A 56,625-nucleotide genomic window follows, 5' to 3' on the forward strand; every position below is an offset into this window, starting at 1 on the left:
TAAGTGGCATCTCGCGGCGGGGATCGGCGCGCGCGTCAGGGGGCGGGGTCAGGGGCGGAGGCCCGCTCGGCGGAGGGTGAGGGCGGCGAGGGCGGCGGTGGCGGCGGGGTCGCCGGCGCGCCAGGCGGGGACGGCGGCCGGGTGCGCGGCGAGGATCTCGCGCGGGGTCGCCTCGGTGAGGGCGCGCAGGGCCAGCAGCTCGGCGCCGCTGGGGGTCGCCCCGAGCGCGCGCAGCTCCGCGGTGCGGCGGGCGAAGCGCAGGCGCGGGCGGAGCCAGACCACGGCGAGCAGGAGCAGCGGCAGCCCGCCGACCGCGAGTCCGGCCACGATCGCCAGCGCGCTCGCGAGCTGCTGCTGGTCGCGGCCGGCCGCGGCGAGCACCGCCCCGGCGCCGCTGGCCTCGTCGAACGGCGCGCGCACGGCGTCGCCGAGCAGCGGGATGCCGCCGAGCGTCGAGCCGGCGTCGCTCATGGTCGAGCCGAAGCCGCTGCCCGCGCTCTCGAGGCGGCGGCCGATCTCGGCGAGGCCCGCGATCAGCGAGCCGACGGCGATCCCGGCCGCGATCGCGATCACCGCGACGGCGAGCGCGAGGGCGTCGGCCGTGATCTGGCGGGCGCGGACGGCGGGGAGGTCGGCGTAGATCTGCACCAGCCGATCATCCCTCGCCCGCGGCCGTCGTGCGCGTCGCTGCCGACGCGGACGGGTCTCGAAGCGGGTCGACCCCGTCGCGCGTCAGTCGAGGAGGTCGTGCAGGACGACGACCTGCTCGCGCTCCGGTCCGACGCCGATCGCGGAGAAGCGGGCGCCGCTCATCGCCTCGAGGGCGCGGACGTAGTCCTGCGCGGCCTGCGGCAGGTCGGCGAACTCGCGGCAGCCGGTGATGTCCTCCTGCCAGCCGGGGAACTCCTCGTAGATCGGCTTCGCGTGGTGGAAGTCGCTCTGCGAGACGGGGACCTCGTCGTGGCGCACGCCGTCGACCTCGTAGGCGACGCAGACCGGGATGGTCTCCAGGCCCGAGAGCACGTCGAGCTTGGTGAGCACGAAGTCGGTGACGCCGTTGATCCGCGCGGAGTAGCGGGCGATCGGGGCGTCGTACCAGCCGCAGCGGCGCGGGCGGCCGGTGGTGGTGCCGAACTCGAAGCCCTGCTTGCGCAGGTACTCGCCCCACTCGTCGAAGAGCTCGGTCGGGAACGGGCCGGCGCCGACGCGGGTCGTGTACGCCTTGATGACCGCGATGACGCGCTCGATCCGGTTGGGCGCCACTCCGGAGCCGGTGGCCGCGCCGCCCGAGGTCGCGTTGGAGGAGGTGACGAACGGGTAGGTGCCGTGGTCGACGTCGAGCATCGTGGCCTGGCCGGCCTCGAAGAGCACCGTCTTGCCTGCGTCGAGCGCCCGGGCGAGGACGAGCGAGGTGTCCGCGACCATCGGGCGCAGGCGCTCCGTGTACTGCAGGAGGTCCTCCATGACCTGCTCGACCAGGATCGCGCGGCGGTTGTAGACCTTCACCAGCAGGTGGTTCTTCTGGTCGAGGGCGCCCTCGATCTTCTGACGGAGGATGTTCTCGTCGAAGAGGTCCTGGATCCGGATGCCGACGCGGTTGATCTTGTCGGCGTAGGCCGGGCCGATGCCGCGGCCGGTGGTGCCGATCTGGCGCTTGCCGAGGAAGCGCTCCGTCACCTTGTCGAGCGTGCGGTGGTAGCTGGTGATCACGTGCGCGTTGGCGCTGACGAGCAGCTTCGACACGTCGACGCCGCGGGCGCTGAGCGCCTCGAGCTCGTGGAAGAGCACCTCGATGTCGACGACGACGCCGTTCGCGATGACGGGGACGACGCCCGGCGTCAGGATGCCCGAGGGCAGCAGGTGCAGCGCGTACTTCTCGTCGCCGACGACGACGGTGTGGCCGGCGTTGTTGCCGCCGTTGAACTTGACGACGTAGTCGACGCGGCTGCCGAGCAGGTCGGTCGCGCGTCCCTTGCCCTCGTCGCCCCACTGGGCGCCGGTGATGACGATTGCTGGCATGGCGTGTCCTTCGCTGTGCGAAACGGCAGTACCCGGAGACGCCGGGTGCGGGGCCGGCCGTGCGACGGAGGAGTCGCGACAGGGCGACCAGCCCGAGCCAGTTTACGGGAGGGCCGCCGGGGCGTATCGAGCGGCGAAGCGGCTTCGCGTCTCGGTGATGAGGAAAGGACGCGGCTGCGCCGCAGCATGCTGGTCGAGTAGCCCCGCAGGGGCGTATCGAGACCCGCCCTCATCAGCAGGGCGGATCTGCAGACTCGTCCTTCTGACACTGGTGGATCTCGATACGCCCGCTCCGCGGGCTACTCGATCAGCATGGACGTCCCGACACCGACAAGGTGATCTGCCTCCGAGCACGAAGACCCTTCCGAGCACCCGCAGCCTCCGCTCCGCGCCGAGGATCGGATCGCGGACGAGCCCGCGCCGGCGACGGACCGCCCACACCACCGGCTCGGCGACCGACGCTTCAGGGACGTCGTCGCGAAGGAGGCAGAACGCCGTGCGGTGCACTCCGGAGATCGCCGCGACGTGCATCGACCGACTCGCCGACGCGACGACGGCGGCCGACAGTCCGCCTCCGCTGAGGGAGGCCACCCGCAGCAGCCGCCCGTCCCGCTCCACCGCGACGAGGCGACCCTCGCGCGCCAGCAGCGTTCCGAGCCGAGTCACCGAGTCCATGGGTCAGGACCCGCTTCCCGTGTTGCTCTCACCGCTGTTCGTCTCGAAGCGTCGCCAGGGGTGCAGGGCACCGATCGGCTCCTCACCCGCGTCATCGAACGGACTCCTCACGACGAATTCGATGGCGGCCGCCTCCAGGAGAGGCGGACCGACCTCGACGTCGAACTCCTCGACCAGAGCCGCGAGCCAGGCGCGGACGTCTTCCTCACGCCCCCACTTGACGACGACATCGGTCCGCACATCTCCGAGCTGGACGAACTCCCGGCTGAACGTGAGCTCGATGCACTTCTCGTCCGCCGGCGATGAGCACGGGCTGAACAGGATGTAGAAGGCCTCGACTCCGGCTGAGCCGGTGAAACCGACACCTCCGCGATCGAGCAGCCGGTCGATCCCCTCGTCGCCAGGCATCATTCCAACTCAGCGCGAGAGTCGTCCAGCAGGGCGTTGCGGCCGAACTCTCGCTGCGCTCTCCCGTTCTTCCTCTCCTCGGGCGCGTGGGTTCGAGCGAGGATCGCGCGGGTGGTCACGGTGAGCACGGCCGCCCCGGCGAAGATCGACGCCTCGATCCACGCGTGGGCCGCGAGAAGGAGCCCGAAGAGCGGAACGGACACCAGCACGGGAACCAGCAGGCCCTCGACGCCACCGCCGCGAGGGGAAGCACCAGACACCATCACCGACGCCCTTCCCTTCGAGTCCAGTCCTCCGCAGCATGATGCCGAGCTCCGCACGGGGGCGGGGACGACGATTCCCTGATGGTGACGTTCTACCCCGTGTCCGTCGCAGCCTAGTTGACATACCCTCAGCGTTGAGAGGGAGTGCACAAAGGGGACGTGATCCGCCCCGCCCGACCGATAGCCGAGCGATGCTCTCGAACCCGTAACGACGTGTTCACACGTGGCGCATAGATTCGAACTCGTTCACACTCCACCGATCACGCGAACAGGAAACCGATGCGCACACTCCGCGCCGCAAGCCTCCTCGCCGTCGTCGCGCTGGGAGCGGTCACCGCCGCTCCCCTCGCGAGCGCGGCCCCCCTCGACGACGGCGTCGAGCTCACCCTGGTGTCGACGACCGACACGCACGGGCACGTCTACAACTGGGACTACTTCGCGAACGCGCCCTACGAGGGCGAGGACACGCTGGGCCTCACCCGCGTCGCGACCGAGGTCGACCGCCTCCGCGCCGAGAAGGGCGACGACTCCGTCCTCGTCTTCGACAACGGCGACGCGATCCAGGGCACGCCCCTCACCTACTACTACGGCCTCGGCGACGGCGCCGCGGGCGTCCTCTCGGGCGAGACGACGCACCCGATGGCCACCGCGTTCAACACCATCGGCTACGACGCGCAGGTCGTCGGCAACCACGAGTTCAACTACGGCCTCGACATGCTGAGCGCCTACGAGGGCGATCTGAACGCCCCGCTGCTCGGCGCGAACGTCGTAGACGTCGCGACCGGCGAGCCGTACCAGAAGCCGTACACCGTGATCGAGCGCGAGATCGACGGCGAGACCGTGCGGGTCGGCGTGCTCGGCCTGGTCACCCCGGGCGTCCGCGTCTGGGACAAGCAGTACGTCGACGGCGTGCTCGAGTTCCGCGACATGGTCGAGACCGCGAAGGAGTGGGTCCCGAAGGTCGAGGCCGAGGCCGACGTGGTCGTCGTCCTCGCACACACCGGCCAGGGCACCGTCCCGGACGCCGAGTACGACCCGGCCGACCTCAACGAGGACGTCGTCAACAACATCGCGACGCAGGTCCCCGGCATCGACGTGGTCGTCGCCGGCCACAGCCACCAGGACGTCCCCGAGACGCTCTACACGAACGTCGCCGGCGAGCAGGTCCTCGTCACGCAGCCCTACTTCTGGGCGCAGGGGCTCACCGAGGTGACCCTGAACCTGGTGAAGGACGCCGCGGGCGACCTGCAGGTCGACTGGACCGAGGGCAGCGCGCCCGTCGTCACCCCGGTCTACGCGCGCGACATCGCCGAGGAGTCGACCGCCGTGGTCGACGCCCTCGCCGAGCCGCACGCGACCACGATCGAGTACGTGAACACCCCCGTGGCGGAGTCGCTCGAGGAGCTCTCGGCCGAGACCTCGCGCTACGAGGACACCCCGATCATCGACTTCATCAACAACGTGCAGGCCGAGACGGTCGACGCCGCGCTCGAGGGCACGGAGTGGGCCGACGTCCCGGTCATCTCGCAGGCGTCGCCGTTCTCGCGCACCGCGGTCTTCCCGAAGGGGCAGGTCACGATCCGCGACATCGCCGGTCTTTACATCTACGAGAACACCCTCCGGGGCGTCGAGATGACGGGCGCGGAGGTGCGCGACTACCTCGAGTACTCGGCCCGCTACTTCAACCAGGTCGCCCCGGGCGCTCCGTTCGACCCGGCCACCGGCACGAACGCGATCACCGCGGACCGCCCCACGGGCATCCCGGACTACAACTACGACGCAATCTCGGGCCTCGACTACGTGATCGACATCTCGCAGCCGGCCGGCTCGCGGATCCGCGACCTGACGCAGCTCGACGGCACCCCCGTCGCCGACGACGACCGCTTCGTGATGGCCGTCAACAACTACCGGCAGAGCGGTGGCGGGGCCTACCCGGCCGTCGCCGCGGCTCCCCTCGTCTACGACGAGCGGCTCGAGATCCGGCAGCTGCTGATCGACTGGGCGAGCGCGCGCGGCGTGATCGACCAGGCCGACTTCTTCGACGAGAACTGGTCGCTGACGTCGGTCGCGGCCGAGGTCCCGGCCGAGGTCCCGGCCGAGCCCGGCACTCCCGGCCAACCCGGCATGCCCGAGTCCGGCACGCCCGAGCCCGGCCAGCCCGAGCCGACCGAGCAGCCGACGGCCACCCCGGTGCCGCTGCCCTCCGCCACGCCCGTCCCCGTCGCCGGCGGCTCGCACTCCGGACCGCTCGCGAACACGGGCGTCGACGCGGCCTCCTATGCGGGAGGCGCGGCTCTGCTGCTGCTCGCCGGCATCGCGCTGACGGTGCTGCGCCGCCGCCGCTCCGCCTCGCACTCGGAGTAGCCGCCCGCACCACCCGCACGACCGGACGGCGCCGCCCTCACTCCCGAGGGCGGCGCCGTCTCGCGTTCCAGGCGGCGAGCACGCCCGTCGACCACAGCGCCCAGAGCACGAGCAGCGGCTGGAAGACCAGCCGGATCGCCCGGGCCGCGTCGGTCTCGAGGCCGAAGGCCGAGGTCCGGGTGACGAGCTGCGAGACGTTGCCGGGGAACACCGCGACGAAGAAGGCGGCGACGACGATCCCCACCAGCACCCGCCGGCGCCGCAGCAGCAGGAGCGCGAGCCCGAGCGCGATCTCGACGACACCGGATGCCAGGACGACGAAGTCCGCGTCGAACGGCAGCCACGGCGGCACCTGCGCCTGGAAGGACCGCCGGGCGAAGGTCAGGTGCCCCGTCCCCGCGAACACGAGCACGAGGCCCAGGAGGATGCGGGCGATCGTGCGCGGGAGGCTCATCGCCCCAGTCTGCGCCCGCAGTTCCCGCGCTCCGGCTGCACCGCCCCGTATCCTCGATACCGCGCGCGCCGCGCCACCCCGTCCGTACCGCCCTGTCCGCAGACCGTGAAACGAGTTCCATGAGCACCCTGCCCCGCCTGATGGCCTTCGACCTCGACGACACCCTCGCCGCCTCGAAGTCCCCCGTGGACCCGGTGATGGCCGACCTCTTCGTCAAGCTGCTGCAGGCGACCGAGGTGTGCATCATCTCCGGCGGCCAGATCGGCCAGTTCCGGATGCAGGTGCTCGACCGCCTCGAGGGCGCCGACCCCGCCGTGCTGGCGAAGCTGCACCTGATGCCCACCTGCGGCACGCAGTACTACCGCTACGAGAACGGCGACTGGGCGCAGATCTACGCCGAGAACCTCACCGACGACGAGAAGTCCCGCGCGCTCGCCGCCGTCGAGGAGAAGGCCAAGGAGCTCGGCTACTGGGAGTCCGAGACCTGGGGCCCGATCCTCGAGGACCGCGACTCGCAGATCACCTTCTCCGCCCTCGGCCAGGCCGCTCCGGTGCCGGTGAAGCAGGCCTGGGACCCGACCGGCGAGAAGAAGAACACCCTCCGCGAGGCCGTCCAGGCCGTGCTGCCCGACCTCGAGGTCCGCTCCGGCGGCTCCACCTCGGTCGACATCACCCGCAAGGGCATCGACAAGGCCTACGGGATGAACAAGCTCACCGAGCTCACCGGCATCCCCCTCGACGAGATGATCTTCGTCGGCGACCGCCTCGACCCCGACGGCAACGACTACCCCGTCAAGGCGATGGGCGTCGAGACCTTCGCCGTCGAGGGCTGGCACGACACCGCGGCCTACCTCCGCTCCTACGGCCTGTGACCCACCCGGCCGGCCCTCCCCGCGAGATGCCACTTGTGAGCGCGACACGCCGCGAAAGTCCGTCACAAGTGGCATCTCGCGGGGAGGGCCGGGCTCGGGTCAGGCGTCCTCGCTGAGGGAGCCGGTCGCGGTGCCGTCGAGGGCGAGGCGGAGGCGGCGCGGCAGCTTCGCGACGATGATCGCGTGCGACTCCGCGAGCAGCTCCTGGACGAGGCCCTCCTCGACCCGGCCGCCCGCGTCGACGGTCACCCAGTGCTTCTTGTTGAGGTGGTAGCCGGGCTCGATGCCGTCGACGCCCGCGACGAGGTGCACGACGTTCTCGGGCAGCGCTTTGACGCTGACGACGGGCCGGCCGAACCGCTCCATCTCGAGCGCGAAGACCTTGCCCTCGACCTTCCACACCCGCGTCTCCGGGCCGAAGGGGAAGCTCGCGCCTGCGCCCGGCAGGTCGGCGAGGAAGGACTCGAGCGCGGCGGTGTCCACGCGTCCATCATGCCCGCAGAGGTGCCGCCCGCGTAGGCTCGTCCTGTCGTCCGTCCAGCCAGTGGAGCAGTCTCCGCCGTCGGAACGACCGGAATCGGATCCGACCATGCCAGACCCCACGACCACCTCGACCTCCGCTCTGAGCCGTGCGACCGGGAGGTACGTGCGGGCGTTCGCCCTCCCGGGGTCGCTCGCCTTCTCCTCGGCCGGCTGGCTCGGCCGCTTCCCCAAGGGCAGCCTCGCGATCGGGGTGCTCGTCCTGGTGTCGGCGCAGTCCGGCAGCTACGCGCTCGGCGGCGCGGTCTCCGGCGCGTTGACCCTCGCCCTCGCCGTGACCGGGCCGCTCTGGTCGCGGGTGATGGACCGCTGGGGGCAGCGCCGGGCGCTCGCCCTGTCGCTCCCGGTCCTCGTCGCCGCCTCGCTCGGACTCGTCGCCGCCGTGCTGCTGGGCGCTCCCGTCTGGACCTGGTTCGCGCTCGCGATCCTCGCCGGGGCGGCCGTCCTCGACGTCGGCTCGGCCGTCCGCTCGCGCTGGAGCGCCGCGACGTCGGACCCGGGGCTCCGGCACACCGCGTACTCGGTCGAGTCGGTGGCGGACGAGGCGGCCTTCGTCGTAGCGCCGCCGATCGTCACCCTGCTCGCCTCGCTCGTGCACCCGGCGGCCGGCGTCCTGGTCGGCCTCGGGATCGGCGTGGCCGGCGGTGTCGCGCTGCTCGTGCAGACGGGGACGCAGCCCGCGCTCGCTCCGGTGCGCTCGGCCGCGTCGCCCGCACGGGAGCGGCTGCCGCTCGGTCTCGTCGGCATCGTGGCGGTCTTCGCGACCATCGGCGGGGTCTTCGGCTCGTTCAACGTCGCGGCGATCGCGACCGCGGAGGCGTCCGGGGCGGGAGCCGCCTCGGGGCTGCTGCTCTCGGCGTACAGCATCGGCAGCGTGCTCACCGGGGTGGTCGTGGGTGCCGCGCGCCTGCCCGGCGGCCCGCGCTCGAGGTTCCTGGTGGCGGGCGCCGTCTTCGGAGTGGTCGTGCCGGTGCTCGTGCTGGCCGGCTCGCTGCCCGCGCTGATCGCGCTGGCGTTCGTCGCCGGCCTCGCGACGTCGCCTCTGCTGATCACCGGCTCGAGCCTCGTCGAGTCGATCGCCCCGCGCAGCCGCCTCACCGAGGCCCTCGCCTGGCCGCCGACCGGCATCGCCCTCGGCGCCACCGCCGGCTCCACCCTGAGCGGCCTGGCCGTCGAGGCCCTCGGCCCGCAGTCCGGCTTCCTGGTCACCGCCGGCGCGGCGGCGCTGGGCGCCCTGCTGACCCTCGCGACGGTCCTGCTCCTCCGCCGCCGCGCCGCGCCTGCGGACGCCGGCTCGTCTCGCTGACCGAGCGGCACGCCCGAGGAGCCCGCAGAGCGGGCACCCACATGCTGATCGATCCGCCCGCGCAGCGGGTCCCTTTCATGCTGATCGAGTAGCCCGTGAAGCGGGCGTATCGAGATCCACCGTCCCCAGAACGCCGGCTCTCGATACGCCCCTGCGGGGCTGCTCGACCAGCATGCGGCGGGGGTGGCAACCGTGCACCGCGGCAACCTGATCGTCGTCCGGTCGCGGTGATCGCAAGGCGGAGGAGGGAGGCGTAGCGGAGCTACGGCGACCGACGACAACGCCGCGAGCACCGCGGCCGGGCGGCGATCAGTCCGCGCCGAGGATGACGATGGCGGCCGTGGGAGGCAGCGCGTCCTCGTGGTAGCGCTCGATCTCGGGGATCGCGGCGGGGTCGGCCTGCTCGAGGAAGCCGGTGAGGCGCGCGACCTCGTCGGTCTCGCCGATCGACTCGGCGGCGCGGCGGAGGGCATAGAGGGAGAGCAGGAAGCCGCGGTTGGGGCCGTGGCGCCACGGGATGGGGCCCTGGCCGCGCCAGCCTGCAGTGCGGAGCAGGTCGAGGCCGCGGTGGTAGCCGACGCGCGCGTAGGCGTAGGACGGCAGCGCCGCGTCGATCCCCCACACGCTGTCCGCGAGGAGAGCCCAGGCCAGCGGTGAGCGCGGGTGGGCCGCCGCGAGCGCGGCGAACTCGACGGCTCCCGGGTTCGCGTGCTTGGCGAGGGCCGCGGTGATCGCGGGCTCGTCCGGGAGGAGGGTCGGTTCGGGGCCCAGCAGGTTCTCGCCATTCATGTCCTCAGGGTAACCCGCTCCCGCTGTGCCCCTCCGGGGCAGCCCGTCGACTCCCCCGTCCGGGCTGCGCCGATAGCATCGACCCCATGGCGACGAAGCGCAGCGAGGTCGAGGCCTGGCTCACGGACATGGACGGCGTGCTGGTGCACGAGAACCAGGCGCTCCCCGGCGCGCCCGAGCTCATCCAGGAGTGGACGGACGCGGGCACTCCGTTCCTGGTGCTCACGAACAACTCGATCTTCACCCCGCGCGATCTCGCGGCCCGGCTGCGGGCGTCGGGGCTGCACGTGCCCGAGGAGCGGATCTGGACGAGCGCCCTCGCGACCGCCGACTTCTGCGCCTCGCAGATGCCGGGTGGCAGCGCCTTCGTGATCGGCGAGGCCGGCATCACCACGGCCCTGCACGAGGCGGGCTTCATCATGACCGAGACCGCGCCGGACTACGTCGTCGTCGGCGAGACCCGCAACTACAGCTTCGAGGCGATCACGAAGGCGATCCGCCTGATCGTCGGGGGCGCCCGCTTCATCGTGACCAACCCCGACGCGACCGGCCCGAGCGCCGAGGGCGTCATGCCCGCGACGGGCGCGATCGCCGCCCTGATCACGAAGGCCACCGGCAGGGACCCGTACGTGGTCGGCAAGCCGAACCCGATGATGTTCCGCTCGGCGATGAACAAGATCGGCGCGCACAGCGAGAACACCGGCATGATCGGCGACCGGATGGACACCGACATCGTCGCCGGCATCGAGGCCGGCCTGCACACCGTCCTCGTCCTCACCGGCATCAGCGACCGCGCCGAGATGGACCGCTACCCGTTCCGCCCCGACGAGGTGCTGACCGGCGTGCACGAGCTGCTCTCGACCGACCCGTACGAGACAGAGTTCCCGCCGGACGACCAGATCCTCTGACGAGCCGCCCCGCCGAGCCGATCCGCAACCCCGACCCGCCCACACTCCAGAAGTTGCGGCGGGAGGGTGGGAGGGGCGCCCGGCCGCTCAGAAGCGGACGTGCTGCAGGATCCAGGCGTGCATCGCGACGGCCGCGGCGGCGGAGGCGTTGATCGAGCGGGTCGAGCCGAACTGCGAGATCTCGAGCACGGCGACGGAGGCGGCGATCGCCTCGTCCGAGAGGCCCGGCCCCTCCTGCCCGAACAGCAGCACGCAGCGCTCCGGCAGCGCGAACGTCTCGATCGGCACGCAGCCGGGCACGTTGTCGATCGCGAGCAGGGGCACGTCCTCCGCCTCGGCCCAGCGGGCGAGGTCGGCGACGGTCTCGTGGTGCTGCACGTGCTGGTAGCGGTCGGTGACCATCGCGCCGCGCTTGTTCCAGCGCCGGCGTCCGACGATGTGCACGCTCTCGGCGCCGAACGCATTGGCGCTGCGCACGATCGAGCCGATGTTCATGTCGTGCTGCCAGTTCTCGATGGCGACGTGGAAGGGGTGCCGCGACGCGTCGAGCTCGGCGACGATCGCGTCCATCCGCCAGTAGCGGAAGCGGTCGATCACGTTGCGGGAGTCACCGCGCTCGAGCAGCTCGGGATCGAGGCGGTCGTCGTCGGGACGCGGACCGACCCACGGCCCCACGCCGTTCGTCGTCGCCTCGGGGGAGGCGGAGGGCCCGGCCTCGTCCACGTGTCGCGCCGCCCGGCCTAGGCCGACGGGGTGCCGTCGACCGAGCCGAGCATGTCGCCGCCGCCGGCGCGGTCGACGAAGCAGTAGTAGCTGCGCTCGCCGGCGTCCCACTGCTCCTGGGTCACCGGGTAGGAGGCGGACACCTGCACGTCGCCGTACGCCTCGGCACCCGCGATGTCGACGACGCCCTGCGCCTGGCAGAGCGAGGAGACCGAGACGGCCAGCGCGTCCTGGCCCGGGAAGGTCGCGTCGGTCAGCTCACCGGTCGCGACCATCTCGCCGGTGTGGGCGGTGGCGCAGTCGACGACCGTGAATTGCTCGGCCCAGACCGTGTCGAACGGCTGGAGGCACTCCCCGCCCAGCAGCGCCGTCCAGGCGTAGCTGCCGGCCGGCAGCGGGCCGACGGTGGGCAGGGCGGCGGTGGGCGCGGTGGTGGGCGTCGCACTCGGCTCGGACGGAGCGGCGGTCGTCGCGGCCGGGGCCGGCGCGGCCTCCTGATCGCCGTTCGAGCCGACGGCGATCCCGATGGCGAGGATCGCGCCGAGCAGGAGCACGACGCCGACGGCGATCAGGCCGATCAGCAGCCGCCGACGGCTTCGGGCGCGGTCGGGGCCGGGTGCGCCGACGCTCGTGACGGAGGGGACGGGAGCGGGGGCCGGTGACTTCGCGGGCTTCTCGGCGCGGGGCTTCTCGGCGCGGGGCTTGCGGGTCGAGCGCTTGGCGGCGTTGACGTGCGCGCGAGCGGGAGTGCTGAACGGCGCGACGGCCGGGGCGGCGGGCTCGTCCTCGCCGGACGTCCCCTCCGCATCGGTGGTCGCCTCGGCGGTCGGCTCTCCGGATGCGGTGCCGTCGTCGTCCGGCTCGAGGTTCCAGGCGTAGGCGCCAGCGGTCTCGCGCCAGAGCTCCTCGTCGCCGCCGTCGTCCTCGGGCTCGTCGCGCGGGGCGACGACGTCCTCCCACACCGGCGGTGCGTCCCAGCCGCCGCGGGGGTCGGGCCACTGGTACACGTTGGGCGCCGCGGGCTCGCGCGGCTCGGGCTCGGTCGCACCCTCGGGTCGGTCGCGGCGCGCCTCGGAGCGGCGCCCTCGCTCGCGGAGCGCCGGAGGCGCGGTCGGCAGATCGTCGATCGGCGGTGCCGCCGGCAGGACGGGCGCGGGCTCGACCGGCGCGACGGGCGACTCCGGCGCGGGAGCCGCGACGGAGCTCGGGGCGGCCGGAGACTGCGGGAGCACCGGGCCGAGCGGGAAGCGCGGAGAGGGCGTGACCGGTCGCTCGGGAGCGGACTCCGAGCTGGTCGAGTCGTCCGCTGCGGGCCGCGACCGGGGAGCGGTGAAGGCGGCCCAGATGTCGCGGCGCGCGGAGGCGGCGTCGGCCTCGGGATCGGACGCGGGCTCGACGGGCGTCTGCGCGTCGTCCTCCGCGGGCGCCGCGTCCGTGGTCGGCGGCGCGGGGGCGGGGTCCGGCTGGACGACGGTCTCAGGAGCGGAGCCGGGCTCGGGCTCGACGGGACTCACGGCATCGACCGGCTGCTCGACGTCGGCCTGCTGCTCGGAACCGACGCGCTGCTCGAGCTCGACGGGACGCTCGTCCTCGACGGCACGCTCGTCCTCGACGGGACGCTCGTCCCCAGCGGGCCGCTCGACCTCGACGGACGGCTCGGCCTGCTCGGCGTCGACGGGGCGCTCGGCAGCTGCGACCTGCTCGGTCTCACCGGCCTGCTCGATCGGGCCGGCCTGGTCGGGCTCATCGGCACGCTCGGTCCCGTCGGCCTGCTCGATGCTGACGGCCGGTTCGGACCCGGCGCGGCGCTCGACGTCCACCGGCTGCTCGACGACCGACTGCTCGACGACGGACTGCTCGGCCGCGACGGTGCGCTCGGCGTCGGCGGTGCGCTCCGCCTCGTCGGACTGCTCCGCCTCCGCGGGCTGCCCCGCCTCGGTCGGGTCCTGCGGCTCCGCGGGCTGCTCCTCCTCGGCGGGCGCCGCCTCGGGCGCGGGCGCAGGCTCGGGTGCGGCCTCGGGTGCAGGGGTGCGCGGGGCGTCGAAGATGCTCTTCAGGCGGCCGCCGCTCAGCTGCTCGAGGAGCCACTCGCTGCCGCCGGCGCGGCGCTCGGGCTCGGGCTGCTCGTCGCGCCCGCCGTCGGGCTGATCGCCGCGCTCGCGGCCGTCATCGTCCACCATCAGCTCAGCCCGAGGTCGGCCAGCCCGATCGCGGCGAAGTAGGGGTAGCCGGCGCCCTCGATGATCTCGCGGGCCCCGGTCGCGCGGTCGACGACGACGGCGACTCCGGCGATCTCGGCGCCGACCTTCAGCAGGGCCTCGATCGCGGCGAGCGGGGAGCCGCCGGTGGTGGAGGTGTCCTCGACGACGACGACGCGCTTGCCGGCGAGGTCCGGGCCCTCGACCTGGCGGCCGCGGCCGTGGTCCTTGGGCGCCTTGCGCACGACGAAGGCGTCGTACTCGAGTCCGCGGAGGACGCCGCGGTGCAGGATCGCGGACGCGATCGGGTCGGCGCCCATCGTCAGACCGCCGACGGCGTCGACCCGCTCGATCGGGGCGATCAGGTCGAGCATGACGTCGCCGATCAGCGGGGCGACCCGGTGGTCCAGGCTGACGCGCCGCAGGTCGACGTAGTAGCTCGCCTTCTTGCCGCTCGTCAGGGTGAAGTCCCCGTGGAAGACGGCGTCGGAGCCGATGTACTCGATGAGCTGCTGGCGTGCGTCGGTCACGCGCCTACTCTACGGGGCACGCCTACGGCGCGGACTCGGCCCCGCCCGCGCGCGTCGCACCGGCCTTCTCGCCCTGTCCCTCCTCGGCTCCCCCGCGGAACTGGGTCATGTACAGGTCGTAGTACGCGCCGCGGCGCTGGAGCAGCGCCTCGTGAGCACCCTGCTCGACGATGCGGCCGGCCTCCATCACCAGGATCGTGTCGGCGTCCCGGATCGTGGAGAGGCGGTGCGCGATGACGAACGAGGTGCGGTCGGTGCGCAGCGCCGCCATCGCGTGCTGGACGAGCAGCTCGGTGCGGGTGTCGACCGAGGAGGTCGCCTCGTCGAGGATGAGCAGCGACGGGTTGGCGAGGAACGCGCGGGCGATCGTGATCAGCTGGCGCTCACCGGCCGAGACGCTTCCGCCCTCGGCGTCGAGCACCGTGTCGTAGCCGTCGGGGAGCTGCTGCACGAAGCGGTCGACCATCGTCGCCCGGGCGGCGTCGACGATCTCCTCGTCGGTCGCGTCGAGGCGGCCGTAGCGGATGTTCTCGCGGATCGTGCCCTGGAAGAGCCAGGCGTCCTGGAGCACCATGCCGACCCGCGAGCGCAGGTCGCCGCGGCCGATCCGGGTGATGTCGACGCCGTCGAGCAGGATCCGCCCGCCCGTGAGCTCGTAGAAGCGCATCACCAGGTTGACCAGCGTGGTCTTGCCGGCGCCGGTCGGACCGACGATCGCGACCGTCTGGCCCGGCTGGGCCGAGAAGGTCAGCCCCTCGATCAGCGGCTGCTCCGGGTCGTAGGAGAAGGAGACGTCCTGGAACTCGACGTGGCCGTCGGTGCGCTCGGGCAGCGAGTCGACCGCGGTCTCCGGCTCCTGCTCGTCCGCGTCGAGCAGCTCGAAGGTGCGCTCGGCCGAGGCGACGCCCGACTGCAGCATGTTCGCCATGCTCGCGAGCTGGGTCACCGGCTGGGTGAACTCACGCGAGTACTGGATGAACGCGGTCGCGTCGCCGAGGGTCAGCTGGCCCGAGGCGACCCGCAGCCCGCCGACCACGGCGATCAGCACGTAGGAGAGGTAGGACACGAAGGTCATCGCCGGCATGATCATGCCCGAGACGAACTGGGCGCCGAACGAGGCCGAGTAGAGCGCGTCGTTCCGGCGGTCGAACTCCTCGAGCATCTCGCGGTCGCGGCCGAAGGTGCGCACGATCTCGAGGCCGGAGAAGGTCTCCTCGATGTGGCCGTTCAGCGCGCCGGTGTTCTTCCACTGCGCGGCGAAGAGCTTCTGCGAGCGGGCGCCGATGACGCCGGCGATCACGGCGGACAGCGGGATCGAGACCAGGGCGATCAGCGCGAGCTGCCAGGAGACGATGAACATCATCACGGCGATGCCGATGATGGTGAGCACCGACTGGACGAGCTGCGAGAAGGCCTGCTGCAGCGCGGTCTGGATGTTGTCCACGTCGTTGGTCACCCGCGACATCACGTCGCCGCGCTGCCGGGTGTCGAAGAAGCGCAGCGGGAGGCGGTTGAGCTTCGCCTCGATGTCCTGGCGCAGGCCGAAGACCACCCGCATCACGAGGCCGTTGAGGATGTAGCCCTGAGCCCACATCAGCACTGACGCGACGACGTACATCAGCAGCACGATAATGATCAGTCGCCCGAGCACGGTGAAGTCGATGCCCTCGCCGGGCACGATCGCGGTCTTCGAGAGCATGTCGGCGAAGGTGCCGTTGCCCTCGGCCCGCTGCTGCTCGATGATCTGCTCGAGCGGGACGCCGGCGGGCAGCTGCGAGCCGATCACGCCGTTGAAGATGGTGTCCATCGCCTGGCCGAGGATCTTCGGCGCGATGACGGTGAGCACGACCGACGCTGAGACCAGGGCGACCACCAGGATCATCCGGGCGCGCTCGGGCCCGAGCAGGCTGAACAGCCGCTTGGCGGAGGGCCAGAAGTTCTGCGCCTTCCGGGCGGGCGGGCCGTCGCCGAACATGCCGCCGTCGCCCTCACCGGGCTCGAACTCGGGCTCGAGCTCGGAGGACTCGGCGACCGGCGCCGCCTGGGCCTCGGTGTCGCGTACGCGTGCCATCTCAGGCCACCCCTTCCACGCTCAGCTGGGATTCGACGATCTCGCGGTAGGTCGCGTTCGTCTCGAGGAGCTCGTCGTGCGTGCCGCGGCCGACGATGCGGCCCGCGTCGAGCACGACGATCTGGTCGGCGTTCCGGATCGTCGACACGCGCTGGGCGACGATGATCACGGTCGCGTCGGTGGTCGCCTCGGCGAGGGACTCCCGCAGGCGCGCATCGGTCGCGACGTCGAGCGCGGAGAACGAGTCGTCGAAGAGGTAGACGCGCGGCTTCGCGACGAGCGCCCGCGCGATGCAGAGCCGCTGCCGCTGCCCGCCGGAGACGTTGGTGCCGCCCTGCGAGACCGGCTCGTCGAGCCCGCGCTCCTTCGCCCGGACGAAGTCCTCGCCCTGGGCGATGCGCAGCGCCTCCCAGAGCTCCGCGTCGGTCGCGTCGGGCCGACCGAAGCGGAGGTTGGAGGCGATGGTGCCCGAGAAGAGGTACGGCCGCTGCGGGACGAGCCCGACGACCTTCGCGAGCTGCGCGCGGTCGAGCGAGGACACGGGCACGCCGTCGATGGCGACCGAGCCCTCCTGCGGGTCGAACAGCCGCGGCACGAGGCCGAGCAGCGTCGTCTTGCCCGCGCCGGTCGAGCCGACGATGGCCGTCGTCCGGCCCGGCTCGGCGACGAGGTCGAGCTGCGAGAGCACGGGGCGCTCGGCGCCGGGGTAGCCGAAGACCACGCCGGAGAACTCGACGCGGCCGACGGTCGGCGCCTCGACGCCGCCGGTCGGCGTGGTGAGGCTGGTCCGGGTGTCGAGGACCTCCTGGATGCGCTCGGAGCAGACCACGGCGCGCGGGATCATCATCACCATGAAGACGCCCATCATCACGGCGGTGAGGATCTGCAGCAGGTACTGGAGGAACGCGGTCAGCGAGCCGATCTGCATCTGACCCGCGTCGACCCGGTGCCCGCCGAACCAGAGCACGGCGGCCGTGGCGAGGTGCAGGATCATCATGATCGCCGGGAACATCAGCACGAAGATGTTGCCGACCTTGATCGACACCTCGGTGATCGCCTCGTTCGAGCGGCGGTAGCGCTCCGACTCGAAGGGCTCGCGGACGAAGGCGCGGACCACGCGGATGCCGGTGATCTGCTCGCGCAGCACCCCGTTGATCCCGTCGATGCGGTCCTGCATCAAGCGGAACAGCGGCAGCAGCAGGAAGACCAGCACGCCGACGACGACGAAGAGCACGGGCACCGAGACCCAGACCAGCCAGGAGAGCCCGGCGTCCTCGCGCAGGGCGAAGACGATCCCGCCGATGCACATGATCGGCGTCGAGACCATGAAGTTGAGCGTCATCAGCACGAGCATCTGCACCTGCTGCACGTCGTTCGTGCCGCGGGTGATCAGGGTGGCGGTGCCGAAGCGGCCGACCTCGAGCCCGCTCAGCGAGTCGACCCGGCGGTAGACGTCGCGGCGCAGGTCGCGGCCGACGGCCATCGCGGTGCGCGCACCGAAGTAGACGCCGCCGATCGCCGCGGCGACCTGGACCAGGCAGACCATGAGCATCGTCATGCCGGTGGCCCAGATGAAGTCGGTGTCCCCCTGGCCGATGCCCTGGTCGATGATCTCGGCGTTCAGGCTCGGCAGGTAGAGCGCCGCGAGGGTCGCGATCAGCTGGAGCACCACGACCGCCGCGATCGACCGGGAGTAGGGCTTCGCGTACGAGGACGCGAGACGGAGCAGGATCATGGGTCCTCCGGTCGGGGCGGGGCGGGAGAGGGCGGCCGGGTCCGCGAGAGGCGGATCGGCCGAGCACGGGGACGGCCGGAGCTTCGGGGCTCGGGCCGAGCGGCGCGGAGGAGCGGCCGCTTCAGGGACGGCGCAAGACAACCATCGACCACCGACACCGGTTCCGCAATCGGTCGGCAGGAGGAGACCGCGCGCTCGGCCCCCGTGCGGGGAAGCTGTCGGCGGCGGCTCCTAGACTTCCGGAATGCGCATCGCCACCTGGAACGTGAACTCCATCCGGGCCCGCACCGGCCGCGTCGTCGACTGGCTCGTGCGCGAGGACGTCGACGTGCTCGCCATGCAGGAGCTCAAGTGCAAGCCCGAGCAGTTCCCGCACGAGGCCTTCGCCCAGGCGGGCTACCACGTCGAGATGGTCGGCCTCAGCCAGTGGAACGGCGTCGGCATCGCCTCCCGCCTGCCGATGGAGGACGTCCAGGTCGGCTTCCCCGGGATGCCCGGCTTCGCCAAGGAGCCCGCGGCGGACGGCTCCTTCCCGCTCGAAGCGCGCGCGATCGGCGCGACGGTCGACGGCGTGCGGGTCTGGAGCCTCTACGTCCCCAACGGCCGCGCGGTCGGCGACCCGCACTGGCACTACAAGCTCGAGTGGTTCGCGGCCCTCGAGGCGAGCACCCGCGCCTGGCTCGCGGCCGAGCCCGACCTGCCGCTCGCGCTGGTCGGCGACTGGAACGTCGCCCCGCTCGACAGCGACGTCGGCGACCCGACGCTCGGCCCCGGCTCCACCCACGTCTCCCCCGAGGAGCGCGCGGCCTTCGAGGCCTTCACCGCCGCCGGCCTGCACGACGTCGTGCGCCCGCTCGTCCCCGAGGGCTACACCTACTGGGATTACAAGCAGCTGCGCTTCCCGCACAACGAGGGCCTGCGGATCGACTTCGTGCTCGGCTCGCGCGCCTTCGGCGACCTGGTGACCGGCGCCTCCATCCACCGGAACGAGCGCAAGGGCGACGCCCCGAGCGACCACGTCCCCGTGGTGGTCGATCTCGACCTCGACACCTCGCTCGACGACGACCGCCCGATGATCTTCTGACCGTGGCCTCCTCGAAGAAGAAGCGCGCCCGCGCCGGCCAGCAGCCGTCCTCCGCGCAGCGCCCGTCCACCGCTCAGCGGCCCTCCACCGCCCAGCGCCCCTCCACGGCACAGCGCGCCGCGGCGAGCCGCCCCGCCGTGGCCCGCGCGCACGACGAGCTCCGCGCCGACGCCTACCGCTCCGTCCGCGAGACCTTCGCCGCCGGGAAGCCGCTGCGCCGCCGCTGGGACCTGGTCCTCTCGATCCTCGGCTGCCTCGCGCTCGGGCTGCTCTGCGTGGTGCTCGGCTACCTCGCCGCGATCCTCGCCGTCTTCCCCGGCCAGTGCGAGGGGCAGAACATCGCCTGCGATTACGACCGGATCGACTGGGGCGTCTCGCTCGCCCTGATCGGCCCGCCGATCCTGACGCTGATCGCCGTGGGCGTGACGATCATCCGCTACCTCGTTGGCCGCCGGGTGTTCTGGATCCCGATCGTCGCCTTCGTGCTCTGCGTCGGCACCGCGTTCCTCGCGTCCTGGCTCGTCACCAGCTCGATCCCCGGCTCCGCGCTGGCCTAAGCGGAGCGGCCGTCCACCGGCCGCCCCGCCGTCAGCCGGCGCAGGTCGGGTCGTCGGCGAGCGTCACCTCGGTCTTGTTGATCATCGGCGTGACCCGGACGGCCTGCTCGCCGAAGGTCGCGGCGGGGTCGGCGGCGGTGAAGCCGATCGTCACCGTCGTGGACTCGCCGGGAGCGAGCTGCACCGAGACGCGCGCGACCGGCCGGCCGAGGTCGTCGGTCGGGTCGAAGATCCGGGCCGCCTCGCCGAGCGGGTCGGACCAGGACGCCTGCGCCTGCGAGGTCGTCGTGCCGGGAGGGCCGTAGACGTAGACGTTGGTGACGAAGTCGCCGAGCGGGAAGCGGTTCCCGCCGTTCGCCGCCACGTACTTGGGCAGCGTGCGCGCGACCTTCTCGGTGATGGTGTTGGTCAGCGTCACCTGCGTCGAGAAGCTGGTGCCGCCGGCGGCGCAGCGGTTCGTGCTCGACTGGGTCACCGCGGTGTCGAGGTAGTAGTCCATCTTCGAGCCGATCGACGCGTCCTGGAAGAACACGCCGGTGGTCGAGGTGTCGTCGTTGTCCGTCGGCAGGACGCCCGCGATCGGGGTCGGCGCGAGCAGCGCCTGCTCCTCCGGGTCGGTGCTGTAGGCGAGGATCCGGCTCTCGCCGACGGCCTTCACCACGGCCGGGAGCATCTTCGACGGCTCCATGTCGCCGCCGAGGATCTTGCCGAGGACGGTGGCGCTGGCCTCCGAGAAGAACGCGTCGGTCGCGTCGGCGACCGTGGCGTCCGAGTAGCGGAAGTAGACCTTGTTGAGCAGCGTCGAGACGGTGTTCTCGCTGGTCAGCTCGGTGCCGTCGGTGAGCGTCACCGGGCCGGTGGAGGCGAGCAGATACTGCAATGCCATCGGGTCGATCGCGAGCACGCCGTCGATCTTCTCCCCGGGGAACTTCTGCGCCCAGAACTGCGTCGCGATCGAGGACGCGGTCGGGAAGTCGGGGCGGCTGGTCGACACGTTGAACGTGGTCGCGAGGTTGCCGCCGAAGGTGTCGAGCGCGCTCTGGTCGACCGTGACCGGCTGCAGCCCGCGGAAGTCCTGGCTCGACTGCTGCTTCCCCACCGTGATCGCGCCGCCGTCGACGTTCAGCTGCATCACCGAGGAGGCGCCGCCGCCCAGGGCCTGCGCCTCGGCGAGGTTCTGGAAGAGCACGAGGTAGCTGCGCGGTCCGCTGGCGCCGAGGGCGTCGGGGAGGATCGCGGTGATCGGCTGGACCTGGTCCATCGCACTGGTCGCCGTCTCGAGCTGCGGGGCGAACGCGTCGAGCGCGGACGCGACCTGCGGCACGAGCGCGCCCCGATCGATCCCCTCGACGCGGGCCTGCGCCTCGTCGACGACGCCCTTGGCGACGGTGATCTTGTCGGAGAGCGCGCTGATCGCGGCGATGTCGACCTTGCCGTCGACCGGCTTGAGGACGTCGAGCGAGGTGGAGGAGAGCGGGGTGACGATCTTGCCCGAGACGTCGTCGGCGATCTCGGTCGCGGCGCGCACGGCGGAGAGGTTCGGGCCGAGGAACGGCACGATCTCCATCACCCGCCACACCGGGTCGTCGGTCTCGTCGCGCGCCTCGCCGGTGAGGGTGGCGATCTGGCCGGCGGTCGACTCCGCTCCCGCCGTGTCGAAGCCGGTGAGCTGGTCGGCGACCTGCGAGACCAGCGGGATGGCGGAGGTGAGCTTGGCGCGCACCGTCATCGCCTTCTCGTAGGTCTGCACCGCGAGGAAGGCGGCGACGACCGCGCCGATCACGAGGACCAGCAGGACGGTCAGGGTGATCCAGAGGCCCCGTCTGCTGCGGCGAGGGGTGCCGGAGGCGCGGCGAGAGGAGGTCGTCGTGGTGCTCATTCGAGAGAGCCTAAGCGACGCCCGCCCGCGGACGGCGGTCGATCCGCGCCGTCGTCAACCCAGGAGGAGGGACACGGCGATGAGCACGGGCACCGCCGTGACGGTGGTCACCAGGGCCGTGTCGCGCGCCACGGCGACGCCGCGGTCGTAGCGGGAGGCGAAGTTGAAGATGTTCTGCGCGGTCGGCAGCGCCGCCGTCACGGTCACCGCGAAGAGGTGCTCCGCGTCGAGCGCGAAGGCGAAGCGGCCGAGCAGATAGGCGGTCGCGGGCATCACCAGCGTCTTGAGCAGCGAGGCGACGGCGACCTCGATCCGCCCGGGCCCCGGCTCCAGCGGCCGCTGCCCGCGCAGCGACATCCCGAACGCCATCAGCACGAGCGGGATCGACGCGTTGCCGATGATCGAGAACGGCTCAAGCAGCGGTGCCGGCAGCTGCACCCCGGTGACCGAGACGACCAGGCCGAGCGCCGAGGCGATGATCATCGGGTTCCGCAGCGGCTGGGTGAGGATGCCCGTGACGGAGGCGCGCCCGCTCGTCGAGACGTCGAGCACGGTGAGGATCGTCGGCGCGAGCAGCAGCAGCTGGAGGAGCAGCGTCGGCGCGACCCACTGCGGATCCCCGAGCACGTAGATCGCGACCGGCAGGCCGATGTTGTTGGCGTTCACGTAGGAGGAGGCGGCGGTGCCGATCACCGTCTCCGGCACGGGCCGGCGGAAGAACAGCCGCGACGCGACCAGATAGAGGACCGCCACGATCGCGACCGTGATCAGCGACACCAGGAGGAAGGAGGAGAACAGCACCGAGACGTCGGCGCGGGCGAGCACTGTGAACAGCAGCGCCGGCGTGGTGACGAAGAAGGCGATGCGGGTGAGGACGGCGCGGCCCTCGGGCGGCACCAGGCCGAACCGGGCGATCAGGTAGCCGACCGCGATGACCGTCCCGATGATCGCGAACCCGGTGAGCACTCCCTCCACGGCGTCCTCCGTCTCGTCGGCGGAGCCGGGCGGCTCGCGGGCTGGGATCGTCGGCGCGGGTCGGCGCACCGCGTCCAGCCTAGGAGGCGCCGCCCGTTGCCCCGTCGCGAGGCCGGGCCTACGGTGGGCGCATGCCGCATCTCGAGGTCCCCGGAGCGACCCTGCACTGGGAGGCGGACGGCCCCGCCTCCGCCCCCGCCCTCCTGCTCGTGCACGCGGGCATCACCGATCTGCGGATGTGGGACCCGGTCGTCCCCGCGCTCGCGGAGGACCACCTCGTCATCCGCTACGACACCCGCGGCTTCGGCGAGACCCGGACGGACGACGTCGAGTTCGACCCGCGGCAGGATGCCCTCGACGTACTCGAGCACCTCGGCGTCGAGCGCGCGACGGTGATCGGCTGCTCGCGCGGCGGCTCGCTCGTCCTCGACCTCACGCTCGAGCACCCCGACCGCGTCACCGGCCTGGTGCTGATCGCCCCCGGCGTCGGCGGCTTCCCCTACCCCGACCTGACCGAGGAGGAGGACCGCCGCTTCGACGAGATCGACGCGGTTCTGACCGCCGGCGACCACGAGCGCGTCGCGCGGATGGAGGCGGAGCTGTGGGCGTTCGGCCCCGACCGCGATCCCGCCTCGCTCGATCCCGCCTTCGTCGAGACCGTGCGCGAGCTCGCCCGCGGCCGCGCCGGCCACGAGGGCGAGAAGCCGCGGCCGACCGCGATCGAGCCGCCCGCCTACGACCGCGTCGTCGACATCGCCGTGCCCACGCTGGCGATGGTCGGCGCGCACGACGTCTCCGAGTCGCTCCCGGTGCACGCCTTCCTCTCGGCGACCGTGCCGGGCGCCGACGCCCACGTCTTCGACGACGCGGCCCACCTCCCCAGCGTCGAGCGACCCGAGGAGTTCCTCGCGGTCCTCCGCCCCTGGCTGGCGTCCCACGGCCTCTGACGCGGGCCGGCGACGGCGCACCGTCATGCTGGTCGAGTAGCCCCCCAGGGGCGTATCGAGACCCACCCTCCTCAGCAGGCCGGCTCTGCAGACTCGACGTCTGACGCTGGTGGATCTCGATACGCCCGCTCCGCGGGCTACTCGATCAACATGATCGGCCAACGCGGGACGCCTGCTCGAAGGTTCGGGAATTCATGCTGGTCGAGTAGCGCGCAGTGCGTATCGAGACCCCACGCCCTGCAGGGGGTGGCGCGCCCGCAACGCCGTCAGCGGTTCTTGAAGTAGCGGAAGAGGTGCCTCTCGCGCGTCGTCAGCACGCCGAGGAGGACGCCCGTCGCCGCGCCCAGCACGGCGACGGCCGGCGTCCGGAGGCCCTGGATCAGGGTCGCCGCCGCGTCGACGGGCGGACCGGTGCTCGAGAAGAACAGGGCGACGGCGAGGCCCGCCGAGCCGACCGGGATCAGCCAGGCGAGCGACTCCAGCAGCAGGACCGCCAGCAGCTCGACCCGGTGGACGCGCGAGTGCAGGGCCGAAGCGAGCTCGACCCGGCGCAGACCCGTCACCGCCCAGCACGCCGCGAGCACCAGCAGTCCCGCGAGCGGCCCGGCGGCGAGCGTCACCCGGTCCGCGTTGCGAGCCCCGCCGTCGAAGGCCGCACCGAGGCGCGAGTTCAGCGGTGCGAGCACGGGCGCCGGATCGTCGGGAGCGCTCTCGCCGAGCAGCACGGTCGTCAGGAGGAGGGCCCGGACGCTCTCGCTCTGCGGCCAGGCGTCGATCCAGCACTCGTCGAAGGGCCGCTCGCCGGCCGGAGCACCCGCCAGGGCCGCGTAGCCGAAGCCGCGCCGACGCCCGTCGTCCGGGTAGTCGTAGCGGCCGCGGACGGCGACCGAGCCGCCGCCGGCGAGCGCGAGGTCGTCGCCGCGCCCGACGGCGTCCGCGGCCTCGGGTCCGAGGACCACGCCGGTCCCGGGCACCGCCGCGGCTCGGAGGATCTCGGGGACGCCCGCGGTGACCTCGAAGAGCGGGATCGGCGAGCGGGGCAGCACGGCCGTGACGAGATCGGACGTGGCGGTGCGGACCGCTCCGGCTGCCCGCACCGTCGCCGAGCCGGCGAGCGCCGCGCACGCCTCCCCGTCGATCCGTCCCGGCGCAGCGAGCGTCTGCACGGAGGCGCCGGCCCGCTGGTACGCCTCCGCCTCCCGCACGTGCTGCCGCGTCACCGCCAGGTCCGCGATCTGGATCGGCACGGCGATGAGGAGGACGCACGCGCAGAGCAGCAGCGCACGCGAGGTGCCGGTCGAGACGTTGCGCCAGGCCTCGCGGACCAGGCTCGAGAACCTCACTCCCCGCCTCCGGAGTGTGCGGCGAGGTCCAGCGCCGCCGTGCAGGAGTCGCGCGTGCCGTGATCGTGCGTCGCGACGACGAGGGCGCAGTCGGGCGTCGCGGCCGCGGCGATCGCCCGGTTCACGGTCTGCGCCGTCCGCTGGTCGAGCTGGGCGGTCGGCTCGTCGATGAGGAGGAGGGTGGGCCGCGCCGCGAGGGCCCTGGCCAGCATCAGCCGCTGGGCCTCGCCGCCCGAGAGCTCGCGGAAGGCGCGGTCGGCCACCTGCCCGAGCTCGAACCGGTCGAGGAGAGCGGCCGCCAGCCGATCCGCCTCCGCACCAGAGGCCCCTCCGGCGAGGAACGGCAGGGCGACGTGATCGAGCGCCGATCGACGGGCGACGCCGTGCGGGTTCTGGAACACCCAGCCGATCCGCTCGCGCGCGGCCCGGTCGACGACGCCCTCGGTCGGCTCGACCCAGCCGGCGAGCAGCGCGAGCAGCGTGCTCTTTCCGGACCCCGACGGACCGACGACCGCGCAGGTCTCGCCGACCCGGAAGTCCGCACTGAGCCCGCGGAAGAGCCAGGGGCCGCGCTCGAACCGGTGCCCGAGCCCGTGCACCCTCACCCGCAGCTCCGCGCCCCGGGCAGGACCGCGACCGAGGCCGGCTCCTCCCCGTCGGGGAAGACGACCGCCGAGCGGCCCAGTTCCGAGGAGACGACCTCGACGCGGGCCGGCGAGCCGTCCGCCAGAACGCAACCGTGCTCGCCCTCGAGTCCGACGAGGGCGGACGGTGGCACCACGCCGACTCGGACGGGGTTCGTGAGCACGTACTCGGCGCGGACGGTCGTCGTCCCCTCGGTCGCGAGCGCCGACCGGGCGGACACCGTGGCCGCGAACGCTCGCAGGTCGGCCTCGGCGGTGACCGCGCCCTCCGGAGAGAGCGTCAGCACCGCGTCGTCCACGAGCAGCCGCCGCTCGCCCGGCAGGACGTCCGCCGGGACGGAGGGGAGACGCAGCGCCGCGATCCCACCGGCGACTGCGGCGACGGCACTCCCCCGCTCGACCGGTCCGCCGACCGAGAGCCCGCAGGAGGCCGTGGTGACCGTCGGTCCCGGGATCCAGAGCAGCCGTGACCGCGGGATCCCCGCGAGCTGCTCGTCCTCCCCCGACGCCTCCTCGAGGAGGTGCTCGATCGCGCGGATCGAACCGTCTCCGAGGATCCCGTCGGCGACCAGCGGCGAGCCGAGGCGGATGAGCTCCTCCTGCAGGGCGCGCACGTCGGGGCCCGTGTCGCCCTTCACGAGGTCGCGCCAGAGCGGCGTCGCCGTCGCGAGGGAGAGCACGGGCGCGCCGTCGACCGCGAGGGACGACGTGCCCGACGAGAACGATCCGCCCGCGCGGCAGGAGGAGGCGGTCATCAGCCCCTCCGTCGCGGAGACGAGGGACACGGCCGGTGCCCGCTCGAACCCGGCCTCGACCTGGCGAGGATCGGCGAACTCCTCGAACGGGACGGGCACCGTCTCCGGACCGGACGAGTCCGCCAGGCTCGCGGGCACCGTTGGCGTCACGAGGAGGAGTGCGGCCCCGGCGCCGCCCGAGGCGAGGAGCACCGCGATGACGACGCCGAGCGAGAGGCGGGCGACCCGCGACGGCCTCACGTCCGGACCGGTTCAGCCATCGACGAGCCCCAGCGGATCGCCGGCGCACTCCTCGTACTCGCCCTTGCGATCGGCCGGAATCGAGACGGGCAGCGAGGACACCGCGTTCTCGCGGGTCCAGTCCTCAGCGGTGTAGCCGGCGTCGACGAGGCCCTTCCGGTGCAGGCAGTCGACCATGATCGACGCCTCGTCCACGTTCTCCGGATTCCGGGTGATCCACGTGTAAAGGGCGCCGATGCTCCGCTCACCCGCCTGGACTCCGCAGTCGTCGGTGACCTGCCGAGACGTGTCGGGATCGACGGGCGAGACTGGCGTGGCGGAGTAGGAGCCGCCGCGTCCGAACCCGGAGAAGTCGAACCCCGCGGCCTCGAGGCAGCCCGAGAAGCGGCCGGTCATCTCCGAGTACTCCTGGTCGGTGATCTCGCCGTCAGCGAGAACGCCACGCTCGAAGTCCGACGCGGCATCGTCGAAGTGCGAGCGGAACTCCGCCGCCCAGGGGCCGGAGAACGCCGGTCCGTCGACCGGCCTCGCCTCCTCGACTCGCGAGTCCGCGCACCCGGCGAGGAGCCCCGACACAGCGAGAACGAGCGCAGCAGCAGCGCGCGCGGGGGCGCCCGGGAAGATGCTCCTAACCATCCGGGGATGGTAGCTCCGCGGCGACCGACGGGGCGCGATGGCGCGGAGCGTCGCATTGCGCCCCGAGATGCCCGGTGGTGCAGTGCGCCGCTCCGCTGTTCGATGTCGAATGAGGATGCTGGAGATCAAAGGTCTGGCGACGAGGGAATGATCCAGGCGGCGAGGTCTATAGCGCTGGCGCCTGTGTCCCCGAGGGCACGGGCCAGCGCGGGAGAGACGAAGCGGACCAGTGCGCTGGAGCGGAGGCGGCCGCGTGGATCGATGAAGCGTCCGATGTGGAGGGTCTCCCGGCCGACGCCGTCGCTCTCGAAGATGCGGTCGATGGCGTCGAGCGTCTGGAGTCCCCAGGGGGAATGAACCACCAGGAAGGAGTCGCCCGGGACACGGCGGAGACCGCGGCGGACCTGCTCCGGATCGGTGGCACTCGCGACTCCGAACCACCCGCGTTCGTCGCAGTGGGCGACGTAGGACACGAGCCCGGACTCGCGGAGACCGTCGACGACAGCCATCACGTCCACCGCGAGGACTTCCGCTCTCGTCGTCCGGCCGCCGGCGACGAGAGGAGGCTCGGCACGGTCGCCGAGAGCGTCCGGGAATCGCACCGGCTCTCTGAACGGGACGATGCGGGCTTCGGTGATTCCTCCATCCCGCCAGACGCCCTCGACCGTGACGACGTCGACGCCGGCGGGAGCGGACTCGAGAGTCAGCGGAACGCTCGGCGCTGCCTGCTCGACGACGATGTCGTAGAGGCCGGCGCCCACTGCGGCAAGGCGGAGTCCCCCGGCCACTCGCTTCAGCCGACCGGTGGCGCCGACGCCATCGCCGGCTGAGACGACGAGCGAGGAGATCGGTCGGAGATCCCCGTCCTGGGCGCTCACAGCCCAGCCAGCCCCGTCGATTTCGCCGTCCGCGTCGTACCCATACGTGGATGATATGGACGCGGGGTCGCGATGTCGACCGTGGCGCGTCACGACCGGCGCTCCTGCTGCTCGAGGAATGCGCAGCGCGTGTCGCGCCTGCGTTCTGCAGGAGAGCCGATCTCGATACGCCCGCTGCGCGGGCTACTCGATCAGCATGGACGGGCCCAGCGCGGCCGAGACGCGTGAACATCCCGGCACCCCGGCTGGTCGCGGAGCGCGCAAGGACTGGGCGCGCCAGCGCGCCATCATGCTGGTCGAGTAGCGCGCAGCGCGTATCGAGACCCCACGCTCCGCAGAACGGTGGATCTCGATACGCCCGCTGTGCGGGCTACTCGATCAGCATGATCGGCCCGTCGCCGGCGCGAGCGCGCCGCTCCTAGGCGACGTCGGCGAGGTCGAACGCCCAGTCGGCGTAGAGGACGGGCGGGTCGCCGGCCTCCACGACGTCGACGCGGTCGAAGCCGGCCTCGACGCAGATCGCGCTGTCCTCGGCGTCGTCCGCGGGGACGTACGCGTGCACGAAGCGCGGCAGCGGGAACGCCGCCGCCTCCTCGAGGAGCAGGCGCACCGAGCGCGCCACGACGCCGCGATCACGGGCAGCGGGAGCGATGCTCCAGCCCGTCTCGTAGGCGAGTGCGCCACGCGAGTGGCCGTACCAATAGCCGATGGAGCCGACGCAGTGCCCGTCGAGCTCGATCGCGTAGAAGAACCCGCTCCCCTCGGCCCAACCGCGCAGGTAGCGGTCGTGCCGGTCGAGGAACTCGTCTTCCGTCTCGAGACGCTCTCCGGACTCCGCGAGATCGCTGCGGAGTGCGGTGACGTCCGCCTGCGGCCAGGGCAGGAGGCGGAGGGTCTCGGAGTGCTGATCGATGCTGACTGTTCTGTGGTCGCTTCCGGGTTCGGGTCCCGTCACGCGATCCGATCCTTCCTCTTGAAGGTGGACCGACGCCCTGCCGCTCCGCCAGGTGTTCGGAGTCGCAGGTCGATCGGATGGCCGCCGGGTGTACGCAGCCGAGATGTCCGCCCTATCTTCGACCCCTTGGAGGAGCCTTGGCAGGAACCTTGCGAATCTAGCCCCGGACGGGGGGTGCTACCTGCGAAAAGGCTGGTCGCGGCCTGATATCACGCGCCGATTCCCCCGTCGATCCGCGCAGAGAGGGCCGTTTCGGCGGAGTCGTGCGCCGTGATCGCCGACCTCGCGGATTCGCTCCGGGCCCACGCAAGAAAAGCGCGCGCCGCGGCCCATACGCTCGGGGATGGGCCGGATCCGGCCCGAACCACCCGGGTATACGAGCGTGAGGAGGATCACCATGTCGCAATTCGTGCAGAGCACCGTCGTCGGAGAACCCGAGGTCGTCGAGGACCGCGTCGAGACCTCCCGCGCCTGGCTCCGCCTCAAGGCCGCGGCCACCGCACTGCAGCCGCTCCAGGCGCAGGACGGCTCGCTGGCCGACCCGGACCGCCTGGACGACGCCCGCGCCGAGATCGACCGCCTCGTCGACGCGATCCGCACCCTCGCGCCCGCCTTCCCGCACGACGCCGCCTACCTCGAGGCGCTCGTCGTCGACTTCGAGCGCTGGAGCGCCGAAGGCCTCGGTGTCCCGGACTTCCTCGACTCGCTGCAGGCGTTCCAGCCGCAGCTCGACCGGATCGACGGACTGCGTCACCTCGTCGTCTTCCCGATGCTGACGCAGAACGGCAGCCGCGACCGCCACGTCGAGGCCGTCCTCGTCGAGGTCGTCTGGCCGCGCTTCGTCGCGGAGCTCGAGGCGGGCGACTACTCGAACGCGCTGTTCGTGCCGGTCCGCTTCGTCGACTTCACCGCCGGCTACGACACCGACAGCGCCGTGCTCTTCCCCGAGACCGTCGCGATGCGCGCCGTCCCCGCCTTCACCTGGGGCGCGATCTTCGCCGACCGCGAGGCCGCGCGCTTCCGCCGCGTCGTCTCCGCCGCCGCGGAGATCACCCGGCTCGAGCTGCCGGAGGACGCCCGCCGGATGCTCGAGGACCAGCACACCGCGGAGGAGGCCTTCGTGATGTGGGACCTCATCCACGACCGCACCCACATGCGCGGCGACCTGCCGTTCGACCCGTTCATGATCAAGCAGCGGATGCCGTTCTTCCTCTACTCCCTCGAGGAGCTGCGCTGCGATCTGACCGCGTTCCGCGAGTCCGTCGCGATCGAGCGGCGCCTGGCCGGCCAGGAGCACCGCGACGGCGAGGAGGAGGCGCTCGCGACGCGGGCGCGCACGGTCCAGTACGCCATCCTCTTCGACCGGCTGTTCCGCTTCCCGCTGACCGGCTCGCGGGTGCGCAACTACGACGGGCTCGGCGGCCAGCTGCTCTTCGCCTGGCTGCACCAGCACGGCGTGCTGCACTGGACCGACACCCGGCTCGCCTTCGAGTGGGACAGCGTCGCGGACGTCGTCGTCGCGCTCTCGGACGCCATCGACGAGCTCTACTGGCGCTCGATCGACCGGCCGAAGACCGCGCACTGGCTCGCCGCCTACGCGCTGGTCGCGGCGACGGTGACGCCGCACCCCGCCTCCGCCTGGGCGCGCGGGCTGCCGGACGAGGTGCTCCTCGGCGCTCCCCGCGGGCTGACCGACGCGGTGCTGGACGACGAGTTCCCGCTGTCGATGTTCTACGAGGCCCTCGGCAGGAAGATGGGCGACGTGATCGCATCGACCGCGGGCATCACCGGGCGCGACTGACCGCGCGGGCGGGCCGCGCAGCGGGCACCATCATGCTGATCGAGCAGACCGCGCGGCGGCCCCGCCCATGCTGATCGAGTAGCCCGCGCAGCGGGCGTATCGAGATCCACCGTCCCCAGCACGCCGGGTCTCGATACGCCGCCTCCGGCGGCTACTCGACCAGCATGGGGACGTGCACGACCGATACGAATGGAGCGTCATGCGGCGACTCGCGCGGCGGCCTGCCCGACCGTCGTCGGTTAGCGTGGGGCGCATGCCTCCTGGCGCCGTCGCTGCCGACCCCTTCGATGCGGGCTGGACTCGGCGAGCGCCGACCCGTTCCGCCTACGTCCGCGACGCCGTCGCCGCCGGCGTCCTGGTGGTGGCGACCCTCGTCTCCGTCGCCCTCTACGCCTCGGCGGGCTTCACCGACGCCGCGCACCCCGCCGTGAGCACGCTCTGGGCGCTCGCGATGACCCTCCCCCTCGCCCTCCGCCGGCGCTTCCCATCGACCGTGGCGGTCGCGCTCACCGCTGTCTACGCGCTCGGGCTGATCCTCCAGGTGCCGGAGTCGCTGTTCAACCAGATCTGCCTCTACCTCGCCCTCTACACGGTCGGCGCCTGGAGCCGCGACCGGCGCCTGGCGCTCGTCGTGCGCACGGTCATCGCCGTCGGCATGCTGGGCTGGCTCATCGTCACCCTCGCGACCGGCGCCCCCGTGAGCAGTCCGCTCCCGACGGAGGAGTCGGCCGGGCTGCTGCCGCCCTACGTCGCGGAGTCGGCGCTGGCCGTCGTCGCGAACCTGCTCTACTTCGGCAGCGCCTACGTCTTCGGCGACGCGTCCTGGCAGTCGGCGCGGCGGCTGGAGGCGCTCGAGGCGCGCACCGCCGAGCTCGACGACGAGCGGGAGCGCTCCTCGCGCCAGGCCGTGTCGTCCGAGCGGCTGCGCATCGCCCGCGAGCTGCACGACGTCGTCGCCCACCACGTCAGCGTGATGGGCGTGCAGGCGGGGGCTGCTCGACGGGTGCTCGCGCGCGATCCGGAGCGGGCGGCCACGGCGCTCAGCGCCATCGAGAGCGACGCGCGCTCGGCGATCGAGGAGCTGCACCGCATCCTGATCGCCCTCCGCGCCGAGGACACCGCCCTCGACCCGCTCACCGACGCCGCCTCGACCAGGGGGGTCGCGCAGCTCGAGGAGCTCGTCCTCGCCGCGGCCGGCTCCGGTCTGCCCGCCGTGTTCCTCACCGTCGGCGAACCCAGGGACATCCCGGCGACGGTCGGTCTCAGCCTCTACCGGATCGCGCAGGAGTCGCTCACCAATGTGCGCAAGCACGCCGGCCGCGGCGCCACAGCCGAGGTGCGGCTGCGCTACCTCGACGACGCGGTCGAGCTCGAGGTCGCCGACGACGGCGGCGAGGGCGCGCATCCCGTCGCCGCGACGTCCTGCGGGCTCGGGCACACCGGCATGAGCGAGCGCGCCGCGGCCGTCGGCGGCACGGTCGAGACCGGCCCGAGCGGCTCCGGCTACCTGGTGCGTGCCCGCGTCCCTCTGACGAGCGTCCGCGCGGGGTCCGGGGAGCCGGTAGCGTCGTCCGAGGTGTCGTGGGGGCGCCGGGAGCGAGCGAGCGGGGGGCGCGCATGACGGCCGATGTCCGGGTGCTGCTGGTCGACGACCAGGAGCTCGTCCGCGCCGGCTTCCGCACCATCCTCGAGTCCGAGCCCGGGATCGTCGTCGTCGGCGAGGCCCGCACCGGGATCGAGGCGATCGAGCGGGCCTCCGACCTGTGCCCGGACGTCATCTGCATGGACGTGCAGATGCCCGGGATGGACGGCCTGGCCGCGACCCGCGAGATCGTCAAGGATCCGCGGCTGTGCTCCAGCGTCCTCATCCTGACCACCTTCGACCGCGACGACTACCTCTTCGAGGCGCTGTCGTCCGGAGCGAGCGGCTTCCTGCTGAAGAACGCGTCGCCGGAGGAGCTGGTCGAGGCTGTACAGGTGGTGGCCCGCGGCGACGCTATGCTCGCACCCGACGTGACGCGCCGCGTGCTCGAGCGCTTCGCGACGGCGCCGGCCCGCGCCGAGGTCCACCCCGGCATCGAGGAGCTCACCGACCGCGAGCGCGAGGTGCTCGTGCACTTGGCCCGCGGCTCGTCCAACGCCGAGATCGCCGCCGAGCTCTACGTCGGCGAGGCCACCGTGAAGACCCACGTCTCCAAGATCCTGATGAAGCTGCGCGTCCGCGACCGGATCCAGGCCGTCGTCTTCGCCTACGAGCACGGGATCGCGGTGCCGGGGCGGTCCTGACCGTTCCGGTCCGCGCGCCGGCCCGATCGCGCCCGTCAGCGGGCGCTCGTGCCCGTTCGGGCGTCAGCGCCGAGGCTGGGCCGGAGCCGGACGTGGCGGGATTCGACGGACGAACTCCATGCGGATGTCGGGGACGATCTTCCTGTCGAGCACGACGGTCATGTAGCGGCCGTCGACCCGGGCGCCGATGGCGACCACGTCGGGGTCGGTGTCGACGCGGTAGCCGCGCAGCGCCTCGCCGTCGACGACGACCGGGACGCCGCGCACGACGTCCTCGTCGCGCAGGGCGGCGGCGACGACAGGCATGCCGCCGCGGCGGGTGCGGACGCGGCCCGGGAAGGTGTTCCGCAGCACGTCGCCCATGTGCGCGGCGAGGCGCGACTCGAGCGGGCGGCTGCGCTCGGCGGGGATCGGCACGGAGGTGCGCACCGCCTCCCACAGCACGGGGTAGCGCATCCGCGTGACCTGATCGACCATCCACGGCGGGAGGTGGTCGTTCTCGGCGCGCTCGATCGCGCGCTTCTGCTCGGGGGTGAGCGGGACGTGGTTGACCGGGTCGGCGCGGTTGCGCGGATTCTTGAAGAACGAGTAGGAGAGGGAGATCTCGACGAAGCGTCCGAGCGCCATGGTCTGCGCCGCCGCGAACTCCTCGAGGCGGGGCTGCGGGGCGAACGCGAGGACGGGGTCGCCGAAGCGTGCCGCGATCTCGTCCACCCCGGGAGGGGCGGGCATGTCGCGGACCGCCCCCGAAGTGTCCATGCGCATAGGACAAGAGTGGCCTGCCTCCCACGCGATACCAACTTCTTGACGGCAATCGGCTTTCAGGGGATGGTCCGTTCACATGCCGGAAACACAGGGAGCGGCGGCGCCCGCCACCAGGATCGATCCGCGGCGGGCTGCGAGGATGGGGGGATGAGCGCTCTGCACGATCCCGACCTCCGCGGCTTCGCCTCCGACAACTACTCCGGCGTGCACGAGGAGGTGCTCGCCGCGATCGCCGCGGCGAACGGCGCCCACCAGGTCGCCTACGGCGAGGACGTCTACACCGCGGAGCTGCAGCGCGTCTTCCGCCGCGAGTTCGGCGAGCAGGCCGAGGCCTTCCCCGTCTTCAACGGAACCGGGGCGAACGTGACCGGTCTGCAGTCGATGCTGCCCCGCTGGGGAGCGGTCGTCTCCGCCGGCACCGCGCACATCAACTCGGACGAGGGCGGGGCCCCCGAGAAGGTCGGCGGGATCAAGATCCTCACCGTCGAGAGCCCCGACGGCAAGCTCACGCCGGCGCTCGTGGACGAGCAGGCCTGGGGCTTCGGCGACGAGCACCGCGCCCAGCCGCTGGTCGTCTCGATCACGCAGTCGACCGAGCTCGGCACGGTCTACACGCCGGAGGAGGTCCGCACGCTGGCCGACCAGGCCCACGAACGGGGGATGCGGCTCCACATGGACGGAGCGCGGATCGCGAACGCCGGAGCGGCCCTCGGGCTGCCCCTGCGCGCCTTCACCAGCGACGCCGGAGTCGACGTCCTGTCCTTCGGCGGCACCAAGAACGGCATGCTGCTCGGCGAGGCGATCGTCGTGCTCGACCCCGAGGCGTCCAGCGGGCTGACGTTCCTCCGCAAGACCAACATGCAGCTGTCCTCGAAGATGCGCTTCCTCTCGGCGCAGCTGCTCGCGATGCTCGGCGAGGACGGCGATGCGGAGCCGCTCTGGCTGCGCTCGGCCCGGCACGCGAACGCGATGGCGGCGCGGCTGCGCTCGCAGCTGGACGGGGCCGTGGCCGCCGGACGGATCACCGGGCTCGCCTTCACCCAGCCGACGCAGGCGAACGCGGTGTTCGCGACCCTGCCGGCGGGGGTCGCGGACCGGCTGCGCGCCGCCTACCGCTTCTACGACTGGAACCCGGCGACCGGCGAGGTGCGCTGGGTCTGCTCGTTCGACACGAGCGAGGACGACATCGACGCGTTCACGGCGGCGATCGAGCGCGAGCTGGCCGCGTGAGGGCGCGCGCCGTCGGGGCGGGGGCGGCGCTGCTCGTCGCGGCCGGCCTGCTCGCGGGCTGCACGGCGGCCGAGCCGGAGGCGAGCGGGACGGCGTCCGCGACCGCCTCTGCGACTCCTCCTGCCTCCGCGTCCGCGTCGCCGACCCCGAGCCGCTCCTCCGCCGCCCGGCTCGACTGCGACGCCCTGCTGCCGGTCGCGCGCGCGTCGAGCGCCCTCGGGATCGCGGCCGGCTCGCTCGAGGGCACGCGGGACGAGACGGTGCGCTCCTCGGCCGAGCTGATCCGCGAGTCGGCGCAGGAGAACGGCGGGCTGCTGACCTGCGCCTGGTACGAGGAGGACGGCACGGCGTCGATCACCGCCTCGGCCGCCGAGGACGCCGCGGACGCGTTCGCCGCGGCCGGTCTCTCCGCCGGAACGCGACTCGCGACCGACGTCGAGGCCTACAGCGCCTGCTCGGTCGAGATCTGCTCCGTCGATCTGCTCACCGGCTCGACCTGGGTGACGCTCGCGCTGACCGGCTCGCCGGCCGACGCCGACCTCGCGGCCCTCGCCACGGCGACCGCCGCGGCGGCCGGCGGTCGGCTCGACGAGCCGGTGACCGCGACCGCACCCGCCTGCGCCGAGGTGCTGACCGGCGAGCAGCTGGCCGCGACGGCCGGGCTCGTGGACGCGACCCCGGGGAGCGGGACCGAGGGCGTCGCGCCGTCGACCGCCTCCGCCGCGGCCGCCGCTCGCGCGGGCTACGCCTCGTGCACCTGGACCGACGCGACCAGCAGCAGCTACGCGGGTCTGAGCGTCGACGTGCTGCCGAACGGCGAGGACGGCTGGCGCAACCTCTCCCTGACGACCGGGCTCGCCGTCACGCTGACTCCGCTCGACGGCCTCGGCGACCGCGCGCTCTCGGGCTGCGGCGGCGGCTCGTGCGAGGTCGACGTGCTGGCCGACGACACGTGGTGGCGGGTGCTCGTGACGGGCGACGCGGCCCGAGCCGAGTCCGTGGCGCGCGCGGTCATCGCCGGCTGATCCCCCGCCGCGAGATGCCACTTGTGCACGCCTTCCACGGCGTGTCGCGTGCACAAGTGGCATCTCGCGGGAGGGAGGGGGACGGTCAGCGGCGCCAGTACTCGTAGTGCGAGGACTCGCGGCAGCCGAGGGACGCGTAGAGGCGGCGGGCGGCGGCGTTGTCGGCGAGCACCTGGATCCACAGGCGGTCGACGCCTCGGGCGGCGGCCTGCTCGAGCAGGGCGCGGAGGACCGTGGCGGCGTGGCCGCGGCGGCGCGCGTCCGGGCGCGTGGCCAGCGCGAAGAGACCGCACCAGGACTCGCCGTCCTCGGCGGTCGCCCAGGAGAGCCGGCCGCAGGCGGCGGGGCCGCTCCCGTCCCGCAGCAGGGCGTAGGCCGAGTCGCAGCCCGCGAGGATCCGCTCGGCGATCCCGCGCTCGGCGTCGCCGCCGCGGCCGTCGACCGACCACCAGAGCGACAGCCACTCCTCACCGGGCGCGTCCGTCGTCTCGACCGGCTCCGCGTCCTCCGGGGCGGCGGGACCGAGCGCGGCGAGCGCCTCCGTCACGGAGCCGGTGAGGACGAGGGTGCGCTCGTGCCCGGCGTAGCCGCGGCGGGCGAGCCGCTCGGGCAGGTCGGCGGGGAGGGTCGCGGGGCCGAGCTGGAAGAGCGGCGGGATCCCCTGCTCGCGCGCGAACTCCTCCGCTGAGGTGATCGCCTGGTCCACGTCCTCGACGGGACCGGACGTGAGCACGGAGTTGGCGCGCTTCGTGACGCCGCCGGCCGCGCGCAGCCGCCAGCCGCCGAGCGCGCGGCGCTCGAGGGGCGGCCAGGCGGCGGCGGCGAGTCGGTCGAGGAGGCGCGGGTCCATCCGTCCACGCTAGCGGCGGCCCCGAGCCGGGCTCGTCGAGACGCGAGCCGGCTCGGGACGGGATCTCCGGCTCGCGGAAACAGCTCCGGCCCGCAGGATCCACGCGATCGGGCGAGCCGAGGCGGATCCTGCGAGCCGGAGCAGGTGCGGCCGCGAGCCGGAGCGCGCGGTGCAGGTGGAGCGGGGAGCTACATGTTGATCATGTGGCCCTTGAGGCCGTGGAAGCCCTCCTGGAGCGCCTCCGACAGCGTCGGGTGGGTGTGCACGTTGCGGGCCAGCTCGGTCGCCGTGAGGTCCCACTTCTGCGCGAGCGTGAGCTCGGGGAGCAGCTCGGACACGTCCGGGCCGATCATGTGGGCGCCGAGGAGCTCGCCGTACTGCTTGCTCGCGATGAGCTTGACGAAGCCGGTGGGCTCGCCGAGGCCGTGCGCCTTGCCGTTGGCCATGAACGGGAAGGTCGAGACGGTGATCTCGTGGCCCTCGTCGGTCGCCTGCTTCTCGGTGAGACCGAAGGAGGCGATCTGCGGCTGGCAGAACGTGGCGCGCGGCATCATCCGGTAGTCGCCGAGGGTCTGGGTCTCGGCTCCGGCGATGGTCTCGGCCGCGACGACGCCCTGCGCCTCCGCGACGTGCGCGAGCTGCAGCTTGGCGGTGACGTCGCCGATCGCGTAGATGTGCGGGACGTTGGTGCGCATGTACTCGTCGATGCCGATGGCGCCGCGCTCGGTGACCTCGACGCCCGTCTTCTCGAGGCCGAAGCCCTCGACGCGCGGGACCCAGCCGATCGACATGAGGACCTTGTCGACCTCGAGGGTCGACTGCGTGCCGTCCTTGCCGGTGTAGGTGACGGTGACGTAGCCGTCCTTGTCGACGACCGACTCGACCTTGGTCGAGGTGAGGATCTCGACGCCGAGCTTCTTGTACTGCTTCTGGATCTCCTTGGAGACGTCCGGGTCCTCGTTGGGGAGGGCGCGGTCCATGAACTCGATGATCGTCACGTCGACGCCGTAGTTCTTCAGGACGTAGGCGAACTCCATGCCGATCGCGCCGGCGCCCACGATGGCCATCGTGTCGGGCAGCTCGCGGGTCATGATCTGGGTCTCGTAGGTGACGACGTTCTCGGAGAGCTCGACGCCGGGGAGGAGGCGGACGCTCGCGCCGGTCGCGATGATCGCGTCGTCGAAGGTCAGCGACTCGGAGCCGCCCTTGGTGAGCTGCACGTCGAGGCCCTGCGGGCCGGTGAAGGAGCCGGTGCCGTCGAACTCGGTGATCTTGTTCTTCTTCATCAGGAAGTGGACGCCCTTGGTGCGTCCGTCCGCGACGGTGCGGCTGCGGTCGAAGGCCACGCCGAAGTCGAAGGAGACGTCGCCCGAGATGCCGAACTGCTTCGCCTGCGCGTGGAAGATGTGGGCGAGCTCCGCGTTGCGCAGCAGCGCCTTGGAGGGGATGCAGCCCACGTTGAGGCAGACACCGCCCCAGTACTTCTTCTCGACGATGGCGACGGACTTGCCGAGCTGGGCGGCACGGATCGCGGCCACGTATCCACCGGGGCCTGCCCCCAGGACGACGACGTCGAAGTGCTGGGCCATGGATGATCCTCCATCAGAGTGGTGAGTTGTCGCGCGCGGGGAAGCACGCCGCTCTCCAGGGTACCGTTCCGCACCGACAGGACCCCGTGCTCCTCCGTGGGCGAACGGCCGGTCGGCGCGACGAGCGGGAATGCCGGCGGAGCTCCTGCGGTTGGGTCCCTCGGGCGACGAGGCCCGCCCTGTTCAGCCGTCTCCGGAGAGAAGCACCCCATGACCGACACCGCCACCCGCACCGCCTCGACCAGCGCCCCGATCCTGGACGTCCTCGCCGAGCGCTGGAGCCCTCGCTCCTACGACGCCTCCGCGGCGATCGCGGACGAGACGCTGACCGCGCTGCTCGAGGCCGCCCGCTGGTCCCCCTCGGCCGGCAACTCGCAGCCGTCGCGCTTCATCGTCGCGCGCCGCGGCACTCCGGAGTTCGACAGCATCGTCGGCACCCTCGTCGGCTTCAACGCCGCCTGGGCCGGCTCGGCCGCCGCGCTGATCGTCGCGCTCGCCGAGACGGTCGACGAGAAGGGCGAGGCGCGCCCGTGGGCCGTCTACGACCTCGGCCAGGCCGTCGCCCACCTCAGCGTGCAGGCGCACCACGAGGGGCTGCACGTGCACCAGATGGCCGGCTTCGACAAGGACGGCGTCCGGACGGCGTTCGGCGTCGACGCGCGCTTCGACCCGGTGACCGTCGCCGCCGTGGGCGTGCTCGCCAGCCCCGACGCGCTCGAGAACGACGTGCTCCGCGAGCGCGAGACCGCTCCCCGCACGCGCCTGCCGCTCGAGGAGCTCGTGCTCGTCCAGGCGTAGTCCGCTCCCCCGAGGCCCCGTCGGCCGCCGCTCCGCGGTGCCGGCGGGGCCTTCGTCGTGCAAGGGGCGCCTGTGTTACTCCGCGTGTCGTCGCGGCCGCCGAGGGGTCGGCACTCGTCCGTACGATCGGACGGTCCGCCCGCCCGCCCCGCCTCGGAGCACTCATGACCGGAACCCCCGCCCGCACGAGCCTGGCCTTCGACGCCGCGCTCGGCCAGTCGGCGTTCCCGGTGCGCTTCGACGGGGTCGGCCGCACCTTCGCCCCGGGCGCCCCCGTACTCGCCGACGTCTCGCTCGATGTCCGCGCCGGCGAGGTGATCGCGATCCTCGGACCGAGCGGCTGCGGCAAGTCGACGCTGCTGCGGATCGCCGCCGGACTGGACACGGCGAGCGCCGGAACGGTGCTGATCGACGGGTCGTCGGTCTCGGGGATCGACCCGCGCTGCGCGGTCGCGTTCCAGGAGCCGCGCCTGCTGCCCTGGCGCTCCCTCGCGGCGAACGTCGCGCTCGGGCTCCCGCGCGGCACCTCGCGCGAAGCCGGCCGCACGGCGGTCGACGAGCTGCTCTCGCTGGTCGGGCTGACCGCGCACGCCGGCTCCCGGCCGCGCGAGGTGTCCGGCGGGATGGCGCAGCGCGCCTCGCTCGCCCGCGCGCTGGCCCGCAACCCCGGCGTGCTGCTGCTGGACGAGCCGTTCGGCGCGCTCGACGCGCTGACCCGCCTGCGGATGCAGGACCTCCTGCTCGAGGTGCACGCGGCCGCCCCCGCGACGATCCTGCTCGTCACCCACGACGTGGACGAGGCGCTGCAGCTGGCCGACCGGATCGTGCTGCTCGGCCGCGACGAGCCGGGCGGCGTCTCGCGCATCCGGCAGATCATGACGGTCCCCGGTGCGCGGCCCCGCGACCGCGGTTCCGCCGAGCTCGCCGAGCGGCGGGTCGAGCTGCTCGAGGGGCTCGGGATCGAGCGGCACTAGGCCGCTGCGCCCCACTTCCTCTCCTCCCCAGGCGCCGATCCCGCCCTCCGTCCACGGATCCCACCGCTCGCGGACATCCCGTCCGTCCGCTCCCGCACACTCGTCCCACTCCCGCCACCGCACCGAAGTCGAGGCCCCCATGTCGTTCCCGTCGTTCAGCACCTCCCCGCTCACCCGCCGCACCGCGCTCGCGGGCCTGCTCACCGCCGCCGCGGTCCCGCTCCTCGCGGGCTGCGTCCAGGGCGAGGGCGGCGGCGGCGCGGCCGCGGCACCCGCCGCCTCCGCCGGCTCGACCGCGAAGACCCAGGGCGGCACGCTGACGCTCGACTTCGCGACCTACAACCCGCTGAGCCTCGTCATCAAGGAGAAGGGCTGGCTCGAGACCGCCCTCGCCGAGCAGGAGGTCACCGTCACCTGGGTGCAGTCGGCCGGCTCGAACAAGGCCAACGAGGCCCTGCGCGCCGGGGCGATCGACGTCGGCTCGACCGCCGGCTCGGCCGCGCTGCTCGCGCGCTCGAACGGCTCGCCGATCAGGACGATCGACATCTTCTCCCAGCCGGAGTGGTCCGCCCTCGTCGTGCCCGCCGGCTCGGCGATCACCAGCGTCGAGCAGCTCGCCGGCAAGCAGATCGCGGCCACCAGCGGCACCGACCCCTACTTCTTCCTGGTGCAGGCGCTCGAGGCCGCCGGCCTGAGCATCGACGACGTCACCGTGCAGAACCTGCAGCACGCCGACGGCTGGGCCGCGCTGCAGAACGGCTCGGTCGACGCCTGGGCCGGACTCGACCCGATCATGGCGGGCGCGGAGGCGGCCGGGGCGACCCTGCTCTACCGCAACGTCGACTTCAACTCCTACGGGCTGCTCAACGCCACCGAGAGCTTCCTCGCGGCCAAGCCCGACCTCGCGCAGACCGTCGTGAACGCCTACGAGCACGCCCGCGCCTGGGCCCTGGAGAACCAGGAGGAGACGGCGAGCATCCTCGCGTCCGTCGCCGGGCTCGACGTCGCCGTGGCCACCACCGTGATCACCGAGCGCAGCAACCTCGACGTCGACAACGTCCCCGGCTCGGCCCAGACCGACGTGCTCGCCATCATCGGCCCGATCTTCGTCGCGAACGGCGACGTCGCCACGCAGGAGCAGGTCGACGCGGCCCTCGACTCGCTGATCGACGACACGTATGCGACGGCAGCCGACCCGTCCGCGATCGCCTGACGGCGCTCCTGACGCCCGCACGACCACAGCACGACAGCACCGACCCGGGACAGACCGACCCGCGACAGCACCGACCGCGACACCGACCGAGGAGACGACGATGGCGACACGCGACGACGAGACCGTGACCGACGCCGACCTCGTGCGCCGGAGCACCGGGCTCGTGCAGGCGCCCGGCGCGGTCGGCACCGCCGTGGTCGGGCCGAGCGTCGAGGCGTCGCAGAAGCGGCTCCGCGACGACGAGGCGGCGCACGCCCGGCCGCTCACCTCGCGGCGCTGGTTCCTGGTCGCGGGAGGGGCGATCCTGCCGGTGCTGCTGCTCGCGGCGTGGCAGATCGTCACGACCACCGGGATGGTGTCGGTGTCGGTGTTCCCGTCGCCTGCGATGGTCTGGGCGGCGGCGGTCGATCTCGCGCAGCGCGGCGACCTCGGGCAGGACGTCGCGATCTCGACCCAGCGGGTGCTGATCGGCTTCGGCCTCGGCTCCGCACTGGGGCTGCTGGTCGGCGCGCTCTTCGGGCTCTCCCGGGTGTGGGAGGTCGTGCTGGCACCGACGCTCGGCGCGATCCGCGCGGTGCCGTCGCTGGCCTGGGTGCCGCTGCTGCTGCTCTGGATGGGGATCGGCGAGGAGTCGAAGATCACGCTGATCACGATCGGCGCGTTCTTCCCCGTCTTCACCACCGTGGCGACCGCCCTCGGTCACGTCGACCGGCAGCTCGTCGAGGCGGGTCGGGCGTTCGGCCTCTCGGGCGTGCGGCTGTTCACCGCGGTGCAGCTGCCGGCCGTGATCCCCTCGGTGATCGCCGGGCTGCGCCTGGCGCTCGCGCAGTCGTGGCTGTTCCTGGTCGCCGCCGAGCTGATCGCCTCGTCGATGGGCCTGGGCTTCCGCCTGACCGACAGTCAGAGCAACGGGCGCATCGACCGCGTCTTCCTCGCGATCATCCTGCTGGCGGTGCTGGGCAAGCTGACCGACTCGATCGTCGGCGTGTTCCAGCGCTACGCGATCCGGAAGTGGGCGTGAGGATGACCGGCACGACGCGCTGCACGACCGGCACGACGACCGGCACGACGACCACGGAGGCCCGCCGATGAGCGAGACGATCGCGAACCTGCTCGAGGAGTCCCGCCGCTTCCCGGCGCCCGAGGCCTTCGCCGCGCAGGCGAACGTCGGCTCCGGCGAGCACGCCCGCGCCGCCGCCGACCCGGTGGCGTTCTGGGAGGAGGCGGCCCGGCGCCTCGACTGGGTCGAGCCCTGGCACACCGCGCACCGCTGGGAGCCGGCTGTCCCGCAGGAGGACGGCACGCTGTCCGTCCCGCGCGCGACCTGGTTCGAGGGCGGCACGCTCAACGTCGCCGTCAACTGCGTCGACCGGCACGTCGACGCGGGCCGCGGAGACAAGATCGCCCTGCACTTCGAGGGCGAGCGCGGCGACCGCCGCTCGATCAGCTACGCCGAGCTGCAGCGCGACGTCGCCCGCGCCGCACACGCGCTCACCGCGCTCGGCATCGGGAAGGGCGACCGCGTCGTCGTCTACCTCCCGGTGATCCCCGAGACCGTCGTCATCACTCTCGCGATCGCGCGGATCGGCGCGATCCACTCCCTCGTCTTCGGCGGCTTCTCGGCCGAGGCGGTGCGCTTCCGCGTCGAGGACACCGGCGCGAAGCTGCTGGTCACCACCGACGGCCAGTTCCGGCGCGGTGTCGCCGTCCCGGTGAAGGCGAACGCCGACCACGCGGTCGCCGGCGTCGCGTCGATCGAGCACGTGCTCGTCGTCCGCCGGACCGGCGACGAGACGCCGGACCTCCCCTGGACCGAGGGCCGCGACGTCTGGTGGCACGACGTCGTCGACGGGCAGAGCGACGTGCACGAGGCCGAGGCCTTCGACGCGGAGACGCCGCTGTTCATCATCTACACCTCGGGCACGACCGGGAAGCCGAAGGGCCTCGTGCACACCAGCGGCGGCTACCTGACCCAGGCGTCCTGGACGCACTGGGCCGTCTTCGACGCGAAGCCGGACGACGTGCACTGGTGCACCGCCGACCTGGCCTGGGTCACGGCGCACACCTACGAGATCTACGGTCCGCTCTCGAACGGGCTCACCCAGGTCATCTACGAGGGCACCCCGAACACCCCGCACACCGCGCGGCACTTCGAGATCATCGAGCGCTACGGCGTCACCGTCTACTACACGGCGCCGACGCTGATCCGGACGCTGATGACCTGGTTCCCGGAGGGCGTCCCGTCGGAGTACGACCTCTCGAGCCTGCGACTGCTCGGCACGGTCGGCGAGTCGATCAACCCCGAGGCCTGGGTGTGGTTCCACGAGCGGATCGGCGGCGGGCGCTGCCCGATCGTCGACACCTGGTGGCAGTCCGAGACGGGCGCGGCCGTGATGTGCCCGCTGCCGGGCGTCTCGACCCTCAAGCCCGGCTCCTCGCTGGGCGCCCTGCCCGGCCTCGGCGCCCTCGTCGTCGACGAGGCGGGCGAGCGGGTGCCGAACGGCTCCGGCGGCTACCTCGTGGTCGACCGCACCGGCCCGGCCCTCGCGCGGACCGTCTGGGGGAACCCGGAGCGGTACCGCGACTCCTACTGGGCCCGCTACGCCGACCGCGGCTACTTCTTCTCCGGCGACGGCGCGAAGTACGACGCCGACGGCGACATCTGGGTGCTCGGCCGGGTCGACGACGTCATCAACGTCTCGGGGCACCGGCTCTCGACCATCGAGATCGAGTCGGCACTGGTGGCGCACCCGGCGGTCGGCGAGGCCGGCGTGGTCGGCGTCGAGGACGCGACGACCGGCCAGGCGATCGCGGCGTTCGTGATCCCCTCCGACGAGGCGATCGACCGCACGGAGGAGGATCCGGCCTACTGGACCGCGCTCGAGGCCGACCTCTCGCAGGCGCTGCGCGAGCACGTCGCGACGGCGATCGGCCCGATCGCGAAGCCGCGCGACGTGGTCGTCGTCCCGGATCTGCCGAAGACCCGCTCGGGCAAGATCATGCGCCGCCTCCTCGGCGACATCCGCGACGGCCGCGCCCTCGGCGACGTCACGAGCCTCCAGGACGACACGGTCCCGGAGCGCATCGCCCGCATCGTCGCCGCGCGCAGCTGAGACGCGCGGGCGCCGCGCCCAGCAGGGTGGGTCTCGATACGCCGCCTCCGGCGGCTACTCGACCAGCATGAGCGCGCCGGACGCGCCGGAGTCGGGCCGGCGAGTGGACCCGCGACGGGGTCCGGTAGCTGTGGAGAGCCCGATGTGCGTCCACTCGCGCGGGCCGGCACGGTCGAGTGGACGCGTGCGGGGGCCTGCCTCGAACAGGAGGCCCCTCCTGCGTCCGTTCGAGGATCCCCGGATCAGCAGGCCCGCGCGGCGAGCCCTCAGCATGCTGATCGAGTAGCCCGCGCAGCGGGCGTATCGAGATCCACCCGCGTCAGAGGACGACTCTGCAGACCCGTCCTGCTGGCGACGGTGGGTCTCGATACGCCCCTGCGGGGCTACTCGACCAGCGCGTAGGTGTGCCCACCGTGTCGCTCGACCAGCATGTATGTGCGCCCGCCGTGCCGCTCGACCAGCATGTGCGCGTGCAGGCGGGGCTGCTCGACCGGCATGCGTGTGCGCAGGCGGGGCTGCTCGACCCGGCAGGACGGTGTGCGCCGACTGAGGCTTGCGGTCGGCTCCGAAGCGGGGCGGGGCGGCGGCATCGGGAGTAGCGTTGAGGCGTGCGCGATGTCCAGCAGCGAATCATCTCCGAGCTCCACGTCTCCCCCACCGTCGACCCGGCCGCCGAGGTCGAGCGGCGCAGCGGCTTCCTCGCCGACTACCTCCGGCACACCGGGGCCAAGGGCCTCGTGCTCGGCATCAGCGGCGGGCAGGACTCGAGCCTGGCCGGCCGGCTCTGCCAGCTCGCGGTCGAGCAGGTGCGCGCGGAGGGCGGCGACGCCTCCTTCATCGCGGTGCGGCTGCCCTACCGGGTGCAGGCCGACGAGGAGGACGCGCAGCTCGCGCTGACCTTCATCCGGCCCGACCGCCAGGTGACCTTCGACATCCACGCCGGGGTCGACGGCATCGCCTCCGCGTTCGGCGACGCCGTCGGCGAGCCGATCTCGGACTTCGTCAAGGGCAACGTCAAGGCGCGCGCACGGATGGTCGCCCAGTACGCGATCGCCGGCCAGGCGGGCATGCTCGTCGTCGGCACCGACCACGCGGCGGAGGCGGTGACCGGCTTCTTCACCAAGTTCGGCGACGGCGGCGCCGACGTGCTGCCGCTGACCGGCCTCACGAAGCGCCAGGGCCGCTCGCTGCTCGTGCACCTCGACGCCCCGGCCCGCCTCTACGAGAAGGCGCCGACCGCCGACCTGCTCGACGAGAACCCGGGCCAGACGGACGAGTCGAACCTCGGCCTGGTCTACGCCGACCTCGACGAGTACCTCGAGGGTGGCGACGTCGCGACCGAGGTCGCCGAGGCGATCGAGGCCCGGTACCAGGCGACCGAGCACAAGCGGCAGGTGCCGCTGTCGATGTTCGACGACTGGTGGCGCGCCTCCGCCGTGTACACGCCCGGCAACCACTGACGCCGCAGGCCCACTGACAGCACGAGCCGCCCCGGGGATCCTCCGGGGCGGCTCGCTCGTTCAGAAGGGGCGGCGGCTCAGTCCGCGGCGCGCGCGTTGTAGACGAGCACCTCGCCCGCGTCGACATGCGCGCGGTAGGCGCGGAAGACCTCGAGCGCCTCGTCGCGGAGCACGCCGTCGACGACCTCGATGCCGCGCGCCTCGAACTGGGCGGCCCAGTCCTCGCGCATCGGACCCTCGTCGAACGTGGAGATCTCCTCCAGCTCCGGACCCGACCCGGCGACCACCAGGCGGCGCACGCCCGACCACAGCGTCGCTCCGTAGCACTGCACGCACGGCCGCCAGTTGACGACCAGCTCGTGCGCCGGCAGGCCCTCGCCGCCCAGGTCCCACGAGCCGAGCGCCGTCTGCGCGAGACCGAGCGCGGTGACCTCCGCGTGGCCGGAGGAGACCCCGCTGCCCAGGACGACGTTCACGCCGACCGAGACCACGCGACCGGAGTCGCGCTCGACGACGATCGCCGCGAACGGGCCACCGTTGCCCTCGCGGAAGTTGCGATCGGCGAGCGCGTGCACGAGGGCCATGCGGTCCTCGCGCTCGGGCAGGTACTCGGGGACGTCGCGCACGGCGTCCTCGATCCAGGCGGGCAGGGCGATCTCGTAGCGGGTGGCGAGGCGGTCGATGTCCATGCGTCCATGCTCCCATCCGGCGCAGCGGCACCTCGCACGGCCCGACCCACCGTCCGGCTCGGCCCGGATCGCGCGCCCTCAGACGCTCAGGGCCCTCCCCAGGGCGGCGGCCTTCGCCGCCCAGAAGCGCTTCGCCACGCCGGTGCGGGAGAAGAGGGCGTCGAAGCCGTGGAACGCGCCGTCGACGATCTCGAGCTCGCAGGGCACCCCGGCCGCGCGCAGGCGCTCGGCGTAGCGGACGTCCTCGTCGTGGAAGAGGTCGAGAGTGCCGACACCGATCCAGGCGGGCGGGAGCCCCGAGAGGTCGTCGCGGCGGGCGGGCGCCGCGTACGGCGAGACGTCGGGGCCGCCGGGCTCGGCGCCGAGGTAGGAGGTCCAGCCGAAGCGGTTGCTGCCCGGCGTCCAGACGCGGACACCGCGGGGAACCGGTCCGGGTCGGGTGACGGTGCGGTCGTCCAGCATCGGGTAGACCAGCAGCTGGAACGCGGGCTGCACTCCGCCGCGATCGTGGGCGAGGAGGGTCGCCCCCGCGGCCAGGCCGGCGCCCGCGCTCGCGCCGCCCAGTGCGATCCGCTCGGGATCGACTCCCCGCTCCTCGGCGTGCGCGGCGAGCCAGCGGAACGCGGCCAGCACGTCCTCGAGGGCGGCGGGCGCCGGGTGGGCGGGCGCGAGCCGGTAGCCGACCGAGAGGACCGTGATGCCGAGCGTGCGGGCGAAGGCGATGTTCGAGGACTCGTCGTCGAAGCGGCTGCCGAGCACCATGCCGCCGCCGTGCACCCAGACCAGCGCGGGCGCGGCACCGCGGAGGGTGCGCGGACGGTAGCTGCGGACCGGGACCGGGTGGCCGTCCTGGCCCGGGATCTGGAGGTCCTCGACGAGCAGGTCCGGCGGCGCCTCCCCGCCGACGGCGGTGCGACGGGTGGCGAGGCGGAGCAGCCGCGGTCCGAGCACGATCGGCGGGACGAGGCGGCCGAGCGCGAGATCGGGATGGAAGCGCGGTGCGGCGCCGCGCGCGGACCCGCTCATGCCCGCGGGTCCGTGACGAGCGGCAGCACGTCGTCGTAGTGGCCGGGCACGACCGCCGGCTCGACGTCGTAGACGCGCACCGCGTCGCCCTCTGCGCCGTGCGCCGGCGGCCAGGGCAGCTCCTCGCCCCGGACGAAGGCCACCAGCTCGCCGTGCATCACCGTGGTGAGCGCCGCGGGCGGGTCCTCGCCCAGGACGCGGGCGGTCGCCTCGGCGTCGAGGTGGTCGAAGAAGAACGGCAGGTCGAGGCAGTGCGACGCGCCGCCGGTCGCGGGCGAGAGCCGGTCGAAGGCGTAGAGCCAGGTCGGGGCGGGCCCGGCCGCGCGGTTCCGCGCCGCCTGCAGCACCGCGCGGCGGAACAGCAGGTCGGTCGTGCGGGGTGCCGCCCCGGGCTCGCGCTGAAGGCGCGGGCTGTCGAACTCGTCGGCGGTGGACCCGATCAGGAGCGGCTTGTCGAGGCCGGTCGTCGCGGTCGCCTCGGACACGGGCAGGGGCAGGAGCGCGTCGCCCGAGACCGGCGCGAAGACGATCGCGTGACCCGACCCGGGCATCATCGTGAGGGCGGCGGTCTCGGAGAGCCCGTCCTGGTCGAGCGAGGCGAGCGCGGCGCGGGTGGGCTCGACGCCGAGGGCGTGCGCGAAGGCGGTGAGCTGCTCCTCCGCCTCCTCGATCGGGACGCTGCGATCGGTCGGCGAGATCGCGACGGCGCGCGCGAAGAGCGGCTGCGCCTCGGCGCAGCCGAGCAGGGTGAGCACGGCGCCGCCGCCCGCGGACTGGCCCGCGATCGTGACCCGGCCGGGGTCGCCGCCGAACGCGCCGATGCTCTCGCGGACCCACTCGAGGGCGGCGAGCCAGTCGCGGACGCCGCGGTTCGCGTCGCCCTCGACGACGCCGAAGCCGTCGACCCCCAGCCGGTAGGCGGCGGTCACGACGACCAAGCCGTCGCGCGCGAACGCCGAGCCGTCGTGCCAGTCGCTCGACGCCGCTCCGGTGACGTAGCCGCCGCCGTGCAGGTAGACGAGCACGGGGAGCGAGCCGGCCGGCTCAGCCGGGGCGAACACGTTCACGGTCAGCGTGTCCTCGCCCGGGATCGAGTGCTCGGGGATGGTCGTGAACTCGAACGGGCGGCCGCGCTGAGGCGTCGCCCCGTAGGCGTCCGCCTCGAAGACGCCGTCGAACGGCGCCCGCGGCTCGGGCGCGCGGAACCGGCGGTCGCCCACCGGCGCCGCGGCGAAGGGCACGCCGAGGAACCGGGCGACGCCGTCCTCCGCGACTCCGGCGACGACGCCCCGGGGCGTCTCGATCTCGATGCGCACGACCGGCTCCCGCTACGGCCGCACGAGGGTCTTGATCGCGCGGCGCTCGTCCATCGCTGCGTACGCCTCGGCGATCTCCTCGAGCGGCAGCTCCAGGTCGAAGACGAGGCCCGGCTCGATCGCGCCGCTGAGCACGTCGGGCAGCAGCTCCGCCATGTAGCCGCGGACCGGCGCGACACCGCCGTTGACGCCGACGTTCGAGCCGAACATCTGGCGCACGGGCAGCTCCGGGCCGCCGTTGGGGACGCCGACGTAGCCGACCATGCCGCCGGGGCGGGCCGAGTCGAGCGCCTGCTGCATCGACTCCTTGGTGCCGACGCACTCCAGGACGCAGTCCGCGCCGATGCCGTCGGTGAGCTCGCGGACCCGGGCCACGCCCTCGTCGCCGCGCGTGTCGACGATGTGGGTCGCGCCGAAGCGGGTGGCGAGCGCCTGGCGGGACTCGTGCCGCGACATCGCGATGATCGTGGTCGCGCCGAGGCGCTTGGCCGCGAGCACGGCGCAGAGGCCGACCGCGCCGTCGCCGACGACCGCGACCGTGGAGCCCGCGGTGACGCCGGCCGAGACGGCGGCGTGGTGACCGGTGCCCATCACGTCGGCGAGGGTGAGCAGGCTCGGGATCAGCGCCGGGTCGACGTCGGTGCCGACCGGGAAGAGCGTGCCGTCGGCGAGCGGGACGCGGACCTTCTCGCCCTGCGCGCCGTCGGCGAAGCCCTGCTCGCCGACCTCGGCGCCCCACCAACCGCCGGTGAGGCAGGAGGTCGAGACGCCGTTCGCGCAGTTGGCGCAGGTGCCGTCGCAGACGTAGAAGGGGGCGATCACGAAGTCGCCGACCGCGATGTCGTGCACGTCGTCGCCGATCTCCTCGACGACGCCGACGAACTCGTGGCCGATCCGGTGCGCCTCCTTCGTCGGGGTGACGCCGCGGTACGGCCAGAGGTCGGAGCCGCAGACGCACGCGGCGGTGACGCGCACGATCGCGTCGCGGCCGGTCGAGAGCACGGGGTCGGGCACCTCCTCGAGTCGGACGTCGCGCTCGCCGTGGATGATCGTTGCTCGCATGGGGACTCCTGCTCGAGAGGGGGTGGGGGCGTCGTCCACGGTACGCCGCCGTCGCGGGGCGGAAGGGTGGGCGGCCAGGGGCTTGCACGAACGTCCGCGGCTGCTACGGCGGCGCCTCCCGCCAGCCGTCGGCGCCGACGACGACGTGCGCGACGAACCGCAGCCCGCAGGCCGCGCACGCCTCGGCGAGCGCCCGGGTCGCGGCGAGGTCGGAGGAGAGGACGTCCGCCGCGCCCGCGTGGCTGTGCGCGAGGCCGACGCCGGCCGCACCGCGCGCCAGCACCTCGGCGAGGATCTCGGCCACCGGCAGCTCCGCGTGGGTGGGCGGTCCGTCGGCGAGCGCGATCACGTCGCGGACGGCCCCGGCGGCGGTCAGCGCGACGGCGAGCACGGTCTCGGTCGGCCGTGCGGCGAGCAGCGGCGTCACCAGCTCGGCGAGGCCGGCCGCGTCGACGACGCGCGCGGCCCGCCCGGCGCGGTTCATCCTCCGCCGCAGCTCGAAGGACGCGACGATGCGGCAGGCGGCGACCTCGCCGACGCCGCGCTGGCGGACCAGGTCGGCGACGCCCGCCCGCGACACCGCGTCGATGCCGCCGAAGCGTGCGAGCAGGCGCTGCGCGACGACCGTCGCGTTCGCCCCGCGGACCCCGCTGCCGATCAGCACGGCGAGCGTCTCCGCGTCGGTCAGCGCCTCGGGACCGCGGGCGCGGAGCCGCTCGCGCGGCCGCTCCTCGGGCGCGAGGTCGGCCATGCGCGCACCGGCGGCGGGAGACGGGGAGTTCATGGGCGGGACGCTACCCGCCGACGCGACCCCGGCGAGGCGCCCGGGCGGCGACTGTGGACGGACCGCCCGCGATCGCCCCCTGTGGAGGAGCCCCCGCCCCGAACCGCCCGCCCCACCCTCCGAAAGTTGCGGTAGTGGCGCGCGACTACCGCAACTTTTGAGGAATGGGAAGGGTGCCGCCCTACGGCGTCGCGAGGCCCGCGGAGACCAGCAGGCCGTCCGGGCCCGCGTCGACGAGCACCACGTCGCCGTCGCGGATGGAGCCGTCGAGGAGGGCCGTCGCCAGCCGGTCGTCGATCTCCTGCTGCATCAGGCGGCGCAGCGGGCGAGCGCCGTACTGCGGGTCGTAGCCGCGTTCGGCCAGCCAGCCGCGGGCGGCGGGCGTGACGGCGAGGTCGAGACGTCGCTCCGCCAGCCGGCGCGAGAGCCGGTCGACGTAGAGCGAGACGATCTCGCCGAGCTCGGTGCGGTCGAGGGCCTCGAACACGACGATGTCGTCGAGCCGGTTCACGAACTCGGGCTTGAAGGCCTGGCGCACCATCTGCTGCACGGCCTCGACCTTCTGCGGGCGGGTCAGCGACTGGTCGACAAGGAACTGCGAGCCGAGGTTGGAGGTCAGGATGAGGATCGTGTTGCGGAAGTCGACCGTCCGCCCCTGGCCGTCGGTGAGCCTGCCGTCGTCGAGCACCTGCAGCAGCACGTCGAAGACCTCGGGGTGCGCCTTCTCGATCTCGTCGAGCAGCACGACCGAGTACGGCCGGCGGCGCACCGCCTCCGTCAGCTGGCCGCCCTGCTCGTAGCCGATGTAGCCGGGAGGGGCGCCGACCAGCCGCGAGACGGCGAACTTCTCGCCGTACTCCGACATGTCGATCCGCACCATCGCCTTCTCGTCGTCGAAGAGGTGGTCGGCCAGCGCCTTCGCCAGCTCGGTCTTGCCGACGCCGGTCGGTCCGAGGAAGAGGAAGGAGCCGGTGGGCCGGTCGGGGTCGGAGACGCCCGCGCGGGTGCGGCGGACGGCGCCGGCGACGGCCGAGACCGCCTCGTTCTGGCCGATCAGGCGCCGGTGCAGCTCGGTCTCGAGATGCAGCAGCTTCTCGGTCTCGCCCTGCATCAGCCGGCCGACGGGGATGCCGGTCCAGGCGGCGATGACCGCGGCGATGTCGTCCGAGGTGACCTGCTCGTTGACCATGCGGCCCTCGGCCGGCTGCTCCTCCTGCTCGGCGGCCGCGAGCTCGCTCTCGGCGGCGGGGATGTCGCCGTAGAGCAGGCGCGAGGCGCGCTCGAGGTTGCCCTCGCGCTGGGCCCGCTCGGCCGCGATCCGCAGCGCGTCGAGCCGGTTCTTGAGATCGCCGATGCGGTTGAGGGAGGCGCGCTCGCGCTCCCAGCGCTGCTGCAGCTCGGCGAGGTGGGCGCCGCGGCGGGCGAGGTCCTCGCGCAGCGTCTCCAGCCGCGCCTTCGAGGCCTCGTCCTTCTCCTTCTTCAGCGCGAGCTCCTCGAGCTTCAGCCGGTCGACGGAGCGGCGCAGCTCGTCGATCTCGACCGGCGCGGAGTCGATCTCCATCCGCAGGCGCGAGGCGGCCTCGTCGATCAGGTCGATGGCCTTGTCCGGGAGCTGGCGCGCGGTGATGTAGCGGTTGGACAGCGAGGCGGCGGCGATCAGCGCGGAGTCGGCGATCGCGACCTTGTGGTGGGCCTCGTAGCGCTCCTTCAGCCCGCGGAGGATCGCGACCGTGTCCTCGACGGTCGGCTCGCCGACGAACACCTGCTGGAAGCGGCGCTCGAGGGCCGCGTCCTTCTCGATGTACTGGCGGTACTCGTCGAGCGTCGTGGCGCCGATCATCCGCAGCTCGCCGCGGGCCAGCATCGGCTTCAGCATGTTCGCCGCCGCCACCGAGCCCTCGCCACCGCCGGCGCCCATCAGCGTGTGCAGCTCGTCGATGAAGGTGATGATGCGGCCGCCGGAGTCGTTGATCTCGGCGAGGACGGCCTTCAGCCGCTCCTCGAACTCGCCGCGGTACTTCGCCCCCGCGATCAGCGCGGAGAGATCGAGGCTGACGAGCCGCTTGCCCTTGAGGCTGTCGGCGACGTCGCCCGCGACGATCCGCTGCGCGAGCCCCTCGACGACCGCCGTCTTGCCGACGCCGGGCTCGCCGATGAGCACCGGGTTGTTCTTGGTTCTACGCGTGAGCACCTGGCTGACGCGGCGGATCTCGGCGTCCCGTCCGATGACCGGGTCGAGCTTGCCGCTCGCCGCGATGGCGGTCAGGTCGACGCCGTACTGCGCGAGAGCGGACGACTCGTCCTGCTGGGGTGTCCGACCGGCCTGCATCTGCATCTCCTCCTTGCGGTTCGAAAGTTGAGTTCTGGTGACTCAAGTTTACGCCCGTCGGAGCCGCCGCGGGGGAGGCGGCGAGTTCTCGAGGAGACGGCGCCGCCGGTCAGGCGGTGAGGCGCCCGTCGCCGAGGCCGCCGCGGAGGGAGCCGAGCGCGTCGCGGAGAACCGCACGCAGGCGCGACTCGCGGACGCCCGTGAGCGCGGCGATCTCGGGCTGCGAGTAGCGGCCGGCCACGGCGAGCAGCAGCAGCTCGCGGTCCGGGCAGGCCAGCGCGAGGAGCCCCTCGGCGAGCGGACGGCGCGAGCCCTCCCGGGAGGAGCCGAGCGTCTCGCAGAGCACCTCGAGCAGCCAGAGCACCGGCTCCGGGGCGCGGGCGCCCTCCCGGGCACGGCGCCAGACGGCGGCGAAGGCCTCGGTGCAGAGCCGGTCGCGCGTGGAGGCGTCGGCGTGCACCGTGGCGATCGAGGCGGAGAAGAGCCCGCCGAAGCGGTCGAACAGCTCGGCGAACGCGGCGCGGTCGCCGGTCGCGACGGCCCGGAGCAGGCGCGCGGCCGTCTCGGCCAGGGCAGGGCGGACCCGCTCCGTACTCGCGTCGTCGCTACCTGCATGCATCTGCACAGAGTGTCACTGGAAGCCGGACCTCGGCACTGCTTGCGATCACACCCGTCAGGGGGTATCGGCCCCGCGCCGCGCTCGCTCGTCACGGCTCCGCGCTCTCCTCCGGCGTCCTTCCGGGGATCAGGAGCCCGGCGACGGCGCGGATCGGGAGGGCGGCGCGGTGCGGATCCGGCGCGCATGGGCGGGCTCCGCGACGGCTATCGCGCCGAGCCCTCCCACCGCCGCCCCGGGGTCACCCCTCAGAGCTTCGGCCAGCGCGCCCGGGCGAAGCAGAACGCGCCGTAGGCGATCAGCCCGACGGCGACGACGCCGAGCAGCACCACGCCGAACGGCAGCTCGGTCAGCGTCTTCAGAGCCTCGTCCAGGCCGCCCGCCTGCGCCGGGTCGTGCGTCACGGCGGCGATGATCACCAGGATCCCGAGCACGCCGAGCACGACGCCCTTCGCGATGTAACCCGCGATGCCGAGACCGGTGACGACGCGGCCGGCCGTCCCGCCCGGCTGGGCGACGTTCTCGAGGAACTTCTTCGACGCGCCCCGGTAGACGAAGACGCCGCCGACCGCGAGGATCGCGAGTCCGGCGATCACGAGCAGCACCACTCCGCCGGGAGCGGCGAGGACCTGCGCGCTCGCGCTCTCGGACGTCTCGGACGAGTCGGAGCTGCCGCCCAGCGCGAAGCGCAGGGTCGTGATGCCGAGCGCGAGGTAGACGACGGCCTTCGCCGCCTCCTTGAGCCGGCTGCCCCAGCGGGACGCGGCGCTGTCGCCGCCCGCCACCAGGAACGCCTCGAGCGCACCCCACAGCGCGAGTCCGAAGAGCCCGATCGCGCAGACCCAGAGCACGACCAGTCCGCCGGGCTGCGCGGCGAGCGAGCCGAGCGCGCCGGACTGGTCCGCCTCGCCCTGGCCGCCGGTCGCGATCTGCAGGGCGATGACGCCGATGAGGACGTGGACGAGGCCGTTCGCGGCGTAGCCCCCGCGGGCGAGGGTGCGCACCGCGGTCGAGTCCTGAGCGTCGTCGGCGGCGCGCTTGGCCTGGGTTCCTGAAGGAGTGTTCACGGTCCGGACGGTACGCGGTTCCGCCCCCCGGCGTCGAACCGGGAGCCTGATCCCCCGTTCCAGGGGCGCGGGTTAACCGACCGGACACCTCGCGTTTCCACACCCTCTGCTCGGCCGGATCCGCCGCGGGACGGGCGATCCACGGCGGCGGGCACCGGCGAGGACGCCCGTTCTCCACATCTCTCCACAGGTTTGTCCACAGCTGTGGAGATCTCTCGACCCTCTAGCGGAAAGGCCTGGCCGCGACCGTCGCGATCACACGTCGATCGCGCGGACCAGGCCGTCCTGGACGCTGCCGAGCCAGTCGTAGACCGCGCGGATCGCCTGGCCGGTCTCGCCGTCGGGCTCGACGTCGTCGGTGTCGACGATGCCGAGGCGGGCGGCGAGGGCGAGGCGCATGTCGGTGAGTCCGCGGAGCCAGGACAGCGCCTGCGGCGGCTCGAGCCGGACGGCGACCTCGCCGAGACCGGCGAAGACGCGGGCGTGGCCGGAGCCCTCGCCGGCGTCGAGCGCAGCGGTGATCGCGCGGGCGTCGTCCATCTTGCGGCCGGCCAGGTCCGGGGCGGTGAAGCGGCGGAACTCGGCGGCGGCCTCGTCGTCGTCGCGGTAGGCGTCGGGCAGCAGCCGCGCCAGCGCGGGGTCGTTGCGCGCGTCCTCGCTCGTTCCGCGGTCGAGCAGCTCGAGCATCTCGCCGGCGAGGTGGCGGAGGATCCCGGCCTCCTCGCGGTCGAAGCGGGCGACGGCGGCACCGGAGGAGTCGCGGCGGAAGGAGCGCATCAGGGCCTGCCCGCCGTGAGTCGAGCGGTCATGCGTCGGCCTTCTGCAGCGTCGCCCACAGGCCGTAGCCGTGCATCGCCTCCACGTGCCGCTCCATCTCCTCGCGGTTGCCGGTCGCGACCACCGCGCGCCCCTCCGTGTGCACCTGGAGCATCAGCCGCTCGGCCTCGGCCCGGCCGAAGCCGAAGTAGCTGCGGAACACGTAGGACACGTACGACATCAGGTTGACCGGGTCGTCCCAGACGAGCACGACCCACGGCAGCTCGGCGGCCGAGCGGGTCGCCAGCCGCTCGTCGGCGCGCTCCATCGTGTCCACCATCCCTCCAGCCTAGGTCGCAGCGGCGGGCGTCTCCCTGCCTGCGGCCTCGCTGGTCGGGTAGACGCCTCCGGCGGCGTATCGAGACCCGGCCTCTGCGCAACGGTGGATCAGACGGAGAGGCGCGGCAGCACCTCGCGGGCGAAGAAGTCGAGGTGGTCGAGGTCCTGGAGGTCCATGAACTGGAGGTAGACGCGCTCGGCGCCGGCCGCGCGCAGGGACTCGAGGCGGTCGACGGTCTCGTCGACGCCGCCGGCGACGCCGTGCTCGCGCAGCTCGGCGGGCTCGCGGCCGATCGCCGCGGCGCGCCGGACGAACTCCGCCTCGTCCGCTCCGCCGACCGCGATCAGCGCGACCGAGTGCACGAGCGAGGACGGCTCGCGCCCGATCGCGACGCAGGCCTCGTCGACGCGCTCGAACGCGCCGGGGATCGCGTCGAACTCGGGGAAGGGCAGGTTGAACTCGCTGGCGAAGCGGGCCGCGAGCCGCGGGGTCCGCTTGGGTCCTCCTCCCCCGACGATCACCGGCAGCGGCAGGCGCGCGGGCTTGGGCAGCGCGGGCGAGTCGGTCAGCGTGTAGTGCTCGCCCGCGAACGAGTAGCGCTCGCCGACCGGCGTCGACCAGAGGCCGGTGACGATCTCGAGCTGCTCCTCGAGCAGGTCGAAGCGACGCGGCGGGAAGTCGATGCCGTACGCGGCGTGCTCCTCCTCGAACCAGCCGGTGCCGAGCCCGAGCTCGACGCGGCCGCCCGACATCGCGTCGACCTGGGCGACCTGGATGGCGAGGATCCC

At 73.0% G+C, this 56,625-nt stretch carries 52 protein-coding genes (1 of these 52 cut by a window edge); 18 read left to right on the plus strand and 34 right to left on the minus strand.

Annotation, left to right across the window (positions count from 1 at the left end; all coding sequences use genetic code 11):
• Positions 1-48: 48 nt before the first annotated feature.
• From MT351_RS04630 to MT351_RS04645, 4 genes are all read right to left on the minus strand, one after another.
• Complete coding sequence (locus tag MT351_RS04630) at positions 49-648, minus strand: hypothetical protein (RefSeq protein WP_243581382.1); 600 nt, start codon at positions 646-648, stop codon at positions 49-51.
• Positions 649-732: 84 nt separating this feature from the next.
• Positions 733-2,019 carry an adenylosuccinate synthase gene (locus MT351_RS04635; protein WP_123736253.1) on the minus strand — a complete coding sequence of 429 codons (1,287 nt, stop codon included), beginning with the start codon at positions 2,017-2,019 and terminating at the stop codon, positions 733-735.
• A 678-nt stretch (positions 2,020-2,697) separates the two neighbouring features.
• Positions 2,698-3,102, minus strand: coding sequence for a hypothetical protein (locus MT351_RS04640; RefSeq protein WP_132437400.1), 405 nt, complete (start codon positions 3,100-3,102; stop codon positions 2,698-2,700).
• Positions 3,102-3,368, minus strand: coding sequence for a hypothetical protein (locus MT351_RS04645; protein WP_123741017.1), 267 nt, complete (start codon positions 3,366-3,368; stop codon positions 3,102-3,104). The genes MT351_RS04640 and MT351_RS04645 overlap by 1 nt, the downstream gene beginning before the upstream one ends.
• Before the next feature lie 276 nt (positions 3,369-3,644).
• Here MT351_RS04645 and MT351_RS04650 point away from each other — a divergent pair, with 276 nt between their 5' ends.
• The gene (locus tag MT351_RS04650; RefSeq protein ID WP_279398057.1) at positions 3,645-5,729 is read left to right on the plus strand and encodes a bifunctional UDP-sugar hydrolase/5'-nucleotidase; all 2,085 of its coding nucleotides are present in this window, start codon (positions 3,645-3,647) and stop codon (positions 5,727-5,729) included.
• A gap of 37 nt (positions 5,730-5,766) precedes the next feature.
• On the opposite strand, the gene MT351_RS04655 is transcribed toward MT351_RS04650, so the two are convergent.
• The gene (locus tag MT351_RS04655; protein ID WP_132437398.1) at positions 5,767-6,183 is read right to left on the minus strand and encodes a hypothetical protein; all 417 of its coding nucleotides are present in this window, start codon (positions 6,181-6,183) and stop codon (positions 5,767-5,769) included.
• A gap of 119 nt (positions 6,184-6,302) precedes the next feature.
• Between MT351_RS04655 and MT351_RS04660 the strand changes: the two genes are divergently transcribed.
• A complete protein-coding gene (locus MT351_RS04660; protein ID WP_123447127.1) occupies positions 6,303-7,055 on the plus strand; it encodes an HAD-IIB family hydrolase in 753 nt (250 codons plus the stop codon).
• Positions 7,056-7,154: 99 nt separating this feature from the next.
• Here MT351_RS04660 and MT351_RS04665 read toward each other — a convergent pair whose 3' ends face one another.
• Positions 7,155-7,538, minus strand: a complete 384-nt coding sequence (locus tag MT351_RS04665) for an MmcQ/YjbR family DNA-binding protein (protein ID WP_208110615.1) — start codon at positions 7,536-7,538, stop codon at positions 7,155-7,157.
• A gap of 106 nt (positions 7,539-7,644) precedes the next feature.
• On the opposite strand from MT351_RS04665, the gene MT351_RS04670 reads away from it, so the two are divergent.
• Positions 7,645-8,901, plus strand: a complete 1,257-nt coding sequence (locus MT351_RS04670; protein WP_243581383.1) for an MFS transporter — start codon at positions 7,645-7,647, stop codon at positions 8,899-8,901.
• Positions 8,902-9,210: 309 nt separating this feature from the next.
• Here the strand turns inward: MT351_RS04670 and MT351_RS04675 are convergent, their stop codons facing one another.
• Complete coding sequence (locus tag MT351_RS04675; protein ID WP_123447130.1) at positions 9,211-9,690, minus strand: DUF3151 domain-containing protein; 480 nt, start codon at positions 9,688-9,690, stop codon at positions 9,211-9,213.
• Positions 9,691-9,776: 86 nt separating this feature from the next.
• Here MT351_RS04675 and MT351_RS04680 point away from each other — a divergent pair, with 86 nt between their 5' ends.
• Complete coding sequence (locus MT351_RS04680; RefSeq protein ID WP_243581384.1) at positions 9,777-10,598, plus strand: HAD-IIA family hydrolase; 822 nt, start codon at positions 9,777-9,779, stop codon at positions 10,596-10,598.
• Positions 10,599-10,685: 87 nt separating this feature from the next.
• Here MT351_RS04680 and MT351_RS04685 read toward each other — a convergent pair whose 3' ends face one another.
• From MT351_RS04685 to MT351_RS04705, 5 genes are read right to left on the minus strand one after another with little or no spacing between them, the layout of a single operon-like run.
• Positions 10,686-11,321 (minus strand): TrmH family RNA methyltransferase, encoded by a 636-nt coding sequence (locus MT351_RS04685; RefSeq protein WP_243581385.1) that lies wholly within the window; start codon positions 11,319-11,321, stop codon positions 10,686-10,688.
• A 17-nt stretch (positions 11,322-11,338) separates the two neighbouring features.
• On the minus strand, positions 11,339-13,501 hold the full coding sequence (locus tag MT351_RS04690) for a septum formation family protein (protein WP_243581386.1): 2,163 nt from the start codon (positions 13,499-13,501) through the stop codon (positions 11,339-11,341).
• Positions 13,501-14,049, minus strand: a complete 549-nt coding sequence (gene pyrE, locus MT351_RS04695; protein WP_123447133.1) for an orotate phosphoribosyltransferase — start codon at positions 14,047-14,049, stop codon at positions 13,501-13,503. Before pyrE ends, MT351_RS04690 begins: the two co-directional genes overlap by 1 nt.
• 22 nt (positions 14,050-14,071) lie before the next feature.
• Positions 14,072-16,120: an ABC transporter ATP-binding protein gene (locus MT351_RS04700; RefSeq protein WP_279398058.1), complete on the minus strand. Its 2,049-nt coding sequence runs from the start codon at positions 16,118-16,120 to the stop codon at positions 14,072-14,074.
• 1 nt (position 16,121) lies between these two features.
• Positions 16,122-17,855, minus strand: a complete 1,734-nt coding sequence (locus tag MT351_RS04705) for an ABC transporter ATP-binding protein (protein WP_243581387.1) — start codon at positions 17,853-17,855, stop codon at positions 16,122-16,124.
• 244 nt (positions 17,856-18,099) lie between these two features.
• On the opposite strand from MT351_RS04705, the gene MT351_RS04710 reads away from it, so the two are divergent.
• The gene (locus MT351_RS04710; RefSeq protein WP_243581388.1) at positions 18,100-18,939 is read left to right on the plus strand and encodes an exodeoxyribonuclease III; all 840 of its coding nucleotides are present in this window, start codon (positions 18,100-18,102) and stop codon (positions 18,937-18,939) included.
• A 2-nt stretch (positions 18,940-18,941) separates the two neighbouring features.
• Positions 18,942-19,496 (plus strand): hypothetical protein, encoded by a 555-nt coding sequence (locus tag MT351_RS04715; RefSeq protein ID WP_243581389.1) that lies wholly within the window; start codon positions 18,942-18,944, stop codon positions 19,494-19,496.
• A gap of 31 nt (positions 19,497-19,527) precedes the next feature.
• On the opposite strand, the gene MT351_RS04720 is transcribed toward MT351_RS04715, so the two are convergent.
• Complete coding sequence (locus tag MT351_RS04720) at positions 19,528-21,375, minus strand: DUF4012 domain-containing protein (protein WP_243581390.1); 1,848 nt, start codon at positions 21,373-21,375, stop codon at positions 19,528-19,530.
• A gap of 54 nt (positions 21,376-21,429) precedes the next feature.
• Positions 21,430-22,350 carry an AEC family transporter gene (locus MT351_RS04725; protein WP_123447139.1) on the minus strand — a complete coding sequence of 307 codons (921 nt, stop codon included), beginning with the start codon at positions 22,348-22,350 and terminating at the stop codon, positions 21,430-21,432.
• A 131-nt stretch (positions 22,351-22,481) separates the two neighbouring features.
• Between MT351_RS04725 and MT351_RS04730 the strand changes: the two genes are divergently transcribed.
• Positions 22,482-23,297 carry an alpha/beta fold hydrolase gene (locus MT351_RS04730; RefSeq protein WP_123736238.1) on the plus strand — a complete coding sequence of 272 codons (816 nt, stop codon included), beginning with the start codon at positions 22,482-22,484 and terminating at the stop codon, positions 23,295-23,297.
• Positions 23,298-23,563: 266 nt separating this feature from the next.
• On the opposite strand, the gene MT351_RS04735 is transcribed toward MT351_RS04730, so the two are convergent.
• From MT351_RS04735 to MT351_RS04760, 6 genes are all read right to left on the minus strand, one after another.
• The gene (locus MT351_RS04735) at positions 23,564-24,640 is read right to left on the minus strand and encodes a hypothetical protein (protein WP_243581391.1); all 1,077 of its coding nucleotides are present in this window, start codon (positions 24,638-24,640) and stop codon (positions 23,564-23,566) included.
• Positions 24,637-25,245, minus strand: a complete 609-nt coding sequence (locus MT351_RS04740) for an ABC transporter ATP-binding protein (protein ID WP_243581392.1) — start codon at positions 25,243-25,245, stop codon at positions 24,637-24,639. Before MT351_RS04740 ends, MT351_RS04735 begins: the two co-directional genes overlap by 4 nt.
• Positions 25,242-26,279, minus strand: a complete 1,038-nt coding sequence (locus MT351_RS04745; RefSeq protein ID WP_243581393.1) for a peptidoglycan-binding protein — start codon at positions 26,277-26,279, stop codon at positions 25,242-25,244. Before MT351_RS04745 ends, MT351_RS04740 begins: the two co-directional genes overlap by 4 nt.
• 12 nt (positions 26,280-26,291) lie before the next feature.
• The gene (locus MT351_RS04750) at positions 26,292-26,915 is read right to left on the minus strand and encodes a hypothetical protein (protein ID WP_243581394.1); all 624 of its coding nucleotides are present in this window, start codon (positions 26,913-26,915) and stop codon (positions 26,292-26,294) included.
• Between the two features lie 125 nt (positions 26,916-27,040).
• A complete protein-coding gene (locus tag MT351_RS04755; protein WP_243581395.1) occupies positions 27,041-27,886 on the minus strand; it encodes a hypothetical protein in 846 nt (281 codons plus the stop codon).
• A 325-nt stretch (positions 27,887-28,211) separates the two neighbouring features.
• Positions 28,212-28,748 (minus strand): GNAT family N-acetyltransferase, encoded by a 537-nt coding sequence (locus tag MT351_RS04760; RefSeq protein ID WP_159421751.1) that lies wholly within the window; start codon positions 28,746-28,748, stop codon positions 28,212-28,214.
• Positions 28,749-29,145: 397 nt separating this feature from the next.
• Here MT351_RS04760 and MT351_RS04765 point away from each other — a divergent pair, with 397 nt between their 5' ends.
• The 3 genes from MT351_RS04765 to MT351_RS04775 all read left to right on the plus strand — a co-directional run bounded on the left by MT351_RS04765 (position 29,146) and on the right by MT351_RS04775 (position 32,835).
• Positions 29,146-30,549 carry a DUF6421 family protein gene (locus MT351_RS04765; RefSeq protein ID WP_243581396.1) on the plus strand — a complete coding sequence of 468 codons (1,404 nt, stop codon included), beginning with the start codon at positions 29,146-29,148 and terminating at the stop codon, positions 30,547-30,549.
• A gap of 253 nt (positions 30,550-30,802) precedes the next feature.
• Positions 30,803-32,170, plus strand: coding sequence for a sensor histidine kinase (locus MT351_RS04770; RefSeq protein ID WP_243581397.1), 1,368 nt, complete (start codon positions 30,803-30,805; stop codon positions 32,168-32,170).
• A complete protein-coding gene (locus tag MT351_RS04775) occupies positions 32,167-32,835 on the plus strand; it encodes a response regulator transcription factor (RefSeq protein ID WP_123706238.1) in 669 nt (222 codons plus the stop codon). Before MT351_RS04770 ends, MT351_RS04775 begins: the two co-directional genes overlap by 4 nt.
• A gap of 63 nt (positions 32,836-32,898) precedes the next feature.
• On the opposite strand, the gene MT351_RS04780 is transcribed toward MT351_RS04775, so the two are convergent.
• Positions 32,899-33,594 (minus strand): hypothetical protein, encoded by a 696-nt coding sequence (locus MT351_RS04780; RefSeq protein ID WP_127887847.1) that lies wholly within the window; start codon positions 33,592-33,594, stop codon positions 32,899-32,901.
• Positions 33,595-33,747: 153 nt separating this feature from the next.
• Here MT351_RS04780 and MT351_RS04785 point away from each other — a divergent pair, with 153 nt between their 5' ends.
• Positions 33,748-34,830, plus strand: coding sequence for a low specificity L-threonine aldolase (locus MT351_RS04785; protein ID WP_243581398.1), 1,083 nt, complete (start codon positions 33,748-33,750; stop codon positions 34,828-34,830).
• Complete coding sequence (locus MT351_RS04790) at positions 34,827-35,855, plus strand: hypothetical protein (RefSeq protein WP_243581399.1); 1,029 nt, start codon at positions 34,827-34,829, stop codon at positions 35,853-35,855. Before MT351_RS04785 ends, MT351_RS04790 begins: the two co-directional genes overlap by 4 nt.
• A gap of 85 nt (positions 35,856-35,940) precedes the next feature.
• Here the strand turns inward: MT351_RS04790 and MT351_RS04795 are convergent, their stop codons facing one another.
• Positions 35,941-36,705 carry a GNAT family N-acetyltransferase gene (locus tag MT351_RS04795; protein ID WP_243581400.1) on the minus strand — a complete coding sequence of 255 codons (765 nt, stop codon included), beginning with the start codon at positions 36,703-36,705 and terminating at the stop codon, positions 35,941-35,943.
• Positions 36,706-36,893: 188 nt separating this feature from the next.
• Positions 36,894-38,294, minus strand: a complete 1,401-nt coding sequence (lpdA, locus tag MT351_RS04800) for a dihydrolipoyl dehydrogenase (RefSeq protein WP_123706034.1) — start codon at positions 38,292-38,294, stop codon at positions 36,894-36,896.
• Between the two features lie 210 nt (positions 38,295-38,504).
• On the opposite strand from lpdA, the gene MT351_RS04805 reads away from it, so the two are divergent.
• The 6 genes from MT351_RS04805 to nadE all read left to right on the plus strand — a co-directional run bounded on the left by MT351_RS04805 (position 38,505) and on the right by nadE (position 45,852).
• Positions 38,505-39,092 (plus strand): nitroreductase family protein, encoded by a 588-nt coding sequence (locus tag MT351_RS04805; protein ID WP_123736227.1) that lies wholly within the window; start codon positions 38,505-38,507, stop codon positions 39,090-39,092.
• Between the two features lie 164 nt (positions 39,093-39,256).
• Complete coding sequence (locus MT351_RS04810; RefSeq protein WP_123447155.1) at positions 39,257-40,066, plus strand: ABC transporter ATP-binding protein; 810 nt, start codon at positions 39,257-39,259, stop codon at positions 40,064-40,066.
• Between the two features lie 139 nt (positions 40,067-40,205).
• Positions 40,206-41,279 carry an aliphatic sulfonate ABC transporter substrate-binding protein gene (locus tag MT351_RS04815; RefSeq protein ID WP_243581401.1) on the plus strand — a complete coding sequence of 358 codons (1,074 nt, stop codon included), beginning with the start codon at positions 40,206-40,208 and terminating at the stop codon, positions 41,277-41,279.
• 100 nt (positions 41,280-41,379) lie between these two features.
• Entirely contained in the window at positions 41,380-42,300 is a 921-nt protein-coding gene (locus MT351_RS04820; protein WP_123736225.1) for an ABC transporter permease, read from the plus strand.
• A gap of 67 nt (positions 42,301-42,367) precedes the next feature.
• Entirely contained in the window at positions 42,368-44,392 is a 2,025-nt protein-coding gene (gene acs, locus MT351_RS04825; RefSeq protein ID WP_243581402.1) for an acetate--CoA ligase, read from the plus strand.
• Between the two features lie 608 nt (positions 44,393-45,000).
• Entirely contained in the window at positions 45,001-45,852 is an 852-nt protein-coding gene (gene nadE / locus MT351_RS04830; protein WP_243581403.1) for an ammonia-dependent NAD(+) synthetase, read from the plus strand.
• Between the two features lie 77 nt (positions 45,853-45,929).
• Here nadE and MT351_RS04835 read toward each other — a convergent pair whose 3' ends face one another.
• From MT351_RS04835 to MT351_RS04885, 11 genes are all read right to left on the minus strand, one after another.
• Complete coding sequence (locus MT351_RS04835) at positions 45,930-46,541, minus strand: nucleoside deaminase (RefSeq protein ID WP_185020148.1); 612 nt, start codon at positions 46,539-46,541, stop codon at positions 45,930-45,932.
• 78 nt (positions 46,542-46,619) lie between these two features.
• Entirely contained in the window at positions 46,620-47,567 is a 948-nt protein-coding gene (locus MT351_RS04840; RefSeq protein ID WP_243581404.1) for an alpha/beta hydrolase, read from the minus strand.
• Positions 47,564-48,883, minus strand: coding sequence for a carboxylesterase/lipase family protein (locus MT351_RS04845; RefSeq protein WP_243581405.1), 1,320 nt, complete (start codon positions 48,881-48,883; stop codon positions 47,564-47,566). The genes MT351_RS04840 and MT351_RS04845 overlap by 4 nt, the downstream gene beginning before the upstream one ends.
• Before the next feature lie 12 nt (positions 48,884-48,895).
• A complete protein-coding gene (locus MT351_RS04850) occupies positions 48,896-49,945 on the minus strand; it encodes a zinc-dependent alcohol dehydrogenase family protein (RefSeq protein ID WP_123447162.1) in 1,050 nt (349 codons plus the stop codon).
• A 103-nt stretch (positions 49,946-50,048) separates the two neighbouring features.
• On the minus strand, positions 50,049-50,729 hold the full coding sequence (locus tag MT351_RS04855; protein WP_243581406.1) for a RadC family protein: 681 nt from the start codon (positions 50,727-50,729) through the stop codon (positions 50,049-50,051).
• Positions 50,730-50,910: 181 nt separating this feature from the next.
• On the minus strand, positions 50,911-53,058 hold the full coding sequence (locus MT351_RS04860) for an ATP-dependent Clp protease ATP-binding subunit (RefSeq protein ID WP_123706241.1): 2,148 nt from the start codon (positions 53,056-53,058) through the stop codon (positions 50,911-50,913).
• A 109-nt stretch (positions 53,059-53,167) separates the two neighbouring features.
• A complete protein-coding gene (locus MT351_RS04865) occupies positions 53,168-53,677 on the minus strand; it encodes a hypothetical protein (protein ID WP_132437375.1) in 510 nt (169 codons plus the stop codon).
• Between the two features lie 245 nt (positions 53,678-53,922).
• On the minus strand, positions 53,923-54,741 hold the full coding sequence (locus MT351_RS04870) for a DUF1206 domain-containing protein (protein WP_243581407.1): 819 nt from the start codon (positions 54,739-54,741) through the stop codon (positions 53,923-53,925).
• A 255-nt stretch (positions 54,742-54,996) separates the two neighbouring features.
• Positions 54,997-55,518 carry a DUF2017 domain-containing protein gene (locus tag MT351_RS04875; RefSeq protein ID WP_243581408.1) on the minus strand — a complete coding sequence of 174 codons (522 nt, stop codon included), beginning with the start codon at positions 55,516-55,518 and terminating at the stop codon, positions 54,997-54,999.
• 28 nt (positions 55,519-55,546) lie between these two features.
• Positions 55,547-55,825 (minus strand): ATP-dependent Clp protease adapter ClpS, encoded by a 279-nt coding sequence (clpS, locus tag MT351_RS04880; protein ID WP_243581604.1) that lies wholly within the window; start codon positions 55,823-55,825, stop codon positions 55,547-55,549.
• Between the two features lie 119 nt (positions 55,826-55,944).
• Positions 55,945-56,625 carry the 3' portion of an LLM class F420-dependent oxidoreductase gene (locus MT351_RS04885; RefSeq protein ID WP_243581409.1) on the minus strand. 246 nt of this gene lie beyond the right edge of the window, so only the last 681 of its 927 coding nucleotides appear in the window; its start codon lies off the right edge, out of view; the stop codon is at positions 55,945-55,947.

The organism is Rathayibacter sp. VKM Ac-2926 (assembly GCF_022815565.1).
Taxonomy (GTDB): Bacteria; Actinomycetota; Actinomycetes; order Actinomycetales; family Microbacteriaceae; genus Rathayibacter; species Rathayibacter festucae.

Bases quoted from the DNA above. Each gene is read 5' to 3' on its own strand.
- MT351_RS04650 (WP_279398057.1), top strand. From the start codon at position 3,645: ATGCGCACACTCCGCGCCGCAAGCCTCCTCGCCGTCGTCGCGCTGGGA.
- MT351_RS04730 (WP_123736238.1), top strand. From the start codon at position 22,482: ATGCCGCATCTCGAGGTCCCCGGAGCGACCCTGCACTGGGAGGCGGAC.
- MT351_RS04805 (WP_123736227.1), top strand. From the start codon at position 38,505: ATGACCGACACCGCCACCCGCACCGCCTCGACCAGCGCCCCGATCCTG.
- MT351_RS04720 (WP_243581390.1), bottom strand. From the start codon at position 21,375: ATGAGCACCACGACGACCTCCTCTCGCCGCGCCTCCGGCACCCCTCGC.
- MT351_RS04750 (WP_243581394.1), bottom strand. From the start codon at position 26,915: ATGGTTAGGAGCATCTTCCCGGGCGCCCCCGCGCGCGCTGCTGCTGCG.
- MT351_RS04765 (WP_243581396.1), top strand. From the start codon at position 29,146: ATGTCGCAATTCGTGCAGAGCACCGTCGTCGGAGAACCCGAGGTCGTC.
- MT351_RS04835 (WP_185020148.1), bottom strand. From the start codon at position 46,541: ATGGACATCGACCGCCTCGCCACCCGCTACGAGATCGCCCTGCCCGCC.
- MT351_RS04705 (WP_243581387.1), bottom strand. From the start codon at position 17,855: ATGATCCTGCTCCGTCTCGCGTCCTCGTACGCGAAGCCCTACTCCCGG.
- MT351_RS04865 (WP_132437375.1), bottom strand. From the start codon at position 53,677: ATGCATGCAGGTAGCGACGACGCGAGTACGGAGCGGGTCCGCCCTGCC.
- MT351_RS04860 (WP_123706241.1), bottom strand. From the start codon at position 53,058: ATGCAGGCCGGTCGGACACCCCAGCAGGACGAGTCGTCCGCTCTCGCG.
- MT351_RS04710 (WP_243581388.1), top strand. From the start codon at position 18,100: ATGCGCATCGCCACCTGGAACGTGAACTCCATCCGGGCCCGCACCGGC.
- MT351_RS04855 (WP_243581406.1), bottom strand. From the start codon at position 50,729: ATGAACTCCCCGTCTCCCGCCGCCGGTGCGCGCATGGCCGACCTCGCG.
- MT351_RS04810 (WP_123447155.1), top strand. From the start codon at position 39,257: ATGACCGGAACCCCCGCCCGCACGAGCCTGGCCTTCGACGCCGCGCTC.
- MT351_RS04780 (WP_127887847.1), bottom strand. From the start codon at position 33,594: ATGGACACTTCGGGGGCGGTCCGCGACATGCCCGCCCCTCCCGGGGTG.
- MT351_RS04840 (WP_243581404.1), bottom strand. From the start codon at position 47,567: ATGAGCGGGTCCGCGCGCGGCGCCGCACCGCGCTTCCATCCCGATCTC.
- MT351_RS04875 (WP_243581408.1), bottom strand. From the start codon at position 55,518: ATGCGCTCCTTCCGCCGCGACTCCTCCGGTGCCGCCGTCGCCCGCTTC.
- MT351_RS04785 (WP_243581398.1), top strand. From the start codon at position 33,748: ATGAGCGCTCTGCACGATCCCGACCTCCGCGGCTTCGCCTCCGACAAC.
- MT351_RS04655 (WP_132437398.1), bottom strand. From the start codon at position 6,183: ATGAGCCTCCCGCGCACGATCGCCCGCATCCTCCTGGGCCTCGTGCTC.
- MT351_RS04770 (WP_243581397.1), top strand. From the start codon at position 30,803: ATGCCTCCTGGCGCCGTCGCTGCCGACCCCTTCGATGCGGGCTGGACT.
- MT351_RS04815 (WP_243581401.1), top strand. From the start codon at position 40,206: ATGTCGTTCCCGTCGTTCAGCACCTCCCCGCTCACCCGCCGCACCGCG.
- MT351_RS04690 (WP_243581386.1), bottom strand. From the start codon at position 13,501: ATGGTGGACGATGACGGCCGCGAGCGCGGCGATCAGCCCGACGGCGGG.
- MT351_RS04820 (WP_123736225.1), top strand. From the start codon at position 41,380: ATGGCGACACGCGACGACGAGACCGTGACCGACGCCGACCTCGTGCGC.
- MT351_RS04670 (WP_243581383.1), top strand. From the start codon at position 7,645: ATGCCAGACCCCACGACCACCTCGACCTCCGCTCTGAGCCGTGCGACC.
- clpS (WP_243581604.1), bottom strand. From the start codon at position 55,825: ATGGAGCGCGCCGACGAGCGGCTGGCGACCCGCTCGGCCGCCGAGCTG.
- MT351_RS04795 (WP_243581400.1), bottom strand. From the start codon at position 36,705: ATGGACCCGCGCCTCCTCGACCGACTCGCCGCCGCCGCCTGGCCGCCC.
- MT351_RS04775 (WP_123706238.1), top strand. From the start codon at position 32,167: ATGACGGCCGATGTCCGGGTGCTGCTGGTCGACGACCAGGAGCTCGTC.
- MT351_RS04675 (WP_123447130.1), bottom strand. From the start codon at position 9,690: ATGAATGGCGAGAACCTGCTGGGCCCCGAACCGACCCTCCTCCCGGAC.
- MT351_RS04680 (WP_243581384.1), top strand. From the start codon at position 9,777: ATGGCGACGAAGCGCAGCGAGGTCGAGGCCTGGCTCACGGACATGGAC.
- MT351_RS04640 (WP_132437400.1), bottom strand. From the start codon at position 3,102: ATGCCTGGCGACGAGGGGATCGACCGGCTGCTCGATCGCGGAGGTGTC.
- MT351_RS04850 (WP_123447162.1), bottom strand. From the start codon at position 49,945: ATGCGAGCAACGATCATCCACGGCGAGCGCGACGTCCGACTCGAGGAG.
- MT351_RS04660 (WP_123447127.1), top strand. From the start codon at position 6,303: ATGAGCACCCTGCCCCGCCTGATGGCCTTCGACCTCGACGACACCCTC.
- MT351_RS04700 (WP_279398058.1), bottom strand. From the start codon at position 16,120: ATGGCACGCGTACGCGACACCGAGGCCCAGGCGGCGCCGGTCGCCGAG.
- acs (WP_243581402.1), top strand. From the start codon at position 42,368: ATGAGCGAGACGATCGCGAACCTGCTCGAGGAGTCCCGCCGCTTCCCG.
- MT351_RS04635 (WP_123736253.1), bottom strand. From the start codon at position 2,019: ATGCCAGCAATCGTCATCACCGGCGCCCAGTGGGGCGACGAGGGCAAG.
- lpdA (WP_123706034.1), bottom strand. From the start codon at position 38,294: ATGGCCCAGCACTTCGACGTCGTCGTCCTGGGGGCAGGCCCCGGTGGA.